This is a genomic window from Phocaeicola sp. RTP21359st1_B8_RTP21360_211022, from assembly GCF_040911965.1.
GTDB classification, from domain to species: domain Bacteria; phylum Bacteroidota; class Bacteroidia; order Bacteroidales; family Bacteroidaceae; genus Phocaeicola; species Phocaeicola vulgatus.
In genome coordinates, this window is sequence record NZ_JBDFXP010000031.1 from 1 (window position 1) to 57,671 (window position 57,671).

The window sequence follows — 57,671 nt, forward strand, 5'->3', positions numbered from 1 at the left end:
ATCATATTGTCCGCAAAAGTACAAAAAGATTGAATCACTTGGCTTCAAAAGGTGACATTTTTTCAAGTAAAAAGTCCTGTTAGTCCGATTTATCAAAAACAACAGTGCCTTTCACCCTTTATTATTCTTTAGGATGTAAATACCAATCTTTATAATCCGCGCCAAAAGAATCTCTCCACTGTTTAAACTCGGGATAATAGGTAGTAATAGACACCTTCTCTGAAGGCCATCTAAATTCACTGTTACTGATATTTATAGCGAAAGGCATATTATCTTCTGCTATATAATACATTGGGATACCATTGGAGTCTTGACTCAAATCACTACCCGTACCACGTAAACTCTCATCAGCTACGCTTGTCGGCTTATAGCCTGACAAATGTACTTCATGAGAACGTTTATTCACAAAAATGAAAGAATTGTAAGGCGGATAAGCATCCATGTCGCTTACTTTATCATATTTTTTAAATCCGATCACTACAGTCACAGGCTTTTTGAGAACAGGCTTTATATCAGAAAAAAGTATTAATACAGGCTTTTCTATTCCCGGCTCAAAGTTTTTTCCGATCACATTACCTTCTTGACTCACCTGCACCAAATCTATATGCTCCTTCCCTACGTAATCCAACTGAAAACCAAACCCATTTGTATAAGTAGCACCATCATTCATCGGAGTAAAAGTAGTAGTGGTGCGCACCAATGCGTTAGAAGATTTATCTTTCACAACTGTACTGGAATAATATATCACAACATCATTCATATCGTAATCATTCTTATCAGGCCAATTGTCCTCATAAGCCAAAGACCCTTTGACTACATACGAAATTTCACCCTTATTTACTTCATCCGGTATATTAGGAGTAGGTTCTACAGAAGAAGAAGCAGACGCCATAATAGCAAACTGTACATCATTAAAACGCATGTCCACATTATCTTCCATAGCCATAAAGAAACAATTGTCCAGTTCCGGATCACTTAACAAAACTGAACGTTGCTCTTTATTATCGTTATATGCAGGATTAGAATAACGAGGAAAAACACCCTTTTCTTTTCCAAATCCCATTCCCAATAAAATCCATCCAATATGAGTACCTTGGGGAAATTCATCTTCATACTTGCTTTGTTCCTTATTCCAATATTTTAGTTTTATTTGCTCACCGACTAAAGATTTAGGAGCATTCCTACTGGAACGTGGAATCAGGATGGTCTTTTTTATGGTAGCTATGTCCACAGACTCTCCTTCTTTATAAGTATAATAAGCAACCATATCCTCCCACGCAGTAGACGAGAAATCAAAATAAGTCGCAACCAAACCTGTAGATTTAGTTATTACCATATCATTACTCCCTGAAGTACGTAGTTCCGGAAACCTTTCCAGCAAATTACGATTATCTACTACTATAGAACGGCTTAAATTACTGCATCTCTCTAAAAAAGCACCGGGTATATCCAACTTTTCAGGCAACAAATAATCAGGAACCCCATTTTCATTCCAATTACCCAATACATCATATCCGTCAGGATAACTCACTCCTCCCATTACCGCTCTAGAATGCCCGTTGGCAGACAGTTGTGCCTTATAATCAACATAATTAAAGGTTAGTCCGTCAGATAGAAATTCCAATTCAACAGGTGATACGACCAACACATTATCAGTTACCAACCATACCTTTTTCAAATAAGCCGGCAAAGATACTTTTGAAAAAAACCTACCATTCATATCAGTCGAAGCGGCATAAATGGGATTTATATCTTTAAATTCCCAAGTATTTCCAACTAATTCCATAGGATATTCATCATACAGATAAAAAGCAGTCTGTACTTTCATGCCATAATCAATGATAAGTTGACTATTACGGACAGTAGTAAAATCAAAAAAATCGCCTTTATTGATTTTTTCCTCCTCTTCTTCCTCTTCCCCCGTATATATATCATGCATATTACGCAAGCAAGACACAAAGAAAACTGATAAGCAGATGATCCAAAATTTTGTTTTCATAAAGTAGTGCGTGATTATTTTCGACAAATATAGCCATAAATAACTAAAAAACAACTAAATAGTCAGAAAAAAAACTGTCCCCCGACTCACGTCGGAGAACAGCCACAACACAAACACAAAATAAAACACGACAAAACTACTATGCAATTTTTTAGCCTGCTCTATGTTTTGAGTAACATAACTACCGCCAATCAGGTATTCACATATCCAAGAGGGGTTTCAGGTTATTTGCATCTATAAAACGCCACACTAGCGTCCTTTGTTCATCGGTCTTTCTAAAAATATCTTAATTCTTATTGAATTCCTCTTTCTCTTAGTTTCAGCTGCCAGTTCCAAGCCGAACGTAGAGTGTCCTCCAAATTGGCTTCTGCCTTCCATCCCAACTCCTTATTAGCAAAATCAGGATTAGCCCATACCTTCTCAATATCTCCGGCACGACGACCCACGATCTGATAATTAAGTTTCACACCGGTAGCTTTTTCAAACGTATTGATCAGTTCCAATACAGAAACGCCTTTACCCGTTCCAATATTAAAGACTTCCACCTTCTCCTTCTGCTTGTTATTCAAAATGCGATCCATTGCGATAACGTGAGCCTTCGCCAAATCCACTACATATATATAGTCACGGATGCAAGAACCGTCCGGTGTATCATAATCATCCCCGAACACACTCAGTTTTTCACGAATACCCATCGCTGTCTGAGTAACATAAGGTAGCAAATTTTGTGGAACCCCATTAGGTAATTCACCTATTAATGCAGTGGGATGTGCGCCAATAGGATTAAAGTAACGCAACATAATAGCATTGATAGGCGATCCCGAAGCAACTGTATCACGAATAATTTCTTCATTGATCTGTTTTGTATTACCGTACGGAGACTCAGCCTTCTTAATCGGAGCCTCTTCCGTTACAGGAAGAACATCGGGCTGACCATACACCGTACATGATGATGAAAAAATAATACCTTCTACTCCATGTTTCGGCATTAATTCCAACAGGTTAATCAATGAAACCAAGTTATTGCGATAATACAACAACGGTTTTTGTACCGATTCACCCACAGCCTTGCTAGCCGCAAAATGAATAATACCTTTTATACCCGGATATTTAGTAAACAGCTTATCCATTCCCTCAAGATCCAAGCAATCCAACTTTTCAAATGCAGGACGGATTCCTGAAACCTTTTCTATATTATCTACCACATCGGCGCTTGAGTTGGACAAATTGTCCACAATCACTACGTCGTAACCGCTATTTTGCAGCTCTACTACCGTATGAGAACCGATGTAGCCGGTTCCTCCTGTTACTAAAATTCTTTCTTTCATAATACTTAATATTCTGTCGTTTTCTAATAGGTTCAAAACAACTTCGACGGGTAGATCTCTTTTCGTATCATATCATTGATACGAAGCAGGACTTGTATCTTGTCATCATGCGATACCAATCCCATCCATCTGGCAGGTGTCTCAATCACTTTCACCCTGACTCCGTCAGCAATACGCTCATTCATAAAAGCCGGAATAGAATAATGGGCTTTCATATCCATTCCATTCTCATCTATGAACTTATCGAACGCCTTCTTCATCTCACCGAATACCTGCGGAGTAAATCCCCACATATTCATTGAAACCAAGCTGTTGTCATCCAAAGCCACCCATTTATGTAATTCATTAGGATACATCGGATTTCCACTTATCCGTTCTACTCCTACACGGTCTGTAACGGACAACAGATATCCTTTTTCATCCACTTCACAAATACCACGGGTAACCCCTCCGCTTTCCGCCAATACATTTCTCAGCCTGTAGCAAATATTGAAACTATGGTAGTCAGCTTCTCCCAACATCACCAGATTATTATATAACAATTCAAAACTTTCTCTTTGGTAAAAGTTCACGGCATTTATCACACCGAATGGAGAGTCAATCAACTCTTCTCCCATCAGAACAGCTCTTACCGAACCGTACAGTGCTTTGCGCTTCGGATTACGCTTTTCTTCAGGAATCGTTTCCACATCCTGATAAACATACTCCACTTCTACCACATGTTCGTATTTGCCTGATACCAGTTTCTTGAATTCTTGTTCAAAATGTCTGCTTATGACAAATACGATCTTATTAAATCCGACTCTTACGGCATCATATATGGAAAAATCTAATATTGTTTCGCCATTAGGACCTATTCCCTCCAGCTGTTTCAATCCACCATATTTATTCCCCATAGTGGCCGCGAGTACAATCAAGGTCATAGCCATTTAATCTCTCTATTAATTCTAATGCAAAAATAAGCATAAAAATTGAATTTACGGACAAGAACAATGGATTTCTTTCTAATAAAAAAGTCCGAAGCTGTGCTCCGGACTTCTGAATCGGTTTATTTTAACGATGAAGTGAATTTATTCTATTCCAAACAAAACACCCAAGCCTTTGTCTACACCTGAAAATCCCATGAATGCCATTGCCAGCAGACCGGCAGTAACCAATGCGATAGCCATTCCCTGCATTCCTTTAGGTATATTCACCAAACTTAATTGTTCACGGATACCTGCAAACAACACCATAGCCAAAGCAAAACCAAGAGCTGTAGAGAAGGCATAAACCACCCCCGTCAACAAATCAAAGTCTTTCTGGATTACCAAAATAGCCACACCCAGAATACAGCAGTTAGTAGTAATCAACGGAAGAAAGACTCCTAATGCCTGATAAAGGGCGGGAGATACCTTCTTCAAAATAATTTCCACCATCTGTACCAATGCTGCAATGACAAGGATAAATGCAATGGTCTGCAAATATTCCAACCCGAAAGCATCGAGCACGAATTTCTGGATAAGATAGGTAACAATGGTAGCGATGGTAAGCACGAATGCAACAGCCGCTCCCATACCCGTAGCTGTCTCAACTTTCTTGGATACACCGAGGAATGGACAAATACCCAAGAATTGTGACAACACAATGTTGTTCACAAATATAGCGGTGATAAATATCAATATATATTCCATTTTCTTACTTTTTACGGGTTATGCTTTCTTCAGTTTATTCACAATCGCAATAAGGTAACCCAATGCAATGAAGGCTCCCGGTGCGAGAACGAAAATCAACATTCCGTATTGCTCCGGCATAATAGCGATATCAAACAATTTACCTGTACCAAGGAACTCACGTACACCACCAAGGATGGTCAATGCAAGTGTAAATCCTAGTCCCATACCCAATCCGTCAAAGAATGAAGGAACAGGACCGTTCTTTGCGGCAAACGCTTCGGCGCGTCCCAGCAAAATACAGTTTACCACAATCAACGGAATAAACAATCCCAAAGTAGCATACAGCGCCGGCACATATGCCTGCATAATCATCTGCAACAAGGTTACAAATGATGCTATAACCACAATGAATGCAGGAATACGCACCATATCAGGAATCAGATTCTTGATAGATGAAATTACCACATTCGAACAAATCAACACAAACATGGTTGCCAGTCCCATACCCATACCATTGATGGCAGAAGAAGTGGTTCCCAATGTAGGACACATACCCAAAAGGAGTACAAACGTAGGATTCTCTTTGACAATCCCGTTCATCAATACTTTAAAATTATTCATAGTCTGCTCCTTCCTTATTTTTTGTTTTTACAATCTTGCTTTGGGCATTCTGCTTTTTTACAGTCCGCCTTGTCGCAGTTAGCAGGATCACATTTACCACCACAAGCAGCTTTGCAGGCAGCAGAGTCACAGGCTTGTCCGCAACAATCCTGAGTTCCCTCACATTGTGCCTTAGCTGCTTTGGGGTCATCGGCAGCAGTTTCAGACACCTGCTGTGTCGCACCGCTGGAACCATCCACATTTTGGCCACTATATGCCGCATAAGCATTATTCACAGCTTTCAGAAAAGCACGTGTCGTGATAGTAGAAGCAGTGATTGCATCTATCTGACCGCCATCTTTATTTACAACCAATGCTTTCTGTCCCGGATTCATACCAGTAATATCGCCTTTGCCGCCTTTCTTAAACCAATCGGCTGCCTTTGATCCCAGTCCCGGAGTTTCTGCATGACTCAACAAAGAATAGTCTATAATATTACCCTCTTTATCGAAACCTACCAATACATTCAACGCACCACCAAAACCATTTGCAGAAGACTCTACGGCTGCACCAATAAATTCTCCTCCTTTGGTTGCTTTATATATCTTATAAGTAACGCCTTCCAATTCTATGGTTTCAGGAGCTTCGGCAGGATTATTGTCAAATCCCGGAACTACGATAGCAATGGCATCACTCAAAGCCTTGGCATTAGCCTGTGCAATGGGTTCCTTTGTCAACTCATTCACATAACCCAGCAATGCTCCGGCTACCACGGTTACGCCTGTCAGCACGATAACCATGTTTTTCAAAGATGATTCTAGTTTTTTCATTTCTTCACGACCTCCCCGAATCTTTTAGGTTTACAATAAGTATTGATTAACGGAGTGAATGCGTTCATAATGAATATAGCGAAAGACATACCTTCGGGATATGCACCGAACAAACGGATAACCACCGTCAGGAAACCGATAGCCACACCGTAAATAATCATACCTTTATGAGTCATAGGCGAAGTAACATAGTCGGTTGCCATGAAAATAGCTCCCAACATCAAACCACCTGTAAACAAGTGAGCCAACGGAGATGCGTAAGCAACCGGATCAACCAAATGCATCAGCCCGGAAAATACAAATACTGTCACCAGAATAGATACAGGAATATGCCAGGAAATAATCTTTTTCCATAGCATATATCCCAGACCAAGCAATAAAGCCAATGCACTCACCTCACCTAGTGAACCCGGGTTATTACCCAGAAACAGACTTAATGTATCGGGCAACTGACCTAAAGCATTTGCATCACCCTTTACAGCCATTTTCATCAATGCCAGCGGAGTAGCACCGGTTTCAGCATCGGTATAACTTCCCCATTGTTGAACCAACGGCCATGAAGTCATCTGCACAGGAAAAGAAATCAGCAGGAAGATACGACCTACCAGCGCGGGATTGAAAGGATTACAACCCAATCCGCCGAAAGTCATCTTGCCCACACCGATTGCCACCAACGCACCGATGATAATAATCCAAAGCGGCAAGTTGGAAGGCAGATTGAATGCCAGCAACACACCGGTTATAATAGCCGAACCATCACAGATGGTAGAGCGTTCTCTCTTCAAAATAAACTTGGTAATCGCCCATTCGAAGAATACACAGGCGGCAACCGAGGTCAAGGTCACCACCACGGCGCCCAGTCCGAACATATAAAATGACACCAGCAACGCAGGTATCAACGCAATGAGTACACCATACATATTCTTCTGTATGCTGTCACCGCTATGAACGTGAGGCGATAATGATACTATTAATTTATTAGCCATACTATTTTGTCGAATTATTTTTTAGCATTACGTGCACGGATGATACCGCCTACTGTGCCCTTACCCAAACGGATATAGTCCAGCAAATAACGATGAGACGGACATGTAAACTGACACGAACCGCACTCGATGCACGACATTACATCTTCTTTTTCTACTCTCTCCCAGTCCTTATGAGCTGAAAGTGTCGCCAACAAGAAAGGCTCCAATCCCATAGGACACACACTGACGCACTTGGCACAGCGGATACAGGGCTGAGCTTCCGCACGGGCAGCTTCCTTATCATTCATAATCAGCACACCCGAACTACCTTTACAAATGGGAACTTCCGTATTAACCAGTGCTTTACCCATCATCGGACCGCCACCTATCACTTTTCCCGTATCTTCGGGCAAACCGCCAGCCGCATCAATCAGCTGGCTCATCGGGGTACCCATACGGGTGAGGAAGTTGGAGGGATTCTTGACAGACTTACCCGTAACAGTCACGATACGTTCAAACAAAGGTTTGTTTTTCTGAACGGCTTCATAAACGGCAAATGCAGTACCTACATTCTGAACTACCGCACCCACATTGATAGGAATAGCGGGAGGAGCAGGAACCTGGCGACCGATCACAGCATCTATCAACTGTTTCTCACCACCTTGCGGATATTTCACCTGCAAAGGAACTACCTTTATACCGGGATACTGAGCAGCCTTTTCAGTCATCAACTTAATAGCATCCGGTTTATTATTTTCAATACCGATATATCCCTTGGTCACTTTTGCAGCTTTCATCAGGATGCTTACCCCCACCAGTACTTCGTCTGCCTTTTCCAGCATCAAACGATGGTCGGCAGTGAGGTAAGGCTCACACTCTACAGCATTGATAATTACACATTCCGCCTTGCAGCCCGGAGGAGGAGAAAGTTTCACATGAGTAGGGAAACAAGCACCGCCCATACCTACTACACCTGCATTTTTCACTTTAGCAACGATTTCTTCGGGTGTGAGAGCACACTCTTTCACCAATGTCGAACTGCGGTCTATTGATTCTTCCCATTCGTCACCATCCACATCGATAAAGATAGCCGGCTTGCGGTAACCGCTAGCATCGATTACGGCGTCTACCTTGTTCACTTTACCGGATACAGACGAGAAAATGGCTGCTGAAACAAAGCCACCCGCCTCAGCAATCTTCGTACCTACCTTCACCACATCGCCTTTTTTCACGATGGCAGTAGCAGGAGCACCGATATGCTGTGACAAAGGAAATACCGCTTGCTTAGGAAGTGCAAGTGTTTCAATGGCTTTGCCTGCTGACAATTTATTTTCTGCTGGATGTACTCCACCAATTCTAAATGTCTTCACTGTTATATCTTTTTAATTTTTACTTACTTTGAATTTTGATTATGCTTCCGTTTTCGGAGCCTCAGCTTTCACCGCTTCCGCTTTCGGAGTTTCCACCTTTGAAGCCTCTACTTTTACAGCAGGTTTTGCAGCAGCCTCACCAGCCGGCACTTCTACTTTCGGTTTACGTGGCGGGAAATTGATAGCTTGGATAGCCCCTTTCGGACATTCCGATTCGCATTTACGGCAAGACTTACACTTAGCCGGATCAATGTATGCCAAATTATTTTCCAACGTAATGGCTTCGAACGGACACACTTTCACACACTTTCCACAACCAATACAACTAGCCTTGCAAGCTTTGTTGGCAACAGCTCCCTTATCCTTGTTCACACACATCACCACTACGCGGCGGTTGTTCTTTCCTTTCGGACGAATTTCAATGATCTTACGCGGACAAGCTTTGCTGCAAGCCCCACAAGCTGTACATTTTTCTTCGTCCACTTCCGGAAGACCGGTTTCAGGATTCATGTGAATAGCATCAAACTGACACGCTTCCACACAATCACCACAACCCAGACAACCGAATGTACAACCCGTCTCACCACCTGAAGTGGCATGAGCGATGGCACACGATTTAGCTCCGTCGTACAGAGCAGTACGAGGGCGATTTTCACAACTACCGTTACATCTTACCACCGCAACTTTCGGTTCAGCAGCAACGGCTTCCAATCCCAAAATGGCAGCTACTTTCTCCATTACCGGAGCACCACCAACCGGACATAACTTACCCTCCAGTGAACCGGCATCGGCAGCCTTCACGCAGGCACCGGCAAAACCAGAGCAACCGGGATAACCACATCCACCGCAATTCGCCTGAGGAAGCACTTCGCTCACCTTGGCAATCCGCGGATCTTCATACACAGCAAACTTCTTAGAAGCGGCATACAAGATTACCGCGGCAATCAAGCCAATCGCTCCCAACGAAATTACTGCAACCAGAATTAAATCCATAAATTTTAGTTAGTTATTTATTAATTATTTTTTATTGGTTCAAGCGTAAATGAAAACTTCTTGCTCAACTTATTCCTGCATACATATATAATAAGGTAATACGGGAGCAAGGCTGACAAAGCAACAAGCGCCGACCTTAACTCATCCCCCCCCGTAAGACGCATGGAAATAAATAAAGTAATCAGCAATACCAAGAAAGGGATACCAAAAGCCAGCAATACGGCTTGCATCCCCATGGAAGTAGTACCATAAATCATCACCTCCTCACCTATGCGGTAAGAAGATGCCTTCATGTCAAAAACATCAATCAGTTTCTCTTTACTTTCAGATGCATTGCAATGCCCTTTCACACTACAAGCCGAACAGGCAGAAGTTTGTACGATTCTCACCCGCACGTGAGAACCTTCAATGTTTTCCACAATACCACGATGTTTGATTATATCGGTCATTTTTGCAAACTCTACATTACAAAACTGCGACAAATGTACGACTTTAATTGGATTCTAAGAAGTATAAAATGATATTTTCACTATAAAAATCGATTTTTTGTGTGGAGAAATTAAAATTAGAAGCAAGAAAAGGAAGAAATATTTAATTTTCCTCCTTTCTACTTGTAAGGTATATAATTTATTTCATTATCACATAGCCTGCATCCAACAGTTTTTGACGAATGGATGCTATATGTTCCTCGTTTCTGGTTTCCATAACGACACGAAGGGCACATCCGGTGACATCTGCACTCTCACTATTTCGCTCATGATGTACAGAAATTACATTTCCTCCCTGCTCTGCGACAATTTTGCTGACTCCCAACAGCTGCCCCGGCTTGTCTATCAAGTCCAAAGTTACTGCATAGGTACGTCCCGACTTCGCCATACCGCGACTGATGACACGGCTCAATATCGTCACATCAATATTGCCTCCGGACACCAGGCAGACAGTTTTCTTACCCTTTACCGGTACTTTATTGAACATGGCTGCGGCAACGGACACAGCTCCCGCCCCCTCTGCAACAATCCGCTGGCGTTCTATCAATGCCAGAATAGCTGCGGCAATCTCGTCCTCAGTCACAGTTACAACTCCGTCCACATACTGATTTACCAAGTCAAAAGTATTTGTTCCCGGCTCTTTCACCGCGATTCCATCGGCAAAAGTGGAAACAGAGTGAAGACGCTCAATACGCGAATGAAGAATAGAATTTGCCATACTGGCCGCACCCAACGCCTGTACGCCATATACCTTGACAGATGGTTTCAAAGCCTTCAACGCATAAGCCACTCCCGAAATCAGTCCTCCCCCACCAATGGGAACAATGACTACCTCCACATCCGGCATTTCCTCCAATAATTCCAAACCGATAGTACCTTGTCCGGCTATCACGTTCTCGTCATCAAAGGGATGAACAAAAGTATATCCCTTTTCATCACGCAATTGCAGGGCTTTCTGATAAGCATCATCATAGACTCCCGGAACCAAACAAACTTCCGCCCCATAATGCTTCGTAGCCTCAACTTTAGATATAGGCGCTCCTTCCGGAAGACAAATCAACGACTTGATACCGCACTTAGTGGCAGCCAATGCCACCCCTTGCGCATGATTACCGGCAGAACAGGCTATCACGCCTCTCGCCTTTTCTTCATCGGACAATTGGGAAATCTTGTAATAAGCACCACGCACTTTAAACGATCCTGTGAGTTGCAGGTTTTCGGGCTTCAGATAAACTGTACTCTCAGGATTTATCTGAGGAGCATAAATCAAATCAGTGCGACGGACAACCTCTTTCAGGACATGAGCCGCTTTGTATATTGCATCTAATTGTAGCATAGGTATAACACTCTTGTTTTTAAATTGGGTGCAAAGCTACAAATAAAATTGATTCCTTACACTCACATACAACGTAAAATTGTATTCTTTTCTCTTTGTTCTCCTTTTCACTTGTCGACAAAGTTCACACTCAAGGAAATATGTAAAAGCCCCGGCAGCACTATCGTTTTCATTTTGACACTCCTTATCTGCTGTCTTATTTTAATTTCGACGTAATCTGTTTATTGCTCTCGGCTACTTCCACCAGATAAACACTGGCACAAATAAGAACAATCGCCGCCAACTGTGTCCATGAGAAGCGATCCTGCCCCAAAACAAAAGAAGTCACCGTAGCAACAATCAATATTAAATACCCGTAAATGGCTACTAATGTCGTTTTCAGATATTTCAGCCCGAGAGGAAGTAATAAATAACTAATGGTGGTAGGAAATACCAAAACAAAAAGCAAGACCAACATAGGCGTAGAGAAAAGTGACATTTTCAGTATAGGAGCATCAAAGCCATAAATCGTATTGACAACAACAGCCATAACAGCCGCCCCTAAAAAAGTATATTTTAACATCGTCATATCTCCCACTCCTTTTAACAGACGGTTACTGAAAACAAGATAGACGGCATAAACCAATGAACTGGCCAAACACATCAAATTACCTAACGGAGCATTGGAGGCAAGATCGTCACTAGGTTGTGTGGATATGCATAGAACAGCTCCTCCCAATCCCATTCCAATGCCAAGCACTTTCATCCAGGTTACTTTTTCCTTATAAAACAATACAGAGATAATGAATACCCATATAGGCTCCAAACTGACAAAAATAGAACTGGAAACCGGAGTAGTCTTACTGATACCCAACAAATAAAAAAACATATATCCATAAATACCTAAAGCCCCTAAAATAAAGAGCTGCCATTTCTGACGGATAGTGGAGTTTTCGGGCTTGCAAAATATATCAATAAGCCAAAAAGCGGCGGCCCCAAATACCAATCGGAAAGTAACCCCTGTCACAGGAGCTATCCACAAAGGTAAAAGATACTTCAGTGCGTTCATATTAAGGCCTCCCAACGCTTTGGAGACAACCATGCTAAGGTTTGCTTCAACTTGTCTATTCATACTTCATGCTGTTATGTTATTACGTGGGTATTTTTCTTATAAACTCAGTTTTTCCTGCTTCATCACAATAAACATCCCCATCAAGGCTACCATCAGATTAAGCCAGAAGGCAAAGGTTTGCGAATGAGAATGGAACAGATTCTGAAAAGCATCCACAATAAACGGACAAAGCAGTATGGCCACATAATTCATCGCCATGACAAAAGCAAGTGCCAACGTCACTTTGTGAGGAACCGCCACATCAGAAGTCTTATCATAAATCAACGGTTGGATAATACCGTATGAAAGCCCGTTCAGAATACATCCCAAAGCAATCAGTATTTCGGAACGACTAAGCAGAATAATCCCCATTCCACAGGCTATCATCAACAAACAAACCATATAGATACGGCGGCCCAAGACCTGCACTATCTTATTCAGGACAAAACCCGGTGCCATAATAGCGAGAAAAAACAAAGATATCAAGATGCCTGCCCTACCACTGGACAGCCCATATTCTTCCATCAGGAAAGGCAGATTGAAACTAATAATAATCACCAGATAAGTAGCCAATCCGTAAAAAGCCATCAGCCTGACCAAAGCCTTGACATTAATTCCCCGCTTACCCATTTCCCTGACAGTATCGGCTGGAATATCATCAGAGGAATGATAATTGGAGAGATCTTTTTTCAGATAACGAGTAAGGAAAACGGATACAAAAGGAAACAGATAGACCAAAAACGGCAAATGCCAGTTCACTTCTGCCAGATATCCTGTCAGCGTAGTGGCAAGCACCAGCGTGATATTGGTGATGGCAGAACTGTAACCAAATTGCTTTGTACGGTAACTTCCCACAAAATAACGGGATATCAATCCGGTAGAAAGCGGAACAATCAATCCCGACCCCATCCCCAACATGGCGCTGACGGCTATCAACTGCCACATTTTATCAGAAAGCAGATAAAGAATACCACTCGCCCCGAAAAGAGCCAGCCCTATCTGCAACAACAAAAGGTTGTTCACTTTCTCTGTCAATTTACCTGATAACAAGATAAAGGGTATGATAAGAAGTGACGGCAACGAAGACAACATCTGGATCTCCAGATCTGTAGCAGAGGGAAATATTTTATTCAAATCTCCCAAAATGGGCGACACCGCCAGTCCCGGCAATGCATTGAGTGCCGAGATGGAAAATATACCTACTAACGTAATGAGGGGAATGGTCCCCTGCCCTGTTTGTACTTTCATAATGAAATCGGTTTAGATTGTGATAGAAACAAAGTGTAAAAGAATTGGTTCAAAGCCGGTTTATAATTGGTCAATGCAATCATGTGCCCATATGCTACTATGCCAATTGGCTGCGCTATGTTCCGCATGACACATTATCCCCCATAAATTAAAAAACATAAAATCAAGAAACTTTTCTCCAAACCTCCTGTTGAGGGAGAAAAACGCGGGAAACTCCCATGTTTTCCATTGTATTACTAATCTAAACTTTAAGTAAAATGAAAGAATGTAATTGTGATTTGAGAGACGGTGACGCAAAGACAGCCGTGTTTGGTTCAAACGAAATGCTACAGCCTGCCCCGGTAGATACCATCCCTATGGAACCTACCACCCCACAGATTGCTTATCAAATGGTAAAAGACGAAACATTCGCCCAAACCCAGCCACGCCTTAACCTGGCCACTTTCGTTACCACCTACATGGACGACTATGCCACCAAACTGATGAACGAAGCCATCAGCATCAACTACATTGATGAAACAGAATATCCCCGTATCGCAGTGATGAATGCCAAATGTATCAATATCATGGCTAATTTGTGGAATTCGCCCGAACAGGCAAAATGGAAAACCGGAGCACTGGCTATCGGCTCCAGCGAGGCTTGTATGCTGGGAGGAGTAGCCGCCTGGTTACGCTGGAAAGACAGACGTAAAGCTCAGGGGAAACCGACTGACAAGCCTAACTTTGTCATTTCAAGCGGTTTTCAGGTTGTTTGGGAAAAGTTCGCCCAACTTTGGCAAATTGAAATGCGCCAAGTACCTCTCACCTTGGACAAAACCACTCTGGACCCCGAAGAAGCACTGAAGATGTGTGACGAGAACACCATCTGCATCGTTCCCATCCAAGGTGTGACATGGACAGGTTTGAACGATGACGTGGAAGCGTTGGACAAAGCACTGGATGCCTACAACGCCAAAACCGGCTATGATATTCCTATCCATGTAGATGCTGCAACCGGCGGTTTCATCCTGCCGTTCCTCAATCCCGACACAAAATGGGACTTCCGCTTGAAATGGGTTCTCTCCATCAGCACTTCCGGCCACAAGTTCGGACTGGTTTACCCGGGACTGGGATGGGTAGTATGGAAAGACAAGAAATACCTTCCGGATGCCATGTCGTTCAGTGTCAATTATCTGGGTGCGAACATCACACAGGTTGGTTTGAACTTCAGCCGTCCCGCCGCACAGATTCTGGGACAGTACTACCAATTTATCCGTCTGGGATTCCAAGGATACAAAGCCATCCAATACAATTCCATGGAAATCACCAAGTACATCCACAGCGAAATAGCCAAGATGGCTCCGTTCGTAAATTACAGCGATGACGTAGTAAATCCTTTGTTCATCTGGTACATGAAACCCGAATATGCAAAGAATGCCAAATGGACTCTGTACGATTTGCAGGCTAAATTGCAGCAAAGCGGCTGGATGGTTCCTGCCTACACCTTGCCGGAAAATATCCAGAATTACGTAGTTATGCGTGTTGTGGTACGTCAGGGATTCAGCCGTGACATGGCGGATATGTTGTTGAACGACATCAAGAATGCCATCTGCGAGTTCGAGAAACTGGAATATCCCACTCCTACCCGCATCGCCCAAGACAAGAATATCGCTGTAAAAGGTACTGTGTTCACTCACAATGCCCATAGCAACGCCGCTAAAAAATAAGCATAGATAACAATAATGCAACCATCCGCCGTTAAGGTAGATGGTTACTTCAATCAAATTAATTTATGGAAAGAACTATAACTATCCAGCAAATAAAGGATGTTGCCCAGGAGGCTTACAATCTGTACAAGGACAATACAGACGGTAAGAACGCCGACTACATCCCTTATCTGGCAAATATTGATCCCAAACTGTTCGGGATCAGTATCTGTCTGATGAACGGAGAAATCATCCAACTGGGTGACTCTCAGTACCGTTTCGGTATCGAGTCCGTTTCCAAGGTGCTGACCGCCATCCTGGTACTCCGCCAATACGGTGCTCCCAAGGTGCTCGAAATGATTGGCGCCGATGCTACCGGACTGCCGTTCAACTCCATCATGGCCATCTTGTTGGAAAACGACCATCCGTCCACCCCATTGGTAAACGCCGGCGCCATCTCGGCCAACAGTATGGTGCAACCCGTAGGAAACAGCGATGCCAAGTGGAAAGCCATCGTAGACAATATGACCGAACTATGCGGAAGTACCCCGCAACTGATCGACGAACTGTACCGGTCAGAGTCGGCGACAAATTTCAACAACCGTTCCATCGCCTGGCTATTGAAAAATTATAACCGTATCTACGATGCCCCCGATATGTCGCTCGACCTCTACACCCGCCAGTGTTCCATGGGCATCACTGCAGAACAGTTGTCCATCTGTGGAGCCACCATCGCCAACGAAGGATTGAACCCGAACACCAACAAGCAAGTGTTCGACAAAGCCCTCTCCCCGAAAATCACCTCCATGATAGCTACCGTAGGTTTCTATCAGCACACAGGCGACTGGCTTTACACTTCGGGAATTCCTGCCAAGACAGGCGTAGGAGGCGGTGTCATGGGCGTAATGCCGGGTGTCATGGGCATTGCAGCCTTCGCGCCTCCTCTGGATGACGCCGGCAACTCCGTGAAAGCACAGCTTGCCATCAAGCATATTATGAACAAACTGGGCATGAACGTATTCAATGGCCATCGCATCCACGTGCAATAATCCATTTCGTTCCCATAGGAAAACCGGTATTTCTCTCACTCCGAGAGGAGTACCGGCTTTTTAATTAAAAATTTTTTCCGCTAAAATTTCTCACACTCTTACATTATGCCTATCTTTGCACTGACAAATTCATCATATTATGAAGAACAAAGTCATCCGTAAAGAACCGGACCAATGACGAACTCACGCAGAGAAACCATTGGAGTTCCCTTGGCGGAATATTTGAAAGAGAAATGCTGGAACAGCCCAAAGCGCCCGATGACGTTGATTATGGAATTGAATTAACTATTAAATAACTTTATGAGTAACAAATCAAAAATCGAGATTTGCGCCAACTCCGTGGAAAGTGCTGTGAAGGCACAACAAGCCGGTGCTTATCGTGTAGAACTATGTGCAGGTATTCCGGAAGGCGGAACAACCCCGTCTTTTGGTGAAATCCGTATGGCACGCCAATTATTGAACCAAACAAAACTGCATGTCATTATCCGTCCCCGTGGCGGAGATTTCCTATATTCTCCTATTGAACAAGAAATCATGCTGCATGATATTAAAGTGGCACGCCAGCTGGGTGCGGACGGTGTGGTATTCGGCTGTCTTACCGCAGAAGGCTATGTCGATGTGCCTCTGATGCAGAAACTGATGAATGCGGTAGGCGAGATGAGTGTCACCTTCCACCGTGCTTTTGATATGTGCAGCAATCCCAAAGAGGCCTTGGAACAGATTATCGGACTGGGTATAGACCGGGTTCTTACTTCCGGACAGGAAGCTACCGCCGAAAAGGGAATCCCTCTTCTGAAAGAATTGGTGGAACAGGCCGACGGACGGATCATCATCATGCCGGGATGCGGTGTGAATGCCGGTAATATCCGTAAGATTGCCGAAGAAACCGGAACTTCGGAATTTCATTTCTCCGGACGGAGCAGCGTAGACAGCGGCATGATTTATCGTAACTCAAAAGTATCCATGGGAGGTACTGTAAAGATAGAAGAGTATCTGAAAGACGTTACCGATCCTGACAAAGTAAAAGCCGCCTTGTCCGAACTGGCAATGAAAGACGAAAACGACAAAGCACTGGAAAAGAAAAACAAAAGCCTCAACCCCAAGAAATCAAAGAAAGAGGATGACTGGGACGATGAGGACGATGACTTGGATGATGACAAGTAAACAGGTAAGCATAAACGCTATCAATATATTTAACGCGGATATTCAGTTTGCAAACTTGAATATCCGCGTTACTTTTTGTTTATACTGAATCCTACAGCTTATGTATCACCTTCATCAGCTGCTCACCCAGTCCGATGGTATATCCTTGTGACACGAATACCACCCGGTTAAAGGTATCCCCAATGATAAACATAGGCAGGATAGTCTTGTTAGACAACTTCATGCCTTCTGCAATCTGCTTCTGGATGGAACCGTCCACATCAATACCGTAAGTAATGGTAGCCGGTAATCCGGGGAATTCCTGCGGGCGGAACTTCTTGTACTGCTCCTCGTTGGGGAACAACAGCACGATTCCTCTGCCCCATTCATCAAACTCCTTACCCAATGCCGCAATATCACGCAAGGCATGGTTCGTAGGTTCTTGTCCGGCACCCAGTACGGCTACAATGTAGTAACCACGTCCTGTAGTGGCAAGAATAGACTTCAGTTCATCGCTATCTATCGGTTTATAAGTAGATTCCGAGTTGAAATTACCGATTACCTGAATATCATCCTTACTTTCACGCATCACCAAGTCCACCGTAGTCGTTTCCCCCGGCTTGATGGTAAAGAAAGTCAGCTGGGACAATACGCCGCCGTTGGCCAGACGAGTACCGGTCACCATCACATAATTGCCGGCATCCAGTGCCGTTCCGTTCTTCAACAGATTAGCCCAAGTAGCGCCGCCACCCATATCAATATCGCCTTCATCATAATTCAGCAATTTCAAGGTTCCGGCAGGAGTCAGTCTGGAAATAGAGAAATGAGAATAATACTTCGGGTCGGCCAAAGACTTGATCGGCGTATATCTGGCAATAAACTTGCCGGTAGGTGCACTGGCCTGTTCCATCGCCTCAAAGTTCACATCAACAGCACCTTCATCACCCATCAACTGCACTTTTCCGGTCACTTCGTCTATACGTGCAGGAATACCCATGCTGCGTGCCATGGAAACAAAGAAGATATCACGGCTGTGCGCATCGGCTGTACGGGCCTTCCACACCCCTTCCGGAGTAATCGGAGAACCGCCCAGGTTGCAATCCTTGTCCACACGGATATTTTCGGCAACCCATGCAACCAGCTTCATCGGATCGGCAAGGTAAGCCTCACGCTCCTGTTCGGGCACTGCTTTCTCAAAGAATCCTTTGTACGGAGTAATCATTTCGTTGCTCACACGCGGATTACGCACAAATCTGCGGAAATAATCGGCATTGGCGCACAGATGTGAATTCATCATGTGGTCTATCAACACTTCGGAACTTACATCGCGAAGGTCTTTGGCGGAAATCTGCTGAAGCAGGTCAATGCCGCCCTTCTTTGACTTGTCCGAACGGAGACGGGCCATAAAGTCACGGATGGTTTCGTGGTTACCACGTGATGCCACCAGCAATTTGGCAACAACATCCTCATCCAACTGATACTCTTTAGCGAAATGACGGGCCGATTCATCCGTCATGAACGTAGCCACGTAGGCATTGCGGATAGAGTCCTCCAAGGCCATGCGGCGATTGTTCTCCGCACGTTGTTCGGGAGTCACTTCGGGCATATTGGCGCCTTCCACCGGAGGAATGATATCCATATCCAGTGTATAAGCCTCGCCGGCCGTCTTGTCCAGTTTCACGGTCAAGGCATTGTCTTTTCCGAAAGACAGTTTGGAGTAACCGAATTTTCCATCTTTGGAAGCCCATACCAGCATATCCCCTTTTCCGGCTGTCAGGAACGTCTTGCCGTCCGCATCCGTCTGTTTGGAAGCTACGGTATAAAATTCGGCATAGTTATACACCTTGAATTCCACTTTGGCATCAGCCACCGGTTTGCCATCCGCATCCACGATGGTCACATCGGCTTTTGCCGTAGGGGCATAATTGTCAATCACATTGATTTCCGTATACCGGGGAGTGCGGTACATCACTTCTTCCGGTCCGTTATAACGTCCGAACACCTTGGTGTGCATCAGCATACCCCGTGAAGCGGGAGCGTTGAACCAACCCAGATTCAGTACCGGTTCGGGTTCGCAAGCACCCAGGAAGTACCATTTGCCATCCACCCAGGCTTCCACCCAGGCATGATTGTCATCGGTATGTGCCCAACGCGGCGTATATACCTGGCGGGCAGGGATGCCTACCGAACGCAAGGCGGCTACCGTGAACGTAGATTCCTCGCCGCAACGTCCGTAGGCTGTCTTTACGGAAGCCAGCGGACTACTGGTACGGGCATCAGAGGGAGTATAAATCACCTTCTCATGACACCAGTGGTTCACTTCCAGCACGGCATCATATAAAGAAAGGTTTTTCACTCTGTCCTTCAGTTCCTCGTAGAATACCTTACGGCTGTCGTCCAGATTCTCGTTGTTTACGCGGATGGGCAATACAAAGTGGCGGAACTCGCGTTCGGGAACCACTTTTCCCCACGGCATCTCCTCACGCGCCTTGAAAGCGTAATCCACGTTTTCCAGATAGAATTCACCGGGATGATCCGCTATATCCGCCAAAGGCATATAGGCGTAAAGGAAAGTCATCGCCTCCTTCTGCTCATCGCTCATGGGTTGTTCGAATACCTGGAAGAGGTCACCTTGGGCCAGCGTATCACGCCGTGCCTCAAAATCCTGCTGAACAGCGGCACGTTCAGCCTCATCACTGATCAAATGTTTGTTGTTTGTACACGAGGCACACAGCATCAAGCCTATCCCCGCCGCACACAAAGCCAATAATTTCATCTTGTTGTTTATTTAGGTTAGCAATTTGTTATTGGCTACGAAGATAAGACTTTTTTCTTATTTTTGACGAAGTTCAAGCTATTATTTAGTATCCGCCGGCTCCGATTGTTGCGATTGATAATATTCCTCCTTCCGCTTGTTGGCCTGCTGCACCAGACTGGTGACGTATACCGTGAAAATGGGGAACATCATCATTCCCAAGGCGGCCAGCACCACCGACAGTATTTTCCCCGTAGGAGTGACGGCATAAATATTGCTCCCTACGGTAGTGACATCCATAAACGCCCACCACAGCGCACTCCAGTAGTCCGTCACCATAGGGTTCACCTTATGTTCCAGCACAAAGAAGATAAGGCTGGCAAAATACACGGTGGCCATCAGCATGGTGATGTACGAGGTAAACAGCCCGGACGCCTTGCTGCCCGACAGCCAGCCCACCACGATAGCCAGCGCATACCCTCCCCTCAGCAAAGGGATAAAGCGCAGGAAATAACTGATTTCGGGCGAGAAAGTGATGTGATAGAAATCAATGATATTTAAATAAGGTATAGATACCAGCAGGAAAATAAAATGGCTGGTGAAGTATCTTCCTTTTTCTTTCGAGAGGAAAAACTCCAGCAGGAAATCGAACAGGAAAAACATACATATCCAGAACTGAATCTTCAGATAAGAACCTTGATTCAGGAAAGGGATGTTATGAAAAGTATCTATCGAGATACTTATAACCAGAAAAAGGGACATCAACAGGATGAGTATATGCAAGATCCCGTAAATCCCCCTGCGGGAATAGATGAATGAGGAGAAAGCTGTTTTCATAAACGATACTGATTATATTGTTTTTTCTAGAAACACCCTTCCGGGTACGATTGTTTCATTCCGGATACCTTCCGGGTTAATAAACCTAAACGGATAAACATCATTTCCAGGGAGTTGTTATAAACTCCGTAAACAAAAAACATACATTTTTTAAAACCTAAACTTTATGGCAAACATTAGTAAATCAGTCAAGCTAGGGGTATTTACCCTCGCTATTATGAACGTGACTGCGGTAGTATCCCTGCGCGGGCTGCCTGCTGAAGCCGAATACGGACTGAGTTCGGCATTTTATTATTTATTCGCGGCCATCGTCTTCCTGATACCTACCTCGTTGGTAGCGGCGGAACTGGCGGCCATGTTCCAGGACAAGCAAGGCGGTGTGTTCCGATGGGTGGGTGAAGCCTACGGAAAGAAATTCGGCTTCCTCGCCATCTTCCTGCAATGGGTGGAAAGCACCATCTGGTATCCCACCGTCCTGACTTTCGGAGCCGTGGCACTGGCATTTATCGGCATGAGTGACACCCATGATATGGCCTTGGCATCCAACCGCTATTACTCACTGGCGGTGGTCTTGATTATCTACTGGCTGGCCACCTTCATTTCGCTGAAAGGCATGGGCTGGGTAGGCAAAGTGGCCAAAGTAGGCGGTATGGTAGGTACGATCATTCCTGCCGGCCTGCTGATGGTGCTGGCGGTGATTTACCTTGCTTCCGGCGGACAGAGCCAGATGAACTTTGACGGCAACTTCTTCCCCGATTTCAGCAACTTCGACAACCTGGTACTGGCTTCCAGCATCTTCCTGTTCTATGCCGGTATGGAAATGGGCGGTATCCATGTAAAAGACATGGAAAATCCTGCCAAGAACTATCCGAAAGCCGTATTCATCGGTGCGGCTATCACCGTGATCATCTTCGTGCTAGGCACCTTCGCACTGGGGATCATCATTCCCGAAAAGGACATCAACCTGACTCAGAGTCTGCTGGTAGGCTTTGATAATTACTTCAAGTATGTCCATGCTTCGTGGTTGTCGCCTATCATCGCCGTGGCTTTGGCATTCGGTGTGCTGGCAGGCGTGTTGACCTGGGTGGCAGGTCCGTCCAAAGGTATCTTCGCAGTGGGCAAAGCAGGTTATCTGCCTCCCTTCTTCCAGAAGACCAACGCCAACGGCGTACAGAAAAACATTCTGCTGATCCAAGGCCTTGCCGTAACCTTGCTCAGCCTGCTGTTCGTTGTGATGCCTTCCGTACAGAGTTTCTACCAAATCCTGTCACAGCTCACCGTATTGCTTTACCTTATCATGTATCTGCTGATGTTCAGCGGCGCCATTTATCTGCGTTACAATATGAAAAAGGCCCCGCGCCCGTTCCGCATCGGCAGCAAAGGCAACGGACTGATGTGGCTCATCGGCGGTCTGGGTTTCTGTGGTTCACTACTGGCATTCGTGCTCAGCTTCATTCCGCCCAGCCAGATTGCGGTAGGCAGCAACACCGTATGGTTTGCCGTTTTGATTATCGGCTGCATCGTGGTAGTCGCAGCTCCGTTCATAATCTACGCATCGCGCAAACCGTCATGGGTAGACAAGGATACACAGTTCGAACCGTTCCACTGGGAAGAACAGGCCACAACGGCACAGACAGCGGCTCCGGTTTCCGGCGCGGCTAAAAGTTCCGCTTCAAGCGCCTCTACAAACGCTGCCGCCGGACCGGCCTCTCAAAGTACCCCGTCTCCGGAGCAACACAAATAACCCCCGCTGACGGGTTGGCCCATTCCTTTTTATCACAGGCAATTCCGGTTCCTTGAAAAGCAAGAAGCATGTTTTTCAAGAAGCCGGAATTGCTGTTTTCCACCAACCGGGATGGTTATTTCCCTCTCTCTTCCAATAATTTCCTGTAAATCATAGCCGGAATTAAAGAAACATTCCTATCTTTGTCCCCCGGTTCACTTAATAATCACGTTTGACATGAAGCATAAGGCCTTTTTCATTTTTATGACAGCCCTTCTTATAGGGAGTCCGCTTTATGCACAAAAATATAAAATAGCCCTTATCCATTCCTACCAGGAAGGGTACAGCGGTGCAGGCATTGTAAACAAACTGTTTGTCAAAGGACTGAAAGACCAGCAAATAGACTTCCAGCTGCGCACCTTTTATCTGGATTGCGAGAAATACGAATCCGTAGAAGAAGAGCGACGGATTTCCGAGTTTGCAGATTCCATCCGCTCATGGGGAGGAGATTTGATTGCCGTGCTCGATGATCAGGCAACCTACTCTGTCATGGCTTGCGGAAACCCGTATGTCAGGCAGGTTCCCGTCGTATTCAGCGGAGTGAATTATCCCAACCAAGAGTTGCTGGCACAATATCCCAACATTACGGGCTACATAGACAAACCCGATTACCTCACCACCTGCCGGATGATAGAACGCATCATGGGCAAAGTCCGCATCCACATCCTGAACGGGCGGACCGTGCTTGACCGCCTTATCTGGAAAGACCTGAGCGAACAATGCAAAGGATCGGAAATCACCCTCCACCAATGGAAAAGACAAGAGGCCCGGCCCGACAAGCTGAATATCCCCATCAGTGACAAAGATGATACCGAATATGAATCCCTGTACGAAAAGCTGAACGAATACAACCAATTGGACTCCACCGTCGTAGTCCGCCTGTCCAGTGATTCCGTAGCTGCCCGCGACCTGATGTGGCTGTCCAGCGGGGTCTTCCAATACTCCCTGTTCCTGTATACCAAACGGGACTATACCACCCTGCGCATCGGCAGCCTGTTCGACAATCCCGGATTCGAAACCATCAACGAAGGATTCGGGATAAAGGAATACATGCTGGGAGGTTATTTCGCCCCCATCGAAACACAGCTAAGCGACATGACCGCCGGCATCAAAGAAAGACTGCAAGGAAAGATACCCGTCCCGGCGGTAAAACAAATCGCCAAACAGTACCTGGTCAACTGGCAGGCCATGAAGAGATACCAGATCCCCCTTGAAAGCATTCCACCGGAATATACCATCATGTACAGGCCGTGGAGGGAAAAATACGCAACCCCCATCCTGATTCTTGAAAGCCTCCTGGTCTTCACACTCCTTTTGGGGATAGCCTACCTTATTTATATCTATACACTGGAAAAAGGACGCAAAAAAGAAGCCTTGCGCAACCTCAGGTTCGAACACGAAGCATTAACGCTTGCACTGGAGGGAGGAAATACCTACGCGTGGTGTTTCGACGGAAAGACCGCCGTGCTCGACCAAGCTTTCTGCGAACTGACCAACAGTTCCCAAAACCTGTTGGGAATAGAGGAAATAGCCCACTATGTACACCCCGACGAACAAGCCCGGTTCAGAAAAAACGTATCCAACATACTACACCGGCAACGAAGAACAGCCCAATACCGTTGCCAATTCAACGACACCGGTTACCAATGGTGGGAATTCAGATACAGCGTGTTGCAGAATAATGAACAAAATCCTATCATCACCGGACTTCTGGTAAACATTCAGGAGATCAAAGACAAGGAAGAAGAACTGATACGCGCCCGCAAACTGGCGGAACAGGCGGAACTGAAACAATCCTTCCTGGCCAACATGAGCCATGAAATCCGTACTCCGCTTAATGCCATCGTGGGATTCTCCAACCTGCTCACTACCGAGAAAAACATCTCGGAAGAAGAGAAAAAAGAGTTTGCCTCCATCATAGACAACAATACCAGACTCTTGTTGAAGCTGGTCAATGATGTGCTGGAACTATCCCGCATAGAATCCGGCAATATGTCCTTTCATTGCGAGGATTGCAGCGCGCATCATTTCGCCGAAACGGTCTATCAGACCCATCAGGTAATTATTCTCCCTCCTGTGGAATTCATCAAAGAATTTCCCGACGAGGATGTGACCATACACATAGACCGTATGCGCCTCACCCAAGTCATCACCAACTTTTTGGGAAACGCCAAGAAGTTCACCTCCCAAGGACACATCAAACTGGGTTATTTCTGCGACAAAGAGAAAAAGGAAATCCATTTCTTCGTAGAAGATACCGGTGCGGGAATCCCTAAAGAAGAATTACAAATGATATTCGAGCGGTTCTACAAGCGGAATGAGTTTGTACAGGGGGTAGGGCTGGGACTCGCCATCAGCAAGGTCATTGTAGAAAAAATGAACGGACACATCGATGTGCAATCCGAGGTGAACAAGGGCAGCCGTTTCACCGCCGTACTGCCCTATCTGTAATTTTATTCCTGTGCAGGCTGTTTAGGCAGGGCGAACTGCAAGACCAGATACGCCAGCACACCCGCCAGCACCGTTCCCAGTATGACACCCATCTTTGCCTGCGTCAGCAACACCGGCGAATCCCCGAAAGAGAGGTTGGCTATGAACAAAGAAACCGTAAAACCGATACCTCCCAAAAGACAGATACCTGTCAGGTTCACCCAGGTCATGCCTTTCAGCAGTCCGGCGAACCCCATCTTTATCACCAGCCAGGTAAAGAAATAAATGCCGGCAAACTTACCCGCCAGCAATCCCGCCAGCACCGCCCAGGTAGCCATCCCCACTTCCAGACCGCCATGATCCGCCGTGAGCGAGACACCCGCATTGGCAAAGGCGAACAAGGGAAGAATAATATAATTCACCATTCCATGCAGACTGTCTTCCAATGACTGCAAGGGAGAGATGACACGGTCCGAGGAAGACTCGATGCTTTTCAGCACATTGATCTGCATCTTGCTTAACACAACACTTTCCTTGTCACTGGCAGGAAAGACAGCAATGTTCTCGCGGATGCGGTTAATGTACTTACCTATCTTGTAATGAGGAGTGGCGGGAACCGTGAAGGCTGCGACAACTCCCGCAATGGTAGCGTGGATGCCGCTCTGCAAAAACAGATACCACATAATCACTCCCCAGAAAATATAAAACCAACGGTTGCGCACCCGGAAGAAATTCCCGCCGCAAAGTATCAGCAGGATACCCGCCGAAGCAATCAGGTAGTTCACCGACAGATGAGAGGTGTAAAAAAGGGCGATGACCAGAATGCCGCCGATATCATCGACCACAGCGAAAGCGGTCAGAAAGACTTTCAAGCTCAGCGGAACCCGCTTGCCGAACAGGCTGAGCACTCCCAGCGAAAAGGCGATATCCGTAGCCATCGGTATGGCCAGACCACTTTGGGCCGGAGTTCCCGCCGTCATGAAATAATAGATCAGCACCGGAACCAGCATACCGCCGCACGCCGCCACGATGGGCAAAAGCGCCTGCCGGAAACTGGACAACTCGCCCACCAGTATCTCACGCTTTATCTCCAGCCCCACACTGAAGAAAAAGACAGCCATCAAAGCATCGTTGATAAAAGTCATCAAGGTCATGTGATGCCCGTTATGACTGAAGAAATTAAATTCTCCTATCTGAAGATGCACCTCGTAATTCCAAAAGGAGGCATAAATATCCCCCCACGGAGAATTGGCCAGGAACATAGCCAGCAAGACTACCCCCATCAGCAACATCCCTCCATTAATATGATAGTGCGCCGCCCGCTGGAAGGAAAAGTTCAAGTTCAGAATTTTCAGTTTTTCCATATCAATTGAATTTAAGAGTTTGTGATAAATTGCCATCAAAACACAAGCCCTTCCTGTTATTGACTTTTTAATTTCAACTAACAGAAAGAGCCCGCTTATTGTTTGCTCCCCAGAGCTTGTTTATTCTTGAATTAATCCAGCTTCAGAACGGCCAGGAACGCCTTTTGCGGTACTTCCACATTACCGATCTGTTTCATTCGTTTCTTACCTCTTTTTTGTTTTTCCAACAATTTACGCTTACGGCTCACGTCACCGCCATAACACTTCGCGGTCACATCCTTGCGCACCGCCTTGATGGTTTCCCTTGAGATAATCTTCGCCCCGATAGCTGCCTGAATGGCAATATCAAACTGCTGGCGCGGAATCAGCTCTTTCAGTTTCTCACACATACGCTTGCCCAGGTTATAGGCATTGTCCACATGTGTCAGGGTAGAAAGCGCATCCACCGGCTCACCGTTCAACAAGATATCCAGCTTCACCAGTTTGGAAGGGCGGAAACCCGACTGATGGTAGTCAAAGGAAGCATATCCTTTCGAGATACTCTTCAGCTTGTCATAAAAGTCAATCACGATTTCACCCAGCGGCATCTTGTAGTGAATCTCCACCCGGTTGCCCGACACATAATTCTGCCGCACCAGTTCGCCGCGCTTGCCCAGACACAGTGTCATGATAGGGCCGATGTAATCGGTGGCGGTAATGATCGTGGCATCAATGAAAGGTTCCTCGATGTGGTCAATCAGCGTCGGATCGGGCATACCGCCGGGATTATGCACCTCGTTGGCATGTCCCTGCTTGTCATACACCATGTACGACACGTTGGGCACGGTCGTAATCACATTCATATCAAACTCGCGGTCCAGACGTTCCTGAACAATCTCCATGTGAAGCAATCCCAGAAAACCGCAACGGAATCCGAAGCCCAGAGCCAGTGAAGACTCCGGCTGGAAAGTCAGCGAGGCATCATTCAGCTGAAGTTTCTCCAGCGAAGCGCGGAGGTTCTCGTAATCTTCCGCCTCGATAGGATAAACCCCGGCAAACACCATCGGCTTCACTTCCTCGAATCCGGCAATCGCCTTTTCACACGGACGGGCGATGTGAGTGATGGTATCCCCCACCTTCACCTCGCGCGAGGTCTTGATGCCCGAAATGATATACCCCACATCTCCTGTGCGCAGTTCCGCACGGGGAATCATATCCATTTTCAGCACACCGATCTCATCTGCATCATACTCCTTGCCGGTATTGAAGAATTTCACCTTGTCCCCTTTGCGGATCACCCCGTTCTCTATTTTAAAATACGCGATGATCCCACGGAAAGAATTGAATACCGAGTCGAAAATCAAAGCCTGTAGCGGCGCCTCCTCGTCCCCCGTCGGGTGCGGGATACGTTCCACCACCGCCTTCAATATCTCCTCCACCCCCATTCCGGTCTTGCCGGAGGCACGGATAATATCCTCATGTTTGCAGCCCAGCAGGTCGATGATTTCATCTTCCACCTCATCGGGCATGGCACTCGCCATATCACATTTGTTCAGCACGGGAATGATTTCCAGGTCATGCTCCAACGCCATGTACAGATTCGAGATAGTCTGCGCCTGCACTCCCTGCGAAGCGTCCACAATGAGCAGCGCCCCTTCACAGGCGGCTATGGAACGGGATACCTCGTATGAAAAGTCCACGTGTCCCGGAGTGTCAATCAGATTCAGTACATACTTCTCTCCCCCATACTCGTACTCCATCTGGATGGCATGGCTCTTGATTGTAATACCTCTCTCCTTTTCCAGGTCCATATCGTCAAGCATCTGCCCTTCGGTTACCTGGATGGTTTTTGTAAACTCCAACAAACGGTCGGCCAAGGTCGATTTCCCGTGGTCTATATGTGCTATAATGCAAAAATTACGGATATTCTTCATCTTCGTCACTTAAATTTCGCGCAAATATACAAAAACTCGCTCATATACGGATGAATTTTGCAGGAATAATACAAACCATCTGAAATCAAAACCAGAAGATTTGCCAACAATATTCATTCTTAAAAGTGGCCGTTCTTAAGTCCTTCCTCCAATTTTTCCATCCATTTATTAAAACGAGGACATTTGCCTCGAATATCATCTATATCCAGCGCCTCAAGAATCATCTCCCCGTCAGCAGTCTTCTCATACGGGAATATCCTCATCAATCGTTTGGAAGGAGCGGTATCCGCCCCTCCGTTTATATCTTCGGGGGTAGGATATGAATCTATTATCCGCTGCAATTCATCCAAGCTTTCCTGATCATCCACCACAACATTGAAACCGTCCATACTGGTATACATCAGGGATTCAATCTCATGCCGTTGGATATAAGGCAGAAAACAGGAAGCATCCATAAATTCCGTTACCTTTTCTTTTATCCCCTGTTCCATATCCGGCAGTCTCAAACTGTCTGTGGTATAGCCGGGAAAATCTGTAGGAAGTCTGAAAAAGTCAAGCAAGGTTGTGATTAACACGTTTTTTGTCGCAGCCACCCGTGAAACGTCATTCTTCAGATATTCAAAACCCACATTCCCACCTTTTTTATTCAATTTTCTGTTCGTTAAGATTTTCTGGGCATTCATAGGATTAGTAAATCCTTTCGAATACAAATAGGGAATTACACGCTTCTGAATAAAACTCACTTCCGTATCGCCTTCAACTATAAACACTACTCTTTTCATTCCCACTCAATTTAAAGGCTGCCCGCCAATGACATTCTTCTCCCATATTTCTCCCAAGCTGTAATCTTCCAGCCAATGCGCTAAATTCTCAGAATCAAGCCGGTTGAAAACAGTCGCGTTGTCTTTACGATCCACAACAATGATATCTTCCGGTTCAAAGTTATCCACCAAATTGACAGATTGAGTGGAGATAATTATCTGAGCTTCTCTGGAAGCTTTTTTGATCAAAGCAGCCAGTTTGTTGACCGCTACCGGATGTAGTCCGAGTTCCGGCTCGTCAATGATGACCGTCTTTGGCAGATCCGGCTGAAGCAACAAGGTTGCCAGACAGATAAAACGCAGCGTTCCGTCTGATAACTGGTACGCATTAAAATACGTATCAACAGCTCCCTTCTGCTTCCACTCCAGCTGGATCAGCTGTTCGTTCAAGCGGTTGGGCATTAAACAGAATCCCTCAAAAAAAGGAGAAACCGAAGCTACCGCCTTTTCTATACGTGTGAAATGTTTTGGATGCTTTTCTTTCAGATAATATAAGAATGCGGCAATGTTAGCCCCATTGTTCTTCAAGCTGACATTATCATCCATATTACATTTTCCTTTCATGGGGGAACGGTCTCCCGTATCATGGAAATGATACACCTCAAATTCGCGTAAGAAGCTGTTTACATAAAATGCCTGTCCGGTATGGTCGTTCTTAAATGAAGATTCCTGCTTGTTGACCTCGTGCAGTTGTTTGTGCCAGGATACCCCATTGTGATAAGCCGTATCAATACGCTCAATAAATAAAGAATCCTGAGCCTCTTTCATATTTACAATAAAACGATTATGAGCATCCTTACCGCGTTCCGCAAAAAACAAGTCAAAGGACAAATGATCAGTTTCTTTTTTTCCCATATACAACAAACTGTCGGAGCCGCCTTTGGTGAGAACATAATTCTGAAGATTCCGCTCGTACAGGTTATGTATAAGAGTAAAGGCAGAAATGAAATTGCTCTTTCCTATTCCATTCCCACCTATCAATATATTTATGGGAAACAGCTCTACAGTTTGTTCCTTTATTGATTTGTATCCTTCAATCGTTATTTTCTGTATCATCAAAATTTTGTTTACATTCTCAAACAACAATACAAAAGTAGCTTTTTTGCCTGAATACTACAATTTTGCCGGTTGCAAATCTCTTATTTTTCATTTCTTTTATAGATATCTCAGACTTCAACAAATATACAAAAAAAATGCGTTGACAACATACCAAACGATGTGCCAACGCATTTTTTTATGAGTTTAAAATCTTCTTCTTACACCAATTTTACAAAGATCTCGCCTTCCACTTCAGAAGTAACGACCTTATCTTCTCTCAGCAGCCAGCCCAGCCCCAGGAAGAAATCCTTGTCAGCTTTCAGTTTGGTTGCTTTCTTGATTTGTTTTTGTGTCAAACCTTCAGTTCCATTCAGTGCTTCCCAGATCTGTCCGGCCAAAGCACCTGCTTTTTCTTTCAACATTTTCAATTTGCTTTTAGTTAAACGTTAACCGCACCCACACATTCCGATGTGAATGTTTGTGTTTCTTATCGCTTGCAAAGATACACAAAATTATGTTATTCAACACTTTTGCATCGAAAAAGTTTGTATTTCTATAAGAAAAAGCGATTTTTCAACCTATTTTTTTTGTTTTTCGAGGTGTTCGCTCCAAATCCGGGCCGCTTCCTCTACCATTCTTGCACAAGGACGCTTGGCGTAATACCGTTCCGTCCTTGCTTCCGGTGTGGATACTACCGGCTCTTTTCCGGACAATCCCAACAAATCGGCACACCGCAGGGCGCCGTTCCGCTTCTTGAATTCTTCGGCCAGTTCCTGCACCAGAGCGTAATTCGCCGCCTTGCTCTCACGGTCTTTCCCCTCGATGGCGCACTTCTCCAGCCCGGCCAGCAGGAACATGCCGCAAGCAGCACCGCAGGTTTCACGCATCCGCCCTATGCCGCCGCCGAAAGAGGCGGACATGTGCAGGGCCTGTTCACGGGTGAAACCATACAGATCGGCAAAAGCCGTCACTACGGACTGGGAGCAGTTATATCCTTCCTTGAACAAGGCAACGGCCTTTGCCACCCTGTCCTCTTCCCTAACTTCCGTATGCAAATCCAACGTATTCTTGTCTTCTTCCATTTTTCTTACCTCCTTCTTTTCTTTCCGTCTTTTCCTTTGTTCTCATTCCGCCACATTGTTTACAATCTCACCCTTGATGAATCCTTTCAAGTTCCCCACCGCAATCCGCATCAGCCGGACACGGGCTTCTTTCGTGGCCCAGGCGATATGCGGCGTAATGAAGCAGTTCTTCGCCGTCAGCAGGGGGTTGGTATATTGGGGAGGCTCGGAAGAAAGCACGTCCAGTCCGGCAGCCGCTATCACACCCTTGTTCAGTGCGTCGGCCAGGTCTTTCTCGTTCACCAAGGGACCGCGGCCGGTATTTATCAGAATGGCTGTCGGTTTCATAAGGGCCAGGCGGGCGGCATTGACCAGCTCTTTGGTATCGGGTGTAAGGGGGCAGTGCAGGCTCACCACGTCACATTCGCGGAACAGCTCATCCAGCTCCATTTTCCGGATTCCTCCGGGAAGTTGTGACTGCGGCTTGGAAGTATAGGCGCATACCTGCATTCCGAAAGCGGCAGCGATGCGCGCCGTCGCCTGTCCGGTGTTTCCCAAGCCGATGATTCCCAGTTTCTTCCCGTCCAGTTCCACCAGGTCGGTATCCCAGTAGCAGAAGTCGGGGTTGTTCGCCCAACGCCCGTGACGGTTGGCATAGGCATAATGGCCTACACGCTGGGTGATGTTCAGTATATGCGCAAAGACCATCTGGGCAACGGAAGCGGTGCTGTAGGCAGGTATGTTGGTGACAATGATGCCCCGCGCTTTCGCAGCCTGGATGTCCACAATATTATATCCCGTAGCCAGCACGCCGATGTATTTCAAGGCAGGCAGAGCGGCCATATCCTCCGCCGTAATCACCGTTTTATTTGTAATCAGCACTTCCGCTCCGGCAGAACGCTCCAATAACTCGGCAGGGGCCGTGCGGTCGTACACCGTCAGCTCGCCCAACGCCCGCATCTCCTCCCATGACAAATCACCGGGATTCAATCCGTAACCGTCTAAAACTACTATTTTCATATGCTCAAAAGTTAAATTTCATATTTTGTTCATTTATTCGGTTAGATTGGAACGCGAATGACGCAAATTAACAGCTGCACAGCATGGATATAAACCGGCCGGAAGGTTGGATTTATGTCATTTGCGTTCCAATTTTTAATTTTATAGCACAGGATCAATGCAATTCATTTTCATTCCTTGAACCGTTCCCCCCAGAGGCTCTGCATCCGTTCCTTTATCTTCGCTTCCTGCGCATTGTTCTGCGGATGCCAGATGCGGCTTCCCTTCACCTCGTCCGGCAGGAACTGCTGCTGCACGAAATTGCCCTGATAGGCATGTGCATACTTATAATCCTTGCCATAGCCCAACTGTTTCATCAACTTGGTGGGTGCGTTGCGCAGATGCAAGGGAACAGGCAGGTTGCCCGTCTGCCGCACCAGTTCCAGGGCACTGTTGATCCCCTCGTATGCCGAGTTGCTCTTGGGGCTGGTGGCCAGATACACCGTAGCTTCCGCCAGCGGGATACGCCCCTCAGGCCATCCTATCTTCATCACGGCATCAAAAGCAGCGTTCGCCAGGAGCAATGCGTTGGGATTGGCCAGACCGATATCCTCGGCTGCCGAAATGACCAGTCTGCGGGCTATGAAAGCCGGGTCCTCTCCGGCCTCCACCATACGCGCCAGCCAGTAGAGCGCCCCGTCCGGATCACTTCCGCGGATGGACTTGATAAAGGCGGAAATGATATCATAATGCATCTCCCCGTCCTTGTCATACGCCAACGGATTCTGCTGCAAACGCTCGGTCACCTTCTCATCCGTAATCACCACGGGTCCGGCATCCGCATCCGCCTCCACCACCAGCTCCAGTATGTTCAGCAGCTTGCGGGCATCGCCTCCCGAAAAGCGGAGCATGGCATCCGTCTCCTTCAGCTCTATCTTCTTTTCTTTCAGTATCACGTCCTTTGCGATGGCATTATGCAGCAGTTCCAGCAAATCCTCCTTCTCCAATGATTTCAGCACATACAGCTGGCAGCGGGAGAGCAAGGGCCGGATCACCTCGAACGAGGGATTCTCGGTGGTGGCGCCTATCAGGGTCACCACTCCCGTCTCCACCGCCCCCAACAGGGAATCCTGCTGGGACTTGCTGAACCGGTGGATTTCATCAATGAACAGGATGGGGCTGGCCTGAGAGAAAAAACGGTTGCTTCTCGCCTTCTCTATCACATCGCGCACATCCTTCACACCGGAGGTGACCGCACTCAGTGTATAAAAAGGAGTTTCCAGCTTGTTGGCTATGATCTGCGCCAGCGTGGTCTTCCCCACCCCCGGAGGCCCCCAGAGGATAAAGGAGGAGATGCGTCCCGCGTCGATCATCTTGCGCAAGACAGCCCCCGGCCCCACCAGGTGTTTCTGACCTATATAATCGTCCAATGTCTTCGGACGCAAACGTTCTGCTAAAGGTTGTGCCATATCTTCATCTTTATTTCGGATAACAAAAATACAGCATATTTTCCTATGAACAAAGCCCAGGGCAACAATATAGGATTTATTTTTTTTGAGGCAAAAAAATAAAAGAACATAAAAAACAGGGACTCATACAAAATGAAATACAGGTTCTTTGTCCGTCTGATCCAAAACAATTATTTTTGCAACCCTTTTCCAAAAGAGTGATTATTTCAAATTTAAATGTAATTCTAATAAAGACAGACGATGAAAAAACTTTTTTCCACCAGCCTGTTGATTTTAGCAGGTATGCTTTTACTGCTGGGCAGCTGCAAAGAGGACGAACTTCCGGTTTCCGGAGAAGGAAACGTGGCAAACAACGAATTGCCCGTCCGGCTGGCCGAAACGGATTATAACCCGAACAACACGTATTACCTGCTGAATGACAATGAATCCCAGGATGTTTATTTCGACTCCGGCCAGCGCAGCTTCTACGTCAGCCGGCCTCTTCAGTTCGGAATGGACGACGAGCACTGTTTCCAACTCCGTTTCTATAGTCCCAGAGCCTTGAAAAACGTGACTTTCTGGGCCAGGATAGACGGTTACGAGGAAGAATTCAAGTTCATGTCGCTGGAAAAGATCATGCCTTTCCAGCAACTCCGGGTACACATACCGTTCGCCACCAAGGACCTGACCGCCTATACCCGCAGCGGAAAGAAAATACGGATCATGGCAAACCCCTACCTCACGGAAGAAAACCTGACCTTCACCGTAGAGTGTGACGACCCGTACTGGGCAAGGCTACAATCCATCCGGTGCAAATGGTACATCGCCTTCGGCAGATACAGTGACACCCAAGACAGCTGGAAGTACAAGATGAAGGCTTCGCACACGCGTGAGGCGGTGGCCATCGCGCTGAACATGGCGTATATGTTCTCGTCGGAACGGTTCAAGACTGCCCTGTACGAGTTCGGCCCGCTGCACAGCAACAATGACAAGACGGAAATAGACAAGACCGCCCTGCTGGCCAACGTGCTCAACCACCGCGGACTGACCTTCGGCTATACCACCGGCGTGATGGGACTGGGCGGAGGAACCACCTTCGGCATGCATGAAGTGTGTTATCTGGAACACTATGCCGATGACAAAAGCATCACCGAAACCATATTCCACGAGTTTGCCCACTGTGTGGGCTACGGCCATGCGGGAAACATGACTTACGAACAGACGGGACCGGGGTGGATCACCCTGTGCAACAACGTATATGTGGCGCTGTCGCTGGACAAGGAGCTGCCCGTCTATTCCCGCCGCTTCCTGCACACCCGCTGGAGCAGGAACCGTTATTTTGATGATATATACGTGGCTTCGAAACACATTATCGAAGACCCGGAACTCGATGCGCTGGACGGCGGCCTGTCTCCCCTGCGCGGAGAGACCGACCGGGGAGGAAACGACGGGGAGCCGGTGGCGTTCAAGCTGGATTATACCGACTTGCCCGGCGCTACGGGAACCACCTTCCGCCCCAAGGATGTATATGTGTACGGAGATACCCTGTATGCCGTGAACGATGCGGACAACCAGTACAGCGTAGAGGTGTAACTCGTAACTTTGCCGCATCACTTTTTCGTAACATTAAATATTTCACTTTACGAAAACTATATTTATGTAGAAAATGGATGCAAAAAAGATTACAGAAGACTACCACGACTGGCATAACATTGCCGAACTTCGACTTCTTGGCTTGAGCCGTTCTCAAATAGCAAAGAAGCTGCAACTTCCTCCCGGCAGAGTCATGCGGCTTTCCCGATTAAATGTTGATGAGCTTCTTCAACATGGCAATCGTCCGCGCCCTTCTTATTCCTGCCGTCTCGATCCTTATGAGGAGTCAGTTAAGCATTTGCTGATAACCTGTCCTTATTATTCTTCCACCCAAATTCATGAATATCTAAAGGAGAATAATCCCTCTTTTCCAAAAGTCTGTGAAAAGACTGTTTTCAATTACGTAAAAAAAATACGTAAAAGATACGATATACCTGCAAGAGTATAATTTTTTGCAGCAACAATCTTTTGTTCAGAATTCAATAAGAATCTGAACTGCATCCTTATTACCGAAATTTAAATAAAAGACATTATGAAATCCGTTATTTCAGACAATAAGATTATTCCATTCCTGCCTTGTTATAAAAGGACATCACAGTTGCATGAAACCAAAGTTAGTGATCTGAAAACTGTATATGGATGTAATGGATATGCGGTTTATGATTATATAGAAAATGAGATATTCCGTACAGGAAACCATTCATTGTATTGGTGTAAGAATATGCTTTGCAGAGTAGCGGACTATTGGGCACTCTCTCCGGAAGAAGTGGAGAAAATCGTGGAGTATTGTATTCAGGTTGACTTGTTCAATGCTGAGTTGTATACCAAGTATCATATTCTTACATCCGCAGAAATCAGGCAACAGTATAATAATGCCGGTTTCTTCATGGCTGTCAATTCATAATCACTAATCCGAAAATACTATGTTGATAAGATGTGAAATGTTAAAAAAACTGGCAAACGCTTTTATAGAGGTAGCCAAAGAGGAGAACCTGCCTGTAAATATCACAATGGGCAGGTCTTATACAGACTCCGGCGGTTCCAGACAAGTTGGTATTATTCTTGAATTTGACAGTTGGAACTCGAAAATCATCAATGATAAATTAGCTGACACCATCAACAGAATCTTCGAACTTAAATAATATATAATAGAAAGGGAGCAATATGGAAATATTAACGGCCCTGCAATGGGCTAAAAAGGGTTTTATTCCCAATGAGGGGACCAAAGGTACAAAACAATGGACTAACAGCTTTTACTCTGCCAAAGCTGTCTATTTCAAAGACAGTGAGGTCCATGAAGATAAGGACACTGCCAAAGCCATCCTTTTTGCCAAAAGGAAGGAGTACCGGGATGTAGCCAAGAAACGGAAAGAGAAAAGAATAAAAAATGCTGCATACCGAGAGAAAATGAAAACCCAGTGGCAATGGTTACAGGAGGGAAGAATACCTAACGATAATGCCAGATGGGAAGTTGGAGAGGAGCTGAATAAGATGTTTTGTACATGTGCTTACGGAAGCAACTACTGTTATTGCCATATTGATGAAACACATATACCCAAAGATAGTGAAGAGATGCAAAAAGCCATTTTTGATTTTTAACAGAAATAACTGGGTATGACTATAAACAGAGTAAAAAAGAAGTTTTGCTCAATAACTAATAACAAATAAGAAATGAGTCACATAGATAGCACAAGAAAATCGTATTCATTTCCATACGAGATAACGGTCTGTATGACCAAAGAGGAATGTAAGATATTGCTTCCGTTCTTTCAGAAAGCATATAAGAGTGTAAAATCAAAATACGAAAAGTATAATGATATTCACAATGGAGGGGAGGCTACGGAAAGAGAAGAAAATCTTCTTATGAAATACTCTGAGCAGTTGGAAAGACTGGAGAGTGTTTTATCATCTATTGATGAAATTTTAAAACAAGAAAGAAATGAACGATATACTATTCAAAAAAATAAAAAGAGCAAACAGTAAATATGCTGAATACTTATTGGCTTGCGATAAAGTAGCTAAAGCAGCCCAAAAGCATATAAATTGGAACGATAGCGTAGGTTGTGCCTATATGCCGGGTGACGGTCTTTGCATAGAGATTGAAGCCTATGTTTGCCCAGCTACAAGATTTTTTGAGCTACCTGAGATTATCGGTAATGATATGATTGATGAATACACATATCGAATCAGTTGCATTTAATTTAAAAGGAACAGGTATGAATATAGATACTGAATTTAACGTAGGAGATAGCGTATGCTATCTGAGCGGGGATAACATTATCCATACAAGTATAAGCAAAATAACTATTGAAATATCCTATGAGGATGATAGCTTTTTGATGGTTTACAAACTATCTGACGGTGTAAGTGTGCCCAGAAACAATTATCCACAATGGGGAAAAAGACTTTTTAGAGATAAGGATAGTTTAATGAGATATTTATCAGAATCGTAACGGAACAATAGACTAACAGGCAAGTCACCGCATTGTATGCAGGCTGGTGATACAGGTTCGAATCCTGTTTGTTTCACACTGAAAAAAAATTCTTAAAACGTATAATTATGGGAAGAATTGCCAGAAAAGGCTTTGAGTACTACAGGGCCGAAACGGACCGGTTCCGTGACATCAAGATCCGCAAGCTGAGAAAGGAACACAGCTGTGCCGGTTATGCGATATACCAGTATGTCCTGAATGAGATCTACCGTGTGGAAGGCTGTTATATCCGTTTCACACAGGACGAGCTGTTCGATTGTGCGGAATACTGGAACATGAGGGAAGAGGAGGTTCTCCGGATCATCAACTATTGTACGGAAACGGGGCTGTTCAATGCCGGAATCTGGAAACAGTACGGCATTCTGACAGGGCACTCCATCCAGATCCGATATGTGTCCATGTGTCACGCGGCCAAGCGCAAGACAGTCATTCCGGAAGAAATAAATCTTCTTTCCGAAGAAAAATCCTCCTTCCCGGTTTCCCGGGCACAGCTCCCTGTGGAAGCGGCGTCCGTTCCGATCTGTGGATCTGTGGCAGTCACCTCTGTTCCCTTCACGGAACCTTCAGAAGCGCCCGTTCCTTTGAAAGAGGGAATTCTTCCGGAAAAAACCGGATTTATTCCGGAAGAATCCGTGAATATTCCGGAAGCTTACAATATAAAGGAAAGAAAAGAAAACATATCATCCTCAAGCTCCTTTACATCCGTTCAGGAAAAGACGGATGAGGAGGACAATTCCATCCGGACTTTAAAATCCGATCTGGAATACCTGAACCTGAAGGATGACCAGATCCGCTGGGCGTGCATTCTGAAAGCCCGTTATCCGGCCATGCCTTTGGAGTACGCCATAGCCGCCGTCAAGGACAGCATCCGTAACGGTGACTACCGTTACAGTGTGGGCGGCTGCCTCACTCCGCTGATAGAGAACTATATCCGCAAGTACAATGCTGAATGTTCAGGAGAAAAGAAGCAGGACGGTTTCCGTGCCGCCCTTGAGCGTCTAGGCATTTCTCCGGCACAGCAACATGAGATTCTGCATCTGTCCGCAGACTCCCCCCGTGTGCTGGAAGCCGCCCTGAAGGAAATCGAGCGCAGCAACGGGCGCATCAGGAGCCCGCTATGTTTTCTCAGGAGCAGGCTGATGTCCGTCCGGACCGCATAATATTTTGACATTAGTTAGTATGTGAAAGAACATTCCATCCTGCCGTCCCGCTGTGAAGCCGGTGCGGCAGGAACTTAAAAAAAACGAAAGATTATGAAATCACAGGAAGCCAATGCGATCCCCTTGCGGGAGATACTGGAAAAATACGGTCATGAACCGGTCAGGTCCTACCACGGCTATCTCATGTACAGCTCCCCTTTCAGAAATGAGGAGACCCCCAGCTTCATGGTGAACCTGCACACGAACAAATGGAAGGATTTCGGTGAGGACAGCTCGGGAGGTGTGGCTGACCTGGTCATGCGTCTGGAACGGTGCGATTTTCACTCCGCCATGCGGCGGATTGAAAAAAGCGACCTGTCCGCCCCGTCCGACCCCCTCCTTGTTCCGACTTCCGCCGGGGATGCCGGCACCAGCCCCAGACTGACTGTTGACAATATCAATCCCCTGACCAACAGGATGCTTCTGGAATACATGGGCCGGCGTGGAATTGATGCGGACATTGCAAAGGCATATTGCAAGGAAGCATACTACCATTTCAGCGGAAGGAAGGACAGACGCTGTTTCGCCGTAGCTTTCCCCAATGACAAGGGAGGCATGGAGCTCAGGAATCCGATATTCAAGGGATGTGCCGGAATAAAAGCCGTCACCTGTCTTGACAATGGAAGCGACCGTTGTGCCGTTTTCGAGGGATTCATGGATTTTCTCAGCTATCTCCAGTATGCCAGGGAACATCCCGGACTGCCGCCAATGAATTTCTGCATCCTGAACTCCACGGCCATGGCCGGCAGGTCCGGAGAGTTCCTTTCCCGGCACCGGCTGGTACATGCCTTTCTGGACAACGACAAGGCAGGCATGGACGCCCTGGAGAAACTGGAGGGGAATCTTGGGAAGGATACGGTACTGGTCAATGAGTCCGTCCGGCTGTATCCCCGGCATAACGATTTCAACGAGTTCCTGCAAGCCTGTAAAAAAAAAGCAATGACTGCAGGAAATGAGATGTAATACAGCAAACAATATGAAAGAAGTATCAGAAAAGATAACGGAAAGAATCCGCAAGCTTATCCGGCTCAAAGAATCCGCCACACAGATCGGATCTGAAGGTGAAGCTCATGCGGCGGCAGCGGCGGTACACCGCCTGCTTATGGAATACAACCTCTCCCTGCTTGATCTTGCCGGTGAGAATCCACAAAACCGGCTGACAGCCTGCGAATCTGACAGAATCAGCTACAAGGATGCAGCCGGCAATATCTGGAAACGGGACCTGATGAGGGTCTTATGTGAATACAATTACTGCAAGATGCTGCTCTACGCGGGCACAACCCATATGGTGGTAATCGGAACAGAGGAAAATGCGGCAACTGTCATTGCGCTCTTTGACTACCTGCGTAAAACCTTCAGACGTCTGTCCGAAGAGAAGTATTCCGGGTATGCGCAAGGCAGACGCGGTTACTGGAGAACCGCCAAAGGTAAGAAGGACTATATCCGGTCTTATCTGGAAGGCTGCATACCCGGTTTACGCATGCAGCTGGAGAAGTCCGGGCAGACGCCGCAGGAAACCGGCCTCATGATCTGTCACCAAAAACTGATAGACGACTATATGGGCAGGTTCAGGCTTGTCAGAAGAAAGCCTGTGGCGAACAGGCATAAGACGAACCACAAGGCTTATATGACCGGAGTTGATGACGGCCGCCATATAAGTCTGAGCAGGCAATTGAAGGATAATACTTTTAAAAGGATAAAAACATGGGCTTTGTCAACAGACTGATCACATGGATCATGGACCGGCTTTCCGTGGAGGTCGATCCGGATGCCGAATGGTTTTAGCAGATCATGAAAAGGATGGTTGCGGTTCATCCCCGTTCACTTGATTAAAAACACATAAACGAAAAAAATATGGAGATAAAAGGAAAAGTACTTACCCTCTTTCCGGTTAAGGAAGGAGTCGGAAAGACATCGGGCACTCCGTGGAAGTCCCGTGAGTTTGTGATAGAAACGCAAGACCAGTATCCGAAGAGGATCTGCCTGCAAGTGATGAATGACAACATGGACCGTTTTCCCATGGAGGAGGGTATGGAGGTCAGTGTCAAATTTGACATTTCCGCCCGTGAATGGGACGGCCGTTACTTCAACACGCTGACGGCATGGGACATCACCGTGCTGAATTCCCGGCCGTCCAATCAGGAAGGAGAAAACAGATGAGAAAGAAATTCTTTTTCCTGGGGATATTGTTGGGCGTCTGCCTGGCATCCCCGGCCCAGTTCTATTCCGCACGTACCAACCTGATAGGGCTGGCAACGGGCAACATCAACCTGGAGGGGTCCATGACGCTGAACCGCCGATGGTCGCTTCATCTACCGGTCCAGTACAATCCCTTCGTCTTTAAGGATAACCGCCAGTTCCGCAACCTGACTGTCATGCCGGGCGTGCGCTACTGGTTCGTGGAGTCCTACTCCAATTTTTTTGTCGGGATGAACACCCTGGCAAGCGGCTATTCGATCGGCAGGATATGGAACAAGAAACGTTATGAGGGAGAAGGCTACGGCATCGGCCTCTCCATCGGCAAGGCCTACCCCCTGTCAAAAACATGGAACATAGAATGGGAACTCGGCGGCGCCGCGGTCTGGGCGAGGTACAACGAATACCGTTGCCGGGAATGCGGCGCCTTCCTGGGCAGAAAACACGGATGGTATCTGATACCTTCACGTGTGGCGTTGAACATGATATATCTTTTCTAAATGTACGGTCCTATGAAAAAAAGAAACATACCTGTAATCCTTTTACTTCCACTGCTGTCCTTATCCTGTTCCCTGTCCCACAAGATGGAAAGGAGCATCAGCAAGGTCGGTCTCTCACAGGCCGGCAAGCGGCCTGCACCGGACACGACATGCTATTCCGTTCCCGAAAAAATCACCTGGAAGGACAGTTCGGGAGTGGAACATATTGTCACCATGGCCGAACGTGACAGCGTTACGGGTGAAGAGATGACCGTGTTGCAGCTGGACGAGGTGACCATTGTCGCGCGTAACAGGAACATCCCCGAGCGTGCCGGAAAAGTGAATCTGGATTTTGTCGTGACCGTTCCGGGCAGGCTGATAGATGACAAATGGCAGGTACAGCTGACCCCTGTGGCCTACAAGCGTGGCAGACGCATAGAACTGGAGAGGATCTTCCTATCCGGCGCCGACTTCGTCAAGCGGCAGAAAAAAGGATACGCGCAGTACCAGGCCTTCATAAACAGTATCATCCCGGATTCCGCCTATCTGAAAGAGATGTTCGACATGAAAGGCTACCGCCGTGCCATGGCCGAGCTGGAGGAGGAGTTCTACCAAGCATGGAAGCATGACTATATCGCCCGCGAGGAATGGATTGACTGGACTGAGAGATGGAACCGCCGTTACCAGCACTTCAACGCGAAGATGGAACGGAACCGCATGGCCATCGCCGGCCACAACACCATCCTGTCCGTACTTCCCGCTTACTGGCTCCGCCGTGACCTGGACACCACGCTGATTCCGTCCCGCTACCGCATGTTCTCGGAAGGCACCCCTCTGAAGGTACGCAGGGTGACGCCGGAAGATTCGGCGCGTATAGCGGAGAGATACTTCGATTACAAGCGCATTGCGGAGAACGAACGCAAACGTGACGCGGTGTCACGCAAATATGAGGAGCTGGTCCGTTTCCCTTACCAGGCCGCCCGTCTGGATACGGTCATCAGGAACAGGAACAATACCTTCAGCTATTATTACCGGCAGGAGATGGATGTTACCGATAACACGAAACGTATTGATCTGACAGTAGACGGAAGGATACTTGCCGTCAATGGCAGTTCCGCCAATTTACCGTCCTCGGATACCATTACCTATTATATAAGCAGTATGGTGCAGTTCCTGGACCATGCGCCCCGGTACAGGAAGGAGAAGATATACCGCAAGGCCACGGCCAATACGACCGCCTATATCAATTATCCGGCAGGCAGATACCTGTTTGACGAGGAATACGGGAACAACCGTTCCGAAATAGACAAAGTCCTGGAAGCGATCAACAAGCTGACCTATACCGGTGAGTTGGTGATGGACAGCATTGACATGACCGCCACCGCATCCCCGGAAGGCAGCGCGGCCGCGAACCGTATCCTGTCCAGGCAGCGTGCCGTTGCCTTGAAGGAGTACCTGTCCGGAAGGACGGATGACAGGACCGGCATCGACACCCTGATCCGTCCCCGGTGGATTGGCGAGGACTGGCAGCTTCTTGTCCGCAAGGTACAACAGGATACGGAAATGGATGACAGGTCAGCCGTTCTGGATATCATGTCCTCCGTCAAGGATCCGGACGCAAGGGAGGCCGGGATCCGGAAACGTTTTCCGGATGCCTACAAGCATATCAGGGAGAACTATTATCCTCTGGCACGTGCGGTGAACTTCGCATTCTACCTGCACCGCCGGGATATGATAGAGGAATTCAAATACACCACCGTCCTTGACTCGGCCTACATGCACGGTCTCGACCTGATGGAGGACAGGCAGTACAAGGACGCACTGGTGATACTGTCGGACTATAACGACTACAACACGGCCATCTGCCTGATGTCACTGGGCTATGATGCACGGGCTGCCGGAATATTGGAATCCCTGCCGGAAAGTTCCAATGTGTGCTACCTGCTGTCCATCCTGTACAGCCGTCTGAAAGACGACGGCAAAGCCGTGTCCTCCTTCATGCGCTCACTGGAACTGGACGGTTCCAAAGCCTATCGCGGTCGTCTTGATCCGGAAATCAACCGGCTGATAACAACGTATAATTTAAACCTGTCGCAATATGAATAAAATAGTAAGAATTCTGCCCGGCATATTCCTGTCCCTGCTGTCACTTTCCTCTTGTGACGGCCTGTTCACCGAGGATTGTATCTACAAAGGATACCTGCACGCCCGTAACGGGTTCCATCACCCTTCCGATATGGGCACACCGGAACAGGCGGAGATGAACCTGATGGTTTTTCCGCTGACCGGTAACGGCGTGGCGGAATATGACAATCTTTCCATTCCTTTTAATGGAAGCGGTGATGCGTATGGGACCTTGCATATCGGGAGTTACGAGTTTCTCGCCTGCAACAAGGATGTCAACATCCTGGAGGATGCGGGCTCCGCCGCCACCGTCCGCCTGCGTGTTCCGACGGAACAGGGAAAGATCACGGCGGAGCAGGGATATGCGTATTCCTCTTCCGTGACCGGTACGGTCATGACTGACGACACCCTGCACGTCACCTGCGAGAGCAAACTGATGGTGCAGCGGATTGTCTTCAACATCACGGTGACGAATACGGGAATCCTGGAATATACCGGAATCACCGCCGAACTTGACGGCGTGACCACAAGCCGGTATGTACGTACAAGGGAAAAGGGAAGCGGTTTCGCCACCCTGCCTTTCACCGTCTCCCCTGAAAAGGAGAATTTCTTCCGGAAGGAAGTGCTGGTGTTCGGCATCAATACCGGGGTGAGCAATGTCATCCGTCTTCATCTGGACGGGGACATGCCCGTGGATGCGGATCTTGACCTGAGTGATGTGTTCAAGGACTTCACCGCTGACGGTATCAGTGTGGACATCACCGTCCGCGTATCCCCGTCCCTACATACCGCATCCGCTTCCATCGAGGACTGGCAGAATGTGGAATGGGGCCAGGGAATAATTACTTATTAATACTGTTTTTTTATCATCAATTTAAAATTTTACAAAATGAAGAAAATGTTTTTGTTCGCAGCGTGTCTTGCCGTATTGGCATGCAGCTGTTCCGAGAATGAAGAAGGAACCGTCAAGGATGTCCGTGCCTCCTTGAAAATCAACGCCAACATCGGTGCTCCCGCTGTTTCCCGCGCGGAAAAGACCGCCTGGGAAGCCGGTGACAAGCTGGGTCTTTATGTCTGCAACGGTACTCTGGGCACTCCGTACAACCAGAATGCCGTCTATACCAACACCCCTTTCACCTATTCAGCTGCCGGATGGACTTCGGAAGAGATCCTGCTGGATGAGAACGAGGCGACGGTGTTCGCTTATTATCCGTATGATGCCACGCTGACCACCCCCTCCGCCCTTCCGGTGGACATCACCACCCAGACGGACCATCTGTACGGACAGGGCGACACCAAGGCGAGCATCCTGAACCGTAATGTGAACATCACGATGAAACATGCCCTTTCACAGGTCGTATTCCGCATGAAGAAAACGGAAGGATACAGACAGGAAGGCGTCCTTACCGGAATCACACTGAAGAATGTCGGTTCCGCCACTCCGTTGTATACCCGTGCCACTATGGATATTTCAACAGGTTCCCTGACAAGAACGACGGCAGGCAATGTGGAATTCAGCGCCGGCGCCACTCTGACAGACAAGGCCGTATCCTTTTCATCCATTGTCGTTCCGGTTGATGCGACAGCGGGCAAGGATATGCAGGCCGTGTTCACCATTGACGGAAAGCAGCTGCAATTCACCTTCCCGGCCGGAACAAAATGGGAACGCTCTTACCGTAATATCTACGACATCGTACTGGGGAATAACGGTCTGGTCATCGGCGGTGCCGATGGCAGTGGTGTGACCATCGAACCCTGGACAGACGATGTGAAAGGTGAAATCCAGCTTGTACCTGTAATCTGACTTTAAGGGGCGGGAAGCCTTTCTTCCCGCCCTGTTACAAACCATATCGGGGCTGCCAATCCCCCATAATCAGACAAAACGATGAAAATGAAGAATATTTTAAACAGCCTTTTCCCCTGGCTGGCCATGACAACCCTCCTGTCCCTGCAGGGCTGTGAGAATGAGGAAGGCACCGCAATCCACAGCCGTGATACCGTGTCCTTTGAAATTGACGCAGGGGGAGCACGGGCAACCGAGACAACGTTTGAGACCGGGGATGCCATCGGCGTCTATGCGGCAGTACGCATGTCATCAGCGCCTGCAACCTTGAAAACGTCCGGAAACTATGCGGACAACAAGCGGTTCGTCTGGAACGGCTCGCAGTTCGTGGCGGACGGGGACGCCAACGAAATAGCCGCCGGCTATGAAACGGATTATTATGCCTATTACCCCTACAGGGAAGACATGGGCAATCCGTTGGATTATAATTTCAGCATACAGGGGGACCAGCGGGAAGGCATCACGCTTTCCGACTTCATGTATGCGGCCAACAGGAGCGGAACAACCGATAAGGTCATAACGCTCGCCTTCTCCCACCGGCTGTCCCGGCTGCAGGTCACTTATACGCCGGAAGCGGGAGAGGCACTTTCCGGCGTGACCATCCAAAGGGCCAAGGCTACAGCCAATATCAACCTGGGAACCGGCACCGCCAATACCCTTGGAGCCACCTCGGATATACGGATGTATAATGACGGCGGCACATTCACTGCGGTCATTCCGGCGCAGGACCGGGATGCCGACGGTACATTCCTTACCCTTTTATTTGCCGACGGCACAAAAAAGGACTACACCCTTACGGCAAAGAAAGAATTCCTTGCGGGGCATACTACCGTAATTCCGTTCATGGGCAAAGAGCTGCAGTATACCTTTACCGTCAGTCCGGAAACCATCGGCAGCGGCTATTCCGGCGGCATCTATAACTACGAAACGGTTTCAAACAAATATTATTCAATAAACGGGAAGCCATTGCCCGGCACTGAGAGTCCATTGGATTACACGGTTTCAACGACAGACGTCTGGATAACCCCGGACAAGGCGGGCAAAACAATAAAGGTGGCGGAAAACCTGAATACCGCTCCCCGAAACGGCAAGGTCCTGTTTACCCAGGCAGAATCCGGAAGGACTTACATCCTGCCGGTACAACAGTCCTCCGCTACCACGCGGCAGACCTTGCAAATCAGCACAACTGCGGGAAACATACCCGCTGCCGGAGGAAACAAGGCTGTCACAGCCGTTCTCAGCACTTATTATAACGACCACCGGGATCCTGATAAAAAAGAAAATGTAACGGTTTCCCTCAGTGGAACCGGGACGGGATTCAGCCTGTCCGGGAATCAGGTCCTGGCTGTCAACAATACTACGACAAATGCCAGAAGTATTACCGTAAAAGGCAGTTACAACGGCATAACATCGGATAACAGCCTGACCATAACACAGGATGCCGGTGCAAAACAATACGCATCCTGGAGCGACTGGAGTGTAACCGTATCGGCCAATCCGGAAACGGTTGCAAACACGGGAGGTACATCCGTCATCACGGCCGATGCAGCCCGTACCCGTGCGTGGACGTGGAACGGTGTCGGCGGTTCAGGAGGTACGGAAACAGACAGGGCCACACCGTCATTGTCGGCAGCCGGCAGCGGATTCAGCCTGTCCGGAACAACACTGACAGCAGGCAACAACACAACAACATCTGAAAGATCCTGTACAGTCACGGCAACCCATGCCGGTAAATCAGCGACCTGTACAGTCAAGCAGCCGGCCGGAACAACCGGTTACGGAGATTGGAAAGTAAACATATCCGCCAGTCCGACCACTATCGCGGCCGCCGGAGGAACGTCAACGCTGACCTGCTCGGCTGCGCGTGACGTATATACCAATGGGGTAAAGACCGGTACGGAAACCGCCACACCTGTCATCTCGGGCAGTGCAGCCGGATTCAGCCTGTCCGGAAAAACAGTCAGCGCCGGCAACAACACCTCAACAAGCACGCGAAGTATAACATATACGGCAACCCATGCCGGTAAATCAGCCAGCTGTACGATCACCCAGTCTGCAGGAAACAGGCAATATGCGTCATGGAGTGCCTGGAACGTGACAGTGTCAGCCAATCCGGCCACGATAGCCGCAAGCGGAGGCACATCCTCCATCAGCGCGGCGGCAACCCGTACCCGCACATGGACGTGGAACGGTGTCAGCGGTTCCGGCGGTACGGAAACAGACAGGGCCACACCGTCATTGTCGGCAGCCGGCAGCGGATTCAGCCTGTCCGGAACAACACTGACAGCAGGCAACAACACAACAGCGTCTGAAAGGTCCTGCACAGTCACGGCCACTTCAAACGGCAGGTCGGCCGCCTGTACGGTCAGACAGTCCGCCGGCAGTCAGACAACGGAGTACGGCAACTGGACCACGGGCTCATTGTCAGTGTCCGCCAGCCCGTCCGGTATCGGCTCATCCGGAGGCACAAGCCGCCTGAGTGCGACAGCATCACAAAGCCGTCCGAAATACACGAAGTGGAACGGCATAACAACAGGCACCACCACAGAATACCGGAGTGTGGATGTGAGCTCATCCGCCTCATGGTCAGGAAGCGCGTCGGGCTTCAGCCGGAGCGGCACGACTGTCACAGTGGCGGCCAATGGCAGCACTTCATCCCGCAATTGTACCTATACGGCAAGTTACGGAGGAAAATCAGGCCATGTGACAATCCATCAGGATGGAAAGCCCGCCGATGTAATCACCTACGGGTACATATTCACGCTCGGAGCCGTCAGCGGTGATGACGTCGTCTCCACCGGGGGAACCGTCACCTACAGTGTCACCTCACAGAAGATCACATACACCAACGGCAGCGAAACCTCCCGCAGCAATATCGGCTGGTCGGCTTCCGCCAACGTGTCCTGGATCAGTGCCGGCACAAACTCGGCAACCGTCAGTGAAAACCCGACAACTTCCGACCGTAGCGGCACGATTACGCTGACCCAGAACGAAAGCGGAAGGAAACTGTCAATCACTGTATACCAGGACAGAAAGGTATCGGTGGACATAAACTAAAAACTATAAATATGGATAAACCATTCAATCATCTCATTATTTGTCTGACGTTTGTAATGCCGGTTGCAGCCCTCAGCGGCTGCTCCGGCCCTAACGACAGTCCGGAGCAGGACGCCGTCATGTCCATCAGCTCCTGCACGGCACGTGGTGATGACGGGCAGGAAATGTCCGTCAGCGAGTTCGGCATGTTTGTAACGGATACGGCGGGAAACCTGTATCCGGACAACATCCGAGTCCTCAACCGGTCCGGGAAATGGACATTCGCGGAGATTTCCCTGTCGGACGGGGATAAAGGCATATATGCGTATTATCCTTACAACCCGTCCTTCAGCGGCGGAAAGATGGGCCTGGACGCAAGGAGCCAGACAGACTATCTGTATTCGGAAAGGACCATGGTGTCCGGGAACGCACCCTCCGCCTCCATCACCCTGTATCATCTTCTTTCGAAGGTGACTTTCAGAATGCCCGCCGCCGTCACCGCGGTCAGAGTGGCGGATTACAGCTACTCCGCTTCGTACAGTCTTCTGACGGGCTCACTGGAGATAAAACCGGAAAAAGGCACAATATCCTCCGGGACAGGAAGCCTGCTGCTCTATCCCGGTGACAGTCCGGCCATGCACGTGGCGCTGGTGGCCGGCGGACATCCATACGACTTCGTCATGCCGGCGGCGGCATTCCGATCCGGAAAGGAATATGTCTACACTTTGAAAACCGCCGGAAACGGGGTGGAGATAGAGGACATCACCATCACCGGCTGGCAGCCCGGAGGCAATTATGAAGGAACAATAACTGAAAAAGAACAAGAAAGGCAATGAAAAAGAAAATTTATACTTTATCCGTCCTGCTGGCGGCGGTTCTTCCGGCAGGGGCACAATCCATCAAAAGTGACATCAACACCGTCCTGAACGACATCGCACTGCCGGTTTTCCTCGGTGTGATGGTCATGGCGCTTGCCGTAGGCATAGGAAAGAACTGGAGACTCATCAATGACGAGAACAGCGAGGGCAACAAGAAACAGGGATGGATGAACGTCGCCTACATGGTCGGCTATGTCCTTATCGCGGTGACCGTCATCAGCTTCTGCGTGGGCAAGATAGCCGGTGTCAGCTTCTCAATCTGACCGCCATGGAGTACAAGGTGCGCAAAGGGATCGAGAACCCGTGCAAGATACACGGGCTGCTGGTACGCGACTTCTATCTGTTGCTCGGTTACGGCGGATTCGCCGTGGCCGTGCTCCTGCTGAACGTCAAGAGCTGGCTGGAGGACGGTACGACAGGCGGTGAAATGCTTTTCATATTCGTATTGCTTGTCGGATGTGGTCTGTTGTTGGCAAGGAAGTTCTATAAGAATGCCTCAAGGAAGAAGTACAGGCCGCCGCATTGGGAGAAGACGGTTACAAACCGTGATGTGAGAAATGCTTTAATGAAAGACAGATAAACTATTGACAGTATGGAAAGTGTTAGAAACTGGCTGGAACAAACAATCGGAATGCCAATTGATTATATATGCATCATTATCATGGGGATGCTGACACTGCATGTTTTGATAAGAATTGCCATACATGGGAACATGGAGTTCTTAAAAAAGTATGGCAAGAGTGGCAATGATACCGAAAAAAAAAATCAATGATCCCTCTAAAGAAAGGAACGACTCATCGTCTGCATGATTCAACTTTTTTTTAAGGAGCTGCCAACAGTGTTTGCCCCCCAATGTAATCTTACCCAAACAAATCTTTGCAAACAGGAGAAGAATACTAAAGTAGGCAACACTTGAATATAGCACAAGAAACCTTGTCCAATAACAGGTCGACGCATTGGGAGAAGACGGTTACAAACCGTGATGTGAGAAATGCTTTAATGAAAAAACAGATAGACTACAGAAAATATGAATAGACTTATAACTGACTGTCCCGAAGTGCTGTTTGCTTTTGTCTGGACATTCTTTTTTTGTGTGTCTTTTGTCTTTTATTGTATCACCAAGGAAATAAAAGATTCAAGAAATATACGTATACGTAAAAACAGCACTCCTAAAGAAATTGGAAATAAGGAAATAGGTGGTGAAAACAATGATAAAAAAGAAGATGATAAAGAGTTGCCTCCTTAAACTGTTGCTTTGTCTGTTACCGGTTTTGACATGGCGGAGTTCCCACAGGTTGATGGCTATACCCAACAATAGCATGGGCGGAAGGAGTATTATCATAACTCTCCAAAATATTATAAAGTTGGGGTCAACTCCGGAGAGAGGGCAGGCAAATACCCAGTAAATCCCTGACATACAGGAAAGGATACCAACCGGTGCATAGCAGATCCATTCTTTGGAAACCCAAAATGCGGAAAGCGGAACGAGGACTACTGAATAGGCAACCGAAATTCCTGTCACAATCAATAACTGTATCCCAAGCGGTAGTGTTCTGAAATGAACCACGGCTGTGAACAGGAGCGGATAAATGACCAGTGCGCATAGAGCAAGACATAGAAAAACATTAAAATGCTTTTCTCCGATTTCCAACTTTACAGTGATTTTGTCAGTCAATGTTTTAAGGGCTGTACTGATTTCATTCATAAACTAAAAAGATATAAATAACAACTGAACGGGATAACAAATAAAAAAACAAACAATAAGAAAATGGCAAACGAAGGATATTCCATACTGGATGTCATCAATGACGAATACGGTGTCATCCTTACCAGAAACGGCTGCGTGTCTGTAGCGTTCCGCATGTACAATCCGGAATGTTACAGCCTGCACCGTACCGACCTGGAGGAGCGCAACGCGCGTCTCTACCAGGCGTTCAAACACCTGCCCTCCGGCAGCTTCGTGCACAAGCAGGACGTGTTCCTTAAAAGGGAGTACGTTCATGAGCTGGAAGGGGACAGCTTCATCGACAAGGCGGAACAGAGGCATTTCTCCGGCCGTGAGTATCTGGAACATGACTGTCTTCTGATATTCACCCTGTCCGGCCTGTCCTCCCTGGCAGCCTCGTACAATGCCAACCCGTTCTCCTACCGGGAGAGGCTGCATGTGTCCGACCGGGAGAAACTCACCGAATTTCTGGAGGGGGTGAACTCCGCCATTGGTGTGATAAACAGTATCAGGGACACCCGTCTGGAAAGGATGGCCGCCGCCAGCCTGAGGGAGTATGTCATCCGGTACATCAACTTCTTCCCCCGGGCTGACTGCGACCGTGACATCCATTTCTCCGGAGAGATCACCGTCGACCGGGAGAAAGCGCGTTGCTATACCGTCTGTGACGGTGACTATCTGCCTGACCGCACCGTCAGAAGCGATGTGGAGGACACCACACTGCCCGTGTCCGGATGCAGCCTGTACATGGCGGAACTGGAAGGCCTGGGCGTGCACCTGCACTGCAACCATGCGGTCAACCAGATCCTCTATTTCGAGGGCTCGGAGAAACTTTATGAAGAGTTCTCCCGCCGTGTGGCGGTCTACCGCACCAACAAGGGATGGGACAGGGCCATGCTGGAGCCGAAGGCGGACGAGCTCGAGAACATGCAGAAGGAGATCATGGAGGAGAGGCAGCTCCTCTGCCGTGCCAATTTTTCCGTCATGATATGGGATGACAGCCCGGAACTGCTGGACCGGGCCGAGAAGAAGCTGCGGGAATACCTGACCGTCTCGGACTTCAAATTCTATATACCGTCCTACGAGCATCTGGCCAACATATACCTGGCTTCGGTTCCCGGACAGGAGAAAGGGCTTGACAGCGGCTTCCTGTTCCTGACCCCGCTTTCCCTCGCGCTCTGTCTGTTCATCAACTACACGACATTCACCCCGGATGAGGAAGGGGTGTATTTCAATGACCGTATTTATCAGATACCTTTGAAAAAGGATATCTGGGACGCGAAGAAAAAACGCATACCGGCCCGCAACGGCATCGTGGTGGCATCCACCGGCGGCGGCAAGTCCGTGCTGACACTGAATATCGTGCAGCAGCTCATCGAGCAGGGCTATATCGTGGTGGTGGTGGAGTTCGGGTACTCTTTCGGACAGCTCTGCAAGCTTTATCCTGAAATCTCGCTGCATGTGGACTATGACGGGGAGACACCGCTGGGCCTGAATCCCTTCGATCTGGAGGGCCGTTCCCTTGACAACAACAAGATAGAGGTGCTATCGGGTATCGTGCAGCGTTTCTGGCGCCGCATGTTCGGGAAGGACGAGGAGGAGCAGTCCGTAGCCCTCACAAAATTCATCCAGGATTATTACGCCACCTGCCTGCCGCCCCATTCCTTTCCCTCTTTCTACCGCCACGTGACGGAGCATTATGAGGATATTTGCCGGCGGAAGGACGTAGACCCCAATTATTTTGACCTGTCCTCCTTCCGCCTCATATGCAGCGAGTTCCTTCCCGGTGAACGGTATGCCAATGTATGCAGGACCGAAGGAGTGCCCGATTTCGGGAACAGGCGGCTGGTCGTGTTCGAGCTGACGCAGATCAAACAGGACAAGTTCCTCTCCGACCTGGTCATGGCCCTGATCTTCGACGTGATTCATGACAAGATCCTTTCCGACCGGACCAGAAGGGGAATGATCATTTTTGACGAGTATGCCGAAACGGCGCAGATGAAGTCCAGAGGCGAGGATATCAGCATACATTCCGCAGTCGCCTTCTGCTACCAGAAGATACGCAAGGAGAACGGTGCGGTGATGACCATCGTCCAGAGTCCCGACCAGCTTCCCGATGACGAATTTACCAAAGGCATGATCACCAATACCCAGCTGCTGTACATCCTTCCCACAACGGATGTGGTATACAGGGCCGTGGAGAAAAGGTTCGAGATGGGGGGCGACCCCGCCCAGTGCAACATGATGCGGTCCATCCGCAACGACTTTTCCGGGGAGCGTCCGCATTCCGAGTGCTTCATCCGCTTCACCGGCGGCCAGGGGAGGTATGCGGTGGTGGTGCGCAACGAACTGAGCCGGGAGAAGTTCCTCGCCTTCCAGACCGACGGGGAGACATGGGCTGAGATTGACGGCTATTCCAGGACCATGCCGATGGAGGAAGCGATAGGCAGATACATGGAGAGACACCCGTCAAAGGACAGGAAATGAAAGGAGACCGTATGGAAAAAGGATTAAAGGGATACAGGCCGCTTCTGCTTCTGCTCCTGTGCGGCGGAATGACCTTGAAGGCTGCCGCACAGGCGGCGATTACCGACCCTCTCAACACCGCCCAGAGCACACTGACCGCGGGAAATACCGCAGCAACGGTGAAACAGGTGACGGAATCGGTGAACAGGCTCCAGACCGCCCTGGACTATGTCCAGAAGGTGTCCGCCACCGTCAGACGCGCACGGATGTTCACGGACCTGATAGACCGGCAGAACCGGTTGAACAGCAACTGCCTCAGGACGCTGGAAGAGGCGGAGAAGATGGACATGAAGGGGCTGCCGGGCATCACTTCGGCCGTGCAGGACGTGGTGGCGAACAACGCCGCCATCATCTCCCTGACCATGGACATACTCGGCAGTGACCTGAAAATGAACGACAGCGGACGGATAAAGCATCTGAGGAAGTGTCTGGAAAAGCTGAGGGAGCAGGAGGCGGGACTGTCCGCCATCCGTCAGACCATCTCCCGTACACGGACAATCAGACGGAATTTGGGACTTGTAACAAAATAGGAATCAGAACAAAGGAGGAATATCATGAGATTGCTTTCAATTTTTTTCTTTTTTACAGGAATGTCGCTGCATTGCGTGACGGCGGGAGCCCAGTGGGTGGTCACCGACCCCGGCAATACGGCACAGGGAATCATCAATGCCGCCAATACGGCCAGTACGGTGAAGCAGACGGTGGAACAGGTGAACAGGCTCCAGACCGCCCTGGACTATGTCCAGAAGGTGTCCGCCACCGTCAGACGCGCACGGATGTTCACGGACCTGATAGACCGGCAGAACCGGTTGAACAGCAACTGCCTCAGGACGCTGGAAGAGGCGGAGAAGATGGACATGAAGGGGCTGCCGGGCATCACTTCGGCCGTGCAGGACGTGGTGGCGAACAACGCCGCCATCATCTCCCTGACCGGGGATATACTCAGCAGTGACCTGAAAATGAACGACAGCGAACGGATGGAGCAGCTCGACGGATGTCTTCAGGAAGTCCGCCGCCAGGAGGCTTCACTGGGCACCATCAGACAGATCATGTCACATACGCGTACCATCAGACGGAATTTGGGACTTGTAACGGAATAGGAATATGGCATCAATAACAGAAATATCGGTCGAGCATATCCACAATGCTTATGAAAGTATCCGGGGGAACATCGCCGTGGAAGCCTTCTATGCGGTAGTGACGGGATTCATGGCTGTCACGCTCATCCACCGTCTGTATACGGTATACCGGGAGGTGCAGTCCAACGAGGACGGCACGCCCACCATGAAGGATTACATGAACCTGGTGTGGCAGTATGTATTCTGCATAGCCGCCGTCGCACTGTTCCCCGTGCTGCTGGAAGCCCTGGAAACGGTGTTCGGCAAACTGATGGACGATCTGCAGGCCGGATTCGGCGGAAAGGTCTATGATGTGGCCGACCTGTTCCAGAAGCCGATAATCGCACAGTTCGAGAAACAGTTCAGCGACATGTCGGTAATGGACGTTGCCGGCGTGTTGCTCAATCCGGTCGGCAGTTCGTTCGATTATCTGCTGGCGTATGTGGCCGGCGTCATAGCCGCCCCTTTCTACATGTACGCGCAGACCCTGTTCATAGTCGGCAGATACATGTTCCTGCTCCTGCTGGAACTTATATCCCCTGTGGCGATAGCCTGTTTCTACAACGAGAGTACCCGGACGTATTTCCATACGTGGTGCAAGAACCTGCTGGTCTGTTATCTGATGGTACCGGCCTTCATCCTTGCCAGCAAGTTTTCGGACGCCATCGTCTGCGAGTATGTCATGAACACCTCGTGGAATGTCGTCCTGCAGGTGTTGTTCTCCCTTGCGTTGAAACTGTCCCTGCTGGCGATTGTGAGAGGCAGGATCCATAACCTTTTTTAAAACAACGGAAGAATATGAAAATGGATATAAAGAATATGGTGAGGGACTTCGCCTCACTGGGAGAGGCCAAGAAGCGGTCCTCCGTCTATGTCAAGGCGGTCAGCCTGTTGTGTGCGGCCATCGTCGCCCTGGTGCTGTTCTTCATGAACATGACCGTCCGCGGAGTGACGGACAGGATCCTTGTCGTGAACACCGGCGGAGAGTTCCTGCAATTGAAGTCCATGGAAACGGACAAGTTATACGAGACCCTGTTGAAGGCCCACTGCAACGCGGTGGCCTATTATGTAAACTCTTTCGACAGGATGAGCATCTCCGGAAACCAGGCGCAGGCCGTGTTTCTGGTGGAGAAATCCGAGCTGAACGCCATCTGGAACAAATACCTGAACGACCGCGCCTATGCCGACGCGGCGGACAGGGGTGTCATCTACAAGTGCGTGTTTGAGAAGCTGCACAGGGTCGGGATACGTGATGACGGTTACAACGTGCTGTTCACCTCCATCCTGTCCATCCATGATGCCGGCGGGGTCAAACGTATAAGGATATACAGCCGGGGCGACGCCATACGCACCACCCCGTCCTATCCGGAGAATGTGACAGGCTTCTTCTTCCGGAACTATACACAGGAATACGAGCTGTTGGACACCTCGGATGGAAACAAAGAAAGGAATTGAATAAAACAGAAGAACATGAAGAAGACTCAAGTAATCATTGTCAGCGTGTTCGGGTTGCTTGTCCTTCTTGTCATCTGGACAATCTCCGCGATGAAAGGAAAGGAAGAGAATCAGAACACCGTCCGTCTTAGCACGGACAACAAGGATGTGACCATTACGGATGTGAAGGCCCAGCTCGAGCGTACCCCCCTGCGCAAGCAGGCGGAGGGACAGGGCGGGGACAATCCGGTGGACATAGAGCGTATGCGTCAACTCATCATCAACAGTGAGATGCCGCCGGAAGAGGAATACGGGCGGAAGGCGGATACCGCCTCCTATATCCTTCCCACACAAGAGAACCTGGACAGTATCACCCGTGAACTGCGGAAGAAGAAAAAAAGGAAACAGGAGAAAAAGAAGGTGGAGAAGAAGGAAGAGACAAAGGAAGCCCCTGAGGCAAGGACAAGATTCAACACGGTCGCCTTGCACAAGAGCAGCAGGCGGAACGCCATCCGCGCGTACGTGCATTCCGACCAGGTCGTGATGGCCGGATCCACGCTGAAGATGCGTCTGGGTGAGGACTGTCTCACCGATGACGGCCGTCGGGTGAGGAAGGACTCGCCGGTGTACGGGGAAGTGAGGAAGATAGACGGCGAAAGGGTCATTGTGGAGATCAGGACAGTCAATGTGGGCGGCAATATCCTTCCGTTTAAAAAAGAAGTATATTCTTCTGACGCAATGGAAGGTATCTATGTACCGGGGAACGCAAAGGCGGAAATCAACAAGGATGCCACGG

55 protein-coding genes, 1 tRNA gene and 2 pseudogenes (1 of these 58 running past the window's edge) are annotated in these 57,671 nt (G+C 48.0%); 35 read left to right on the forward strand and 23 right to left on the reverse strand.

Features of this window, described 5'->3' with window-relative positions; genetic code table 11:
* Window positions 1–121: 121 nt before the first annotated feature.
* The 13 genes from AB5062_RS15235 to AB5062_RS15295 all read right to left on the reverse strand — a co-directional run bounded on the left by AB5062_RS15235 (window position 122) and on the right by AB5062_RS15295 (window position 13,905).
* Window positions 122–1,999, reverse strand: a complete 1,878-nt coding sequence (locus AB5062_RS15235) for an LruC domain-containing protein (protein ID WP_022509119.1) — start codon at window positions 1,997–1,999, stop codon at window positions 122–124.
* Window positions 2,000–2,292: 293 nt separating this feature from the next.
* Complete coding sequence (gene galE / locus AB5062_RS15240) at window positions 2,293–3,327, reverse strand: UDP-glucose 4-epimerase GalE (protein WP_005841511.1); 1,035 nt, start codon at window positions 3,325–3,327, stop codon at window positions 2,293–2,295.
* 32 nt (window positions 3,328–3,359) lie between these two features.
* The gene (locus AB5062_RS15245; RefSeq protein ID WP_117694871.1) at window positions 3,360–4,256 is read right to left on the reverse strand and encodes a hypothetical protein; all 897 of its coding nucleotides are present in this window, start codon (window positions 4,254–4,256) and stop codon (window positions 3,360–3,362) included.
* 141 nt (window positions 4,257–4,397) lie between these two features.
* On the reverse strand, window positions 4,398–5,000 hold the full coding sequence (gene rsxA, locus AB5062_RS15250) for an electron transport complex subunit RsxA (RefSeq protein WP_005841506.1): 603 nt from the start codon (window positions 4,998–5,000) through the stop codon (window positions 4,398–4,400).
* 18 nt (window positions 5,001–5,018) lie between these two features.
* Window positions 5,019–5,603: an RnfABCDGE type electron transport complex subunit E gene (locus AB5062_RS15255; RefSeq protein ID WP_005841504.1), complete on the reverse strand. Its 585-nt coding sequence runs from the start codon at window positions 5,601–5,603 to the stop codon at window positions 5,019–5,021.
* 14 nt (window positions 5,604–5,617) lie between these two features.
* Window positions 5,618–6,412 (reverse strand): RnfABCDGE type electron transport complex subunit G, encoded by a 795-nt coding sequence (locus tag AB5062_RS15260; protein WP_008671243.1) that lies wholly within the window; start codon window positions 6,410–6,412, stop codon window positions 5,618–5,620.
* The gene (locus AB5062_RS15265; protein WP_022509117.1) at window positions 6,409–7,398 is read right to left on the reverse strand and encodes an RnfABCDGE type electron transport complex subunit D; all 990 of its coding nucleotides are present in this window, start codon (window positions 7,396–7,398) and stop codon (window positions 6,409–6,411) included. Before AB5062_RS15265 ends, AB5062_RS15260 begins: the two co-directional genes overlap by 4 nt.
* 14 nt (window positions 7,399–7,412) lie before the next feature.
* Window positions 7,413–8,750, reverse strand: coding sequence for an electron transport complex subunit RsxC (gene rsxC / locus AB5062_RS15270; RefSeq protein WP_117678049.1), 1,338 nt, complete (start codon window positions 8,748–8,750; stop codon window positions 7,413–7,415).
* A 39-nt stretch (window positions 8,751–8,789) separates the two neighbouring features.
* Window positions 8,790–9,743: a Fe-S cluster domain-containing protein gene (locus AB5062_RS15275; protein WP_005841495.1), complete on the reverse strand. Its 954-nt coding sequence runs from the start codon at window positions 9,741–9,743 to the stop codon at window positions 8,790–8,792.
* 20 nt (window positions 9,744–9,763) lie between these two features.
* Window positions 9,764–10,192, reverse strand: a complete 429-nt coding sequence (locus AB5062_RS15280) for a SoxR reducing system RseC family protein (RefSeq protein WP_012055929.1) — start codon at window positions 10,190–10,192, stop codon at window positions 9,764–9,766.
* 178 nt (window positions 10,193–10,370) lie between these two features.
* The gene (gene ilvA, locus AB5062_RS15285; protein ID WP_005841490.1) at window positions 10,371–11,567 is read right to left on the reverse strand and encodes a threonine ammonia-lyase; all 1,197 of its coding nucleotides are present in this window, start codon (window positions 11,565–11,567) and stop codon (window positions 10,371–10,373) included.
* Window positions 11,568–11,763: 196 nt separating this feature from the next.
* Entirely contained in the window at window positions 11,764–12,678 is a 915-nt protein-coding gene (locus AB5062_RS15290) for a DMT family transporter (RefSeq protein WP_005851603.1), read from the reverse strand.
* Window positions 12,679–12,714: 36 nt separating this feature from the next.
* Window positions 12,715–13,905, reverse strand: a complete 1,191-nt coding sequence (locus AB5062_RS15295; RefSeq protein WP_057099295.1) for an MFS transporter — start codon at window positions 13,903–13,905, stop codon at window positions 12,715–12,717.
* A 257-nt stretch (window positions 13,906–14,162) separates the two neighbouring features.
* Here AB5062_RS15295 and AB5062_RS15300 point away from each other — a divergent pair, with 257 nt between their 5' ends.
* The 3 genes from AB5062_RS15300 to AB5062_RS15310 all read left to right on the forward strand — a co-directional run bounded on the left by AB5062_RS15300 (window position 14,163) and on the right by AB5062_RS15310 (window position 17,803).
* Window positions 14,163–15,611, forward strand: a complete 1,449-nt coding sequence (locus AB5062_RS15300; protein ID WP_005841486.1) for a glutamate decarboxylase — start codon at window positions 14,163–14,165, stop codon at window positions 15,609–15,611.
* Window positions 15,612–15,676: 65 nt separating this feature from the next.
* The gene (gene glsA / locus AB5062_RS15305; RefSeq protein WP_057099296.1) at window positions 15,677–16,639 is read left to right on the forward strand and encodes a glutaminase A; all 963 of its coding nucleotides are present in this window, start codon (window positions 15,677–15,679) and stop codon (window positions 16,637–16,639) included.
* 300 nt (window positions 16,640–16,939) lie between these two features.
* Window positions 16,940–17,803: a copper homeostasis protein CutC gene (locus AB5062_RS15310; RefSeq protein ID WP_005851598.1), complete on the forward strand. Its 864-nt coding sequence runs from the start codon at window positions 16,940–16,942 to the stop codon at window positions 17,801–17,803.
* Window positions 17,804–17,894: 91 nt separating this feature from the next.
* Here the strand turns inward: AB5062_RS15310 and AB5062_RS15315 are convergent, their stop codons facing one another.
* Entirely contained in the window at window positions 17,895–20,558 is a 2,664-nt protein-coding gene (locus AB5062_RS15315; protein ID WP_005841481.1) for a transglutaminase domain-containing protein, read from the reverse strand.
* Window positions 20,559–20,639: 81 nt separating this feature from the next.
* Window positions 20,640–21,374 carry a potassium channel family protein gene (locus tag AB5062_RS15320; protein WP_005841479.1) on the reverse strand — a complete coding sequence of 245 codons (735 nt, stop codon included), beginning with the start codon at window positions 21,372–21,374 and terminating at the stop codon, window positions 20,640–20,642.
* A gap of 166 nt (window positions 21,375–21,540) precedes the next feature.
* Here AB5062_RS15320 and gadC point away from each other — a divergent pair, with 166 nt between their 5' ends.
* Window positions 21,541–23,118 (forward strand): putative glutamine/gamma-aminobutyrate antiporter GadC, encoded by a 1,578-nt coding sequence (gene gadC, locus AB5062_RS15325; protein ID WP_005841477.1) that lies wholly within the window; start codon window positions 21,541–21,543, stop codon window positions 23,116–23,118.
* 216 nt (window positions 23,119–23,334) lie between these two features.
* Entirely contained in the window at window positions 23,335–25,608 is a 2,274-nt protein-coding gene (locus tag AB5062_RS15330; RefSeq protein WP_368326533.1) for an ATP-binding protein, read from the forward strand.
* Between the two features lie 2 nt (window positions 25,609–25,610).
* Here AB5062_RS15330 and nhaA read toward each other — a convergent pair whose 3' ends face one another.
* The 8 genes from nhaA to AB5062_RS15370 form a co-directional block, all read right to left on the reverse strand.
* Window positions 25,611–26,951 (reverse strand): Na+/H+ antiporter NhaA, encoded by a 1,341-nt coding sequence (nhaA, locus tag AB5062_RS15335; RefSeq protein ID WP_005841473.1) that lies wholly within the window; start codon window positions 26,949–26,951, stop codon window positions 25,611–25,613.
* 131 nt (window positions 26,952–27,082) lie between these two features.
* Complete coding sequence (gene lepA, locus AB5062_RS15340) at window positions 27,083–28,864, reverse strand: translation elongation factor 4 (protein WP_005841470.1); 1,782 nt, start codon at window positions 28,862–28,864, stop codon at window positions 27,083–27,085.
* A 119-nt stretch (window positions 28,865–28,983) separates the two neighbouring features.
* Complete coding sequence (locus AB5062_RS15345) at window positions 28,984–29,646, reverse strand: DUF4276 family protein (protein ID WP_012055935.1); 663 nt, start codon at window positions 29,644–29,646, stop codon at window positions 28,984–28,986.
* 6 nt (window positions 29,647–29,652) lie between these two features.
* Window positions 29,653–30,741: an AAA family ATPase gene (locus AB5062_RS15350; RefSeq protein ID WP_012055936.1), complete on the reverse strand. Its 1,089-nt coding sequence runs from the start codon at window positions 30,739–30,741 to the stop codon at window positions 29,653–29,655.
* Between the two features lie 200 nt (window positions 30,742–30,941).
* Window positions 30,942–31,145, reverse strand: a complete 204-nt coding sequence (locus tag AB5062_RS15355; protein ID WP_005841464.1) for a winged helix-turn-helix domain-containing protein — start codon at window positions 31,143–31,145, stop codon at window positions 30,942–30,944.
* Between the two features lie 156 nt (window positions 31,146–31,301).
* On the reverse strand, window positions 31,302–31,805 hold the full coding sequence (locus AB5062_RS15360; protein ID WP_005851583.1) for a C-GCAxxG-C-C family protein: 504 nt from the start codon (window positions 31,803–31,805) through the stop codon (window positions 31,302–31,304).
* Window positions 31,806–31,847: 42 nt separating this feature from the next.
* Window positions 31,848–32,804 carry a D-2-hydroxyacid dehydrogenase gene (locus AB5062_RS15365; protein WP_007846502.1) on the reverse strand — a complete coding sequence of 319 codons (957 nt, stop codon included), beginning with the start codon at window positions 32,802–32,804 and terminating at the stop codon, window positions 31,848–31,850.
* Window positions 32,805–32,974: 170 nt separating this feature from the next.
* On the reverse strand, window positions 32,975–34,252 hold the full coding sequence (locus AB5062_RS15370) for a replication-associated recombination protein A (RefSeq protein ID WP_032945741.1): 1,278 nt from the start codon (window positions 34,250–34,252) through the stop codon (window positions 32,975–32,977).
* A gap of 240 nt (window positions 34,253–34,492) precedes the next feature.
* Here AB5062_RS15370 and AB5062_RS15375 point away from each other — a divergent pair.
* From AB5062_RS15375 to traM, 30 genes and pseudogenes are all read left to right on the forward strand, one after another.
* Window positions 34,493–35,821: pseudogene (locus AB5062_RS15375) on the forward strand (hypothetical protein); the annotation flags it as partial.
* A gap of 76 nt (window positions 35,822–35,897) precedes the next feature.
* Complete coding sequence (locus tag AB5062_RS15380; protein ID WP_007839242.1) at window positions 35,898–36,272, forward strand: hypothetical protein; 375 nt, start codon at window positions 35,898–35,900, stop codon at window positions 36,270–36,272.
* An 84-nt stretch (window positions 36,273–36,356) separates the two neighbouring features.
* Window positions 36,357–36,728, forward strand: a complete 372-nt coding sequence (locus tag AB5062_RS15385) for a DUF4373 domain-containing protein (protein WP_007839240.1) — start codon at window positions 36,357–36,359, stop codon at window positions 36,726–36,728.
* 19 nt (window positions 36,729–36,747) lie between these two features.
* On the forward strand, window positions 36,748–36,966 hold the full coding sequence (locus AB5062_RS15390; protein ID WP_005811483.1) for a hypothetical protein: 219 nt from the start codon (window positions 36,748–36,750) through the stop codon (window positions 36,964–36,966).
* A 22-nt stretch (window positions 36,967–36,988) separates the two neighbouring features.
* On the forward strand, window positions 36,989–37,423 hold the full coding sequence (locus AB5062_RS15395; protein WP_032952874.1) for a hypothetical protein: 435 nt from the start codon (window positions 36,989–36,991) through the stop codon (window positions 37,421–37,423).
* Between the two features lie 132 nt (window positions 37,424–37,555).
* Window positions 37,556–37,807: a hypothetical protein gene (locus tag AB5062_RS15400; protein ID WP_229097101.1), complete on the forward strand. Its 252-nt coding sequence runs from the start codon at window positions 37,556–37,558 to the stop codon at window positions 37,805–37,807.
* Window positions 37,764–38,024, forward strand: coding sequence for a hypothetical protein (locus AB5062_RS15405; protein WP_032952875.1), 261 nt, complete (start codon window positions 37,764–37,766; stop codon window positions 38,022–38,024). The genes AB5062_RS15400 and AB5062_RS15405 overlap by 44 nt, the downstream gene beginning before the upstream one ends.
* 16 nt (window positions 38,025–38,040) lie before the next feature.
* Window positions 38,041–38,277 carry a hypothetical protein gene (locus AB5062_RS15410; RefSeq protein WP_032952876.1) on the forward strand — a complete coding sequence of 79 codons (237 nt, stop codon included), beginning with the start codon at window positions 38,041–38,043 and terminating at the stop codon, window positions 38,275–38,277.
* A 1-nt stretch (window position 38,278) separates the two neighbouring features.
* A tRNA-Thr gene (locus tag AB5062_RS15415) sits at window positions 38,279–38,353 on the forward strand.
* A 31-nt stretch (window positions 38,354–38,384) separates the two neighbouring features.
* Window positions 38,385–39,476, forward strand: coding sequence for a DUF4373 domain-containing protein (locus AB5062_RS15420; RefSeq protein WP_100262940.1), 1,092 nt, complete (start codon window positions 38,385–38,387; stop codon window positions 39,474–39,476).
* A gap of 93 nt (window positions 39,477–39,569) precedes the next feature.
* Window positions 39,570–40,478, forward strand: a complete 909-nt coding sequence (locus AB5062_RS15425; RefSeq protein WP_368326913.1) for a toprim domain-containing protein — start codon at window positions 39,570–39,572, stop codon at window positions 40,476–40,478.
* 13 nt (window positions 40,479–40,491) lie between these two features.
* Window positions 40,492–41,241, forward strand: a complete 750-nt coding sequence (locus AB5062_RS15430) for a DUF2786 domain-containing protein (RefSeq protein WP_008669875.1) — start codon at window positions 40,492–40,494, stop codon at window positions 41,239–41,241.
* Window positions 41,242–41,369: 128 nt separating this feature from the next.
* Window positions 41,370–41,675, forward strand: a complete 306-nt coding sequence (locus AB5062_RS15435) for a DUF3127 domain-containing protein (RefSeq protein ID WP_007839659.1) — start codon at window positions 41,370–41,372, stop codon at window positions 41,673–41,675.
* Window positions 41,672–42,211: a DUF3575 domain-containing protein gene (locus AB5062_RS15440; protein WP_007835993.1), complete on the forward strand. Its 540-nt coding sequence runs from the start codon at window positions 41,672–41,674 to the stop codon at window positions 42,209–42,211. The genes AB5062_RS15435 and AB5062_RS15440 overlap by 4 nt, the downstream gene beginning before the upstream one ends.
* A 12-nt stretch (window positions 42,212–42,223) precedes the next feature.
* On the forward strand, window positions 42,224–44,296 hold the full coding sequence (locus tag AB5062_RS15445; RefSeq protein ID WP_008669872.1) for a hypothetical protein: 2,073 nt from the start codon (window positions 42,224–42,226) through the stop codon (window positions 44,294–44,296).
* Window positions 44,289–45,167, forward strand: a complete 879-nt coding sequence (locus tag AB5062_RS15450) for a hypothetical protein (RefSeq protein WP_007835997.1) — start codon at window positions 44,289–44,291, stop codon at window positions 45,165–45,167. Before AB5062_RS15445 ends, AB5062_RS15450 begins: the two co-directional genes overlap by 8 nt.
* A gap of 36 nt (window positions 45,168–45,203) precedes the next feature.
* Window positions 45,204–46,118 (forward strand): fimbrillin family protein, encoded by a 915-nt coding sequence (locus AB5062_RS15455; RefSeq protein ID WP_057250448.1) that lies wholly within the window; start codon window positions 45,204–45,206, stop codon window positions 46,116–46,118.
* An 87-nt stretch (window positions 46,119–46,205) separates the two neighbouring features.
* On the forward strand, window positions 46,206–49,214 hold the full coding sequence (locus AB5062_RS15460) for a fimbrillin family protein (protein ID WP_259318503.1): 3,009 nt from the start codon (window positions 46,206–46,208) through the stop codon (window positions 49,212–49,214).
* A 119-nt stretch (window positions 49,215–49,333) separates the two neighbouring features.
* Window positions 49,334–50,029 (forward strand): fimbrillin family protein, encoded by a 696-nt coding sequence (locus AB5062_RS15465; RefSeq protein ID WP_228683649.1) that lies wholly within the window; start codon window positions 49,334–49,336, stop codon window positions 50,027–50,029.
* A complete protein-coding gene (locus AB5062_RS15470) occupies window positions 50,026–50,334 on the forward strand; it encodes a hypothetical protein (RefSeq protein ID WP_007836006.1) in 309 nt (102 codons plus the stop codon). The genes AB5062_RS15465 and AB5062_RS15470 overlap by 4 nt, the downstream gene beginning before the upstream one ends.
* Entirely contained in the window at window positions 50,235–50,651 is a 417-nt protein-coding gene (locus tag AB5062_RS15475) for a hypothetical protein (RefSeq protein WP_008669864.1), read from the forward strand. The genes AB5062_RS15470 and AB5062_RS15475 overlap by 100 nt, the downstream gene beginning before the upstream one ends.
* A gap of 12 nt (window positions 50,652–50,663) precedes the next feature.
* Window positions 50,664–50,843: a hypothetical protein gene (locus AB5062_RS15480; protein WP_241677853.1), complete on the forward strand. Its 180-nt coding sequence runs from the start codon at window positions 50,664–50,666 to the stop codon at window positions 50,841–50,843.
* A 255-nt stretch (window positions 50,844–51,098) separates the two neighbouring features.
* Window positions 51,099–51,317 (forward strand): hypothetical protein, encoded by a 219-nt coding sequence (locus tag AB5062_RS15485; protein WP_007839672.1) that lies wholly within the window; start codon window positions 51,099–51,101, stop codon window positions 51,315–51,317.
* Window positions 51,318–51,839: 522 nt separating this feature from the next.
* The gene (locus tag AB5062_RS15490) at window positions 51,840–54,284 is read left to right on the forward strand and encodes a conjugal transfer protein (protein ID WP_008781676.1); all 2,445 of its coding nucleotides are present in this window, start codon (window positions 51,840–51,842) and stop codon (window positions 54,282–54,284) included.
* A 245-nt stretch (window positions 54,285–54,529) separates the two neighbouring features.
* Window positions 54,530–54,853, forward strand: coding sequence for a hypothetical protein (locus tag AB5062_RS15495; RefSeq protein ID WP_227194034.1), 324 nt, complete (start codon window positions 54,530–54,532; stop codon window positions 54,851–54,853).
* A gap of 24 nt (window positions 54,854–54,877) precedes the next feature.
* Window positions 54,878–55,018, forward strand: a pseudogene (locus AB5062_RS15500) (DUF4141 domain-containing protein); the annotation flags it as partial.
* An 81-nt stretch (window positions 55,019–55,099) separates the two neighbouring features.
* Window positions 55,100–55,423, forward strand: coding sequence for a hypothetical protein (locus AB5062_RS15505; RefSeq protein WP_227194048.1), 324 nt, complete (start codon window positions 55,100–55,102; stop codon window positions 55,421–55,423).
* A gap of 4 nt (window positions 55,424–55,427) precedes the next feature.
* Window positions 55,428–56,225, forward strand: coding sequence for a type IV secretion system protein (locus AB5062_RS15510; protein ID WP_032939516.1), 798 nt, complete (start codon window positions 55,428–55,430; stop codon window positions 56,223–56,225).
* Window positions 56,226–56,239: 14 nt separating this feature from the next.
* Window positions 56,240–56,896, forward strand: coding sequence for a hypothetical protein (locus AB5062_RS15515; RefSeq protein ID WP_007839678.1), 657 nt, complete (start codon window positions 56,240–56,242; stop codon window positions 56,894–56,896).
* A gap of 15 nt (window positions 56,897–56,911) precedes the next feature.
* Window positions 56,912–57,671: the 5' portion of a conjugative transposon protein TraM gene (gene traM / locus AB5062_RS15520; protein ID WP_007836042.1), read on the forward strand. Its footprint extends 197 nt past the window's final position; the window shows 760 of its 957 coding nt (coding positions 1–760); its start codon is at window positions 56,912–56,914; its stop codon lies beyond the right edge, outside the window.

Coding starts and splice junctions, on each gene's coding strand:
- AB5062_RS15470 (WP_007836006.1), top strand. CDS start 50,026: ATGAAAAAGAAAATTTATACTTTATCCGTCCTGCTGGCGGCGGTTCTT.
- AB5062_RS15405 (WP_032952875.1), top strand. CDS start 37,764: ATGAACGATATACTATTCAAAAAAATAAAAAGAGCAAACAGTAAATAT.
- AB5062_RS15265 (WP_022509117.1), bottom strand. CDS start 7,398: ATGGCTAATAAATTAATAGTATCATTATCGCCTCACGTTCATAGCGGT.
- AB5062_RS15345 (WP_012055935.1), bottom strand. CDS start 29,646: ATGAAAAGAGTAGTGTTTATAGTTGAAGGCGATACGGAAGTGAGTTTT.
- AB5062_RS15395 (WP_032952874.1), top strand. CDS start 36,989: ATGGAAATATTAACGGCCCTGCAATGGGCTAAAAAGGGTTTTATTCCC.
- AB5062_RS15450 (WP_007835997.1), top strand. CDS start 44,289: ATGAATAAAATAGTAAGAATTCTGCCCGGCATATTCCTGTCCCTGCTG.
- AB5062_RS15290 (WP_005851603.1), bottom strand. CDS start 12,678: ATGAATAGACAAGTTGAAGCAAACCTTAGCATGGTTGTCTCCAAAGCG.
- AB5062_RS15275 (WP_005841495.1), bottom strand. CDS start 9,743: ATGGATTTAATTCTGGTTGCAGTAATTTCGTTGGGAGCGATTGGCTTG.
- AB5062_RS15300 (WP_005841486.1), top strand. CDS start 14,163: ATGAAAGAATGTAATTGTGATTTGAGAGACGGTGACGCAAAGACAGCC.
- AB5062_RS15480 (WP_241677853.1), top strand. CDS start 50,664: ATGGAAAGTGTTAGAAACTGGCTGGAACAAACAATCGGAATGCCAATT.
- AB5062_RS15445 (WP_008669872.1), top strand. CDS start 42,224: ATGAAAAAAAGAAACATACCTGTAATCCTTTTACTTCCACTGCTGTCC.
- AB5062_RS15400 (WP_229097101.1), top strand. CDS start 37,556: ATGACCAAAGAGGAATGTAAGATATTGCTTCCGTTCTTTCAGAAAGCA.
- AB5062_RS15420 (WP_100262940.1), top strand. CDS start 38,385: ATGGGAAGAATTGCCAGAAAAGGCTTTGAGTACTACAGGGCCGAAACG.
- AB5062_RS15455 (WP_057250448.1), top strand. CDS start 45,204: ATGAAGAAAATGTTTTTGTTCGCAGCGTGTCTTGCCGTATTGGCATGC.
- AB5062_RS15475 (WP_008669864.1), top strand. CDS start 50,235: ATGGATGAACGTCGCCTACATGGTCGGCTATGTCCTTATCGCGGTGAC.
- AB5062_RS15355 (WP_005841464.1), bottom strand. CDS start 31,145: ATGTTGAAAGAAAAAGCAGGTGCTTTGGCCGGACAGATCTGGGAAGCA.
- AB5062_RS15255 (WP_005841504.1), bottom strand. CDS start 5,603: ATGAATAATTTTAAAGTATTGATGAACGGGATTGTCAAAGAGAATCCT.
- AB5062_RS15410 (WP_032952876.1), top strand. CDS start 38,041: ATGAATATAGATACTGAATTTAACGTAGGAGATAGCGTATGCTATCTG.
- rsxA (WP_005841506.1), bottom strand. CDS start 5,000: ATGGAATATATATTGATATTTATCACCGCTATATTTGTGAACAACATT.
- AB5062_RS15245 (WP_117694871.1), bottom strand. CDS start 4,256: ATGGCTATGACCTTGATTGTACTCGCGGCCACTATGGGGAATAAATAT.
- AB5062_RS15510 (WP_032939516.1), top strand. CDS start 55,428: ATGGCATCAATAACAGAAATATCGGTCGAGCATATCCACAATGCTTAT.
- AB5062_RS15390 (WP_005811483.1), top strand. CDS start 36,748: ATGTTGATAAGATGTGAAATGTTAAAAAAACTGGCAAACGCTTTTATA.
- AB5062_RS15350 (WP_012055936.1), bottom strand. CDS start 30,741: ATGATACAGAAAATAACGATTGAAGGATACAAATCAATAAAGGAACAA.
- AB5062_RS15490 (WP_008781676.1), top strand. CDS start 51,840: ATGGCAAACGAAGGATATTCCATACTGGATGTCATCAATGACGAATAC.
- AB5062_RS15320 (WP_005841479.1), bottom strand. CDS start 21,374: ATGAAAACAGCTTTCTCCTCATTCATCTATTCCCGCAGGGGGATTTAC.
- AB5062_RS15385 (WP_007839240.1), top strand. CDS start 36,357: ATGAAATCCGTTATTTCAGACAATAAGATTATTCCATTCCTGCCTTGT.
- AB5062_RS15430 (WP_008669875.1), top strand. CDS start 40,492: ATGAAAGAAGTATCAGAAAAGATAACGGAAAGAATCCGCAAGCTTATC.
- AB5062_RS15330 (WP_368326533.1), top strand. CDS start 23,335: ATGAAGCATAAGGCCTTTTTCATTTTTATGACAGCCCTTCTTATAGGG.
- AB5062_RS15310 (WP_005851598.1), top strand. CDS start 16,940: ATGAGTAACAAATCAAAAATCGAGATTTGCGCCAACTCCGTGGAAAGT.
- galE (WP_005841511.1), bottom strand. CDS start 3,327: ATGAAAGAAAGAATTTTAGTAACAGGAGGAACCGGCTACATCGGTTCT.
- AB5062_RS15315 (WP_005841481.1), bottom strand. CDS start 20,558: ATGAAATTATTGGCTTTGTGTGCGGCGGGGATAGGCTTGATGCTGTGT.
- AB5062_RS15380 (WP_007839242.1), top strand. CDS start 35,898: ATGGATGCAAAAAAGATTACAGAAGACTACCACGACTGGCATAACATT.
- AB5062_RS15440 (WP_007835993.1), top strand. CDS start 41,672: ATGAGAAAGAAATTCTTTTTCCTGGGGATATTGTTGGGCGTCTGCCTG.
- AB5062_RS15425 (WP_368326913.1), top strand. CDS start 39,570: ATGAAATCACAGGAAGCCAATGCGATCCCCTTGCGGGAGATACTGGAA.
- AB5062_RS15365 (WP_007846502.1), bottom strand. CDS start 32,804: ATGAAAATAGTAGTTTTAGACGGTTACGGATTGAATCCCGGTGATTTG.
- lepA (WP_005841470.1), bottom strand. CDS start 28,864: ATGAAGAATATCCGTAATTTTTGCATTATAGCACATATAGACCACGGG.
- AB5062_RS15485 (WP_007839672.1), top strand. CDS start 51,099: ATGAATAGACTTATAACTGACTGTCCCGAAGTGCTGTTTGCTTTTGTC.
- AB5062_RS15435 (WP_007839659.1), top strand. CDS start 41,370: ATGGAGATAAAAGGAAAAGTACTTACCCTCTTTCCGGTTAAGGAAGGA.
- AB5062_RS15280 (WP_012055929.1), bottom strand. CDS start 10,192: ATGACCGATATAATCAAACATCGTGGTATTGTGGAAAACATTGAAGGT.
- AB5062_RS15295 (WP_057099295.1), bottom strand. CDS start 13,905: ATGAAAGTACAAACAGGGCAGGGGACCATTCCCCTCATTACGTTAGTA.
- AB5062_RS15505 (WP_227194048.1), top strand. CDS start 55,100: ATGTTCACGGACCTGATAGACCGGCAGAACCGGTTGAACAGCAACTGC.
- gadC (WP_005841477.1), top strand. CDS start 21,541: ATGGCAAACATTAGTAAATCAGTCAAGCTAGGGGTATTTACCCTCGCT.
- AB5062_RS15360 (WP_005851583.1), bottom strand. CDS start 31,805: ATGGAAGAAGACAAGAATACGTTGGATTTGCATACGGAAGTTAGGGAA.
- AB5062_RS15465 (WP_228683649.1), top strand. CDS start 49,334: ATGTCCATCAGCTCCTGCACGGCACGTGGTGATGACGGGCAGGAAATG.
- AB5062_RS15515 (WP_007839678.1), top strand. CDS start 56,240: ATGAAAATGGATATAAAGAATATGGTGAGGGACTTCGCCTCACTGGGA.
- AB5062_RS15460 (WP_259318503.1), top strand. CDS start 46,206: ATGAAGAATATTTTAAACAGCCTTTTCCCCTGGCTGGCCATGACAACC.
- AB5062_RS15235 (WP_022509119.1), bottom strand. CDS start 1,999: ATGAAAACAAAATTTTGGATCATCTGCTTATCAGTTTTCTTTGTGTCT.
- AB5062_RS15495 (WP_227194034.1), top strand. CDS start 54,530: ATGTTCACGGACCTGATAGACCGGCAGAACCGGTTGAACAGCAACTGC.
- AB5062_RS15260 (WP_008671243.1), bottom strand. CDS start 6,412: ATGAAAAAACTAGAATCATCTTTGAAAAACATGGTTATCGTGCTGACA.
- nhaA (WP_005841473.1), bottom strand. CDS start 26,951: ATGGAAAAACTGAAAATTCTGAACTTGAACTTTTCCTTCCAGCGGGCG.
- AB5062_RS15370 (WP_032945741.1), bottom strand. CDS start 34,252: ATGGCACAACCTTTAGCAGAACGTTTGCGTCCGAAGACATTGGACGAT.
- glsA (WP_057099296.1), top strand. CDS start 15,677: ATGGAAAGAACTATAACTATCCAGCAAATAAAGGATGTTGCCCAGGAG.
- ilvA (WP_005841490.1), bottom strand. CDS start 11,567: ATGCTACAATTAGATGCAATATACAAAGCGGCTCATGTCCTGAAAGAG.